Here is a 57,671-nt window from a genome sequence, read left to right on the forward strand (position 1 = left end):
TTGCTATAACTTTGACGTCACTGGTGACCGCGGATTTATCGATATAGGCGATAGCATTCGGGTTTGAAGCAACTTCTTTCAATACTTTTTCATTGCTCTGCAATGCTTTTGGCGGTGTACCTTTACCAGTGAATATTTTCTTTGACCAGTAGGCATTAAGTTGACTTATCGACTTTCCGATCACTTTGGTCGTAAATTGCTCTGCCGCTGGTAAGGAATTCTCCAAAGTAAAAGGTGTGGCTTCAGCACCATTGGCAAATTTTTTCGCTTTTCCTAAAAATATTTTTTTAATGTCGGCGGTATCAAAAGTTGATTGATTTTGCGGATGTACAATCACTGCTATTTCTGCATTGGCAGTGGCTATAATTGTAAAGTAGGTCATCGAGCTGAATAGTATGATATTCATCACGGTATAAAGTGTTTTAGATACCATGTTATTTCCTCAGTGTTAGTTAAAAAGAGGCTAATACGCTAAAGCTATGATCAAGCGCATAATGTTAAGCATAGTATTGAACAATAATTCTACAAGTTTTAATTGATCAAAGTAGGTTATTGAATCTATGAAGAATTATTCACAAGGTTTTTTAGCATCGTTAACTGAGCTGCCGTTGGTGGAAGACTTAGGCCATTAGCTCTCAATAGACGCAATTACTTATTGTCCTAGTTTTACCGTACTTCAGCGAAGCTAACTATTACGTTGTTATCGCGAAAATAACACTTTGACTCGTTTTTGCCATGCAAAGATAAGCGTTTTAATAGCGTTATTTCTTGAATTTTAGACAATGTCTAATAATTAGTGGTACAGGTTAGGCTATTGGATTGCGTGCAGTAGTGATAATCTAAATAATAATGAGATTTTGCGGGTTGTTTATTATTTTTTATATATTGATAAAGTAGCTCCGCTCCCTTGCGCCCCATCTCAAAAGGCATTTGTCCGATATTGGCGGTAGATAATCCTTGGGCCAAACTTCTAAGCTGTATTTCTTCGGTATCTGCAGAAACAATGACGATTTGATTATTGGCAATTTGCTTTTTAAAGGGGCTTAATTGTTTATTGTAATCACTATTAAATTGAGCGAAGCCCGCCACAGCAAGAAATATCGGTGGATTCACTGTTTTGATTATTGATTCAAGTTGCAGCAACGCTGTAGAGCGCTTTCCCAGACTGTACAATGGACAACGTTCTGATTCTATCCAACCCCTCTGTCCTGATAATTTTTGCTCTTTTTGCCCTGACAATGAAAAGCGCACACCCGCGATACGTTCATTTAAGTTCGGTGTTGTGGGGTGTCCAGATTGAAGGCAAATGGCGGTTAAATCTTTCTTGGCAAATTTTTTAACATAATTGCCTAGTGCAACCCCAAAATCAAAGTTGTTGGTGCCGACATAGCTCAAGCGATACTGTTGATGCTCCGGCAGTAGATCTGAATCAAAGGTAATCACGGGTATCGCTTTTTCTTTAGCTTCGCGCAAAGCGCCCTTGACCAAGTATTCTGAATCGGTAGTTGATATTAAAAGTGCATCGACTTTGTTGGCGATCATTTGATTAATTTTTATCATTTGGCCACGAATGTCCTGGTAGTCGTCGGCGCCATCATAAAGACAGGTTATTTCTGAATGCTTTTTTGCATAGCTTTGACAGCCTTTGAAAGATTGTTGATAAAAACTATCATTTTTCGTTTTTCCAATGACCCCTATGGTGATTTGTGCAACGCTATCAGTTGCTACTAAATAACCCAATATGGTTAACAGCCACATCACGCGGTACAAGAGATAGGCTGTTACTTGGTTGAACAAAGTCGCTCCAAATAAGAAAAGTTTAATAGACTGAATAAAAGAGATTAATGCAAAACCTTTTATAAAGGAATAAGGATTTAATTTTTTATTAAACTTTTATTAATACCGCTTTGATCATACGGTGTTTGCAAAAACCGAAGGAAAGCTTGCGTTTATTTACAGGCTGTATACAATGACAGTGCCACTGTGTAAAAATACAGGAAATATTATATGACAGAAATGCGCCCCTTAACGTCTCGCCAACAGCAGATTTTTGATCTGATCAGAGAAAAAATATCTGAAACCGGCATGCCACCAACGCGAGCAGAGATCGCTGAATTTTTTGGTTTTAAGTCAGCCAATGCTGCCGAAGAGCATCTAAAAGCTCTTGCGAAGAAAGGCTATATAGAAATGTTACCAGGAACGAGTCGCGGCATTCGTTTGGCTGAAGAAATGATGGAAGAACAAGGGCTGCCGTTAATTGGTCGTGTTGCAGCTGGCGAACCGATATTGGCGCAAGAGCACGTAGAAGACCGTTATCAAATTGATGGAAATTTATTTCATCCAGCAGCGGATTATCTTCTACGAGTTAACGGAGAAAGCATGAAAGACATCGGAATTTACGATGGTGATTTGCTTGCTGTTCATCAAACCACCGATGTTAAAAATGGACAAGTCGTTGTTGCACGCGTAGAAGACGATGTCACGGTTAAAAGGCTTAAGCGTGAGGGAAATGTCGTATATTTGCACGCGGAGAATGAAGACTTTGCTCCGATAAAAGTTGATCTTACCTCTCAAAATTTCAATATCGAAGGACTTGCGGTCGGTGTTATTCGTGCTGCAGATTGGATGTAGAAATTATCAATGCAATGAGGCAAATTTTTTATCGTAAGTCGTGAAAAGTTGTCTCATGCAAGGTTTTTATAACCAAATGTCTATATTCAGCTATTATTGTTGAGTAAATGCTGATTATCTCTCCAGTTGGCTAAATTTTATACAAAAATATTTCGAAAGTTTTCAGCCCGTAAAATTAAATAATAGAGTATTTGCTCATTTCTTAATCACCCCTCTCAGGCCTTTGTTTTAGCGCCTTAGTACCTTTTAGAGTTTACACTCTATTGTTATTATTAGCTTTTTTTAAAATATTTTAAAAAATTATGAATTGACCTAGATCAATAATTAAGTAATTCTAGAGCAGAAAGTAATCAAAAAATAATGAAAAGGCTAACGTTAATCTGATTAATAAATAGCCATAGGAAAAAATAAAAACAAACTGTGAAACGGATGAGCAGCTTAATACTGATCATGCGTTTTGCCATTTAGGGTAAGGAGAGGTCGAGTGAAAAGACGTTATCTCAGTTGGCTGTTAGGGATGTTAGTTCCCAGCATCGCTTTAGCCGACTCGCAGTTGAATTTAACAAAAGGTGTAACCGAAGTTAGTAATGAAGTATATGGTTTACATATGCTCGCTTTATATATATGTACTGCAATTGGTGTAGTCGTCTTCGGTGCGATGATTTGGTCAATGATCTTTCACCGCAAATCAAAAGGTGTAGAAGCGGCCACGTTTCATGAAAGCACCAAAGTTGAGGTCCTCTGGACTGTTATTCCCATCATTATCCTTATAGCCATGGCGGTACCCGCGACAAAAACTCTTATTGCTATGGAAAATAACGATAATTCCGATTTGACTATTCAGGTAACGGGTTCGCAGTGGAAGTGGCATTATAAATATTTTGATGAAGATATCGAGTTCTATTCAGTGCTTTCGACTCCGCGAGATCAATACGAAAATCATAATGGTATTGGTGCTCAAAAAAGTGAAAACTACTTATTAGAAGTGGATAAACATCTTGTTATTCCTGCAAATAAGAAGGTTAGATTTTTAATCACTTCAGATGATGTAATTCACTCGTGGTGGGTTCCCGCATTTGCCGTTAAACAGGATGCGAATCCTGGTTTTATTAACGAAGCTTGGACAAATGTGCCTAAACCAGGGATATACCGTGGCCAATGTGCCGAGCTCTGTGGTAAGGATCATGGTTTTATGCCAATTGTGGTTGAAGTAAAAACAGAGGCAGATTATACCGCGTGGCTAAAACAGCAACGTGATATGAAGGAGCAAGCCTTAGCTGCCGAAGCTGCTTCACTGAACGCTGAAGCCTCTATGGATGAGTTAATGCAGTTAGGTGAAACAACATATACTGCATACTGTGCAGCGTGTCATCAGCCAAATGGTCAAGGTTTACCGCCAGCGTTTCCAGCGCTTAAAGGCAGTAAAATTGCCTTGGGAGATGTCAATGAACATATCAACATTGTCTTTAACGGCAAAGCAGGCACTGGCATGCAAGGCTATGGTAAGCAACTTAGTTTGAAAGAAATTGCTGCTGTAGTTACCTATGAGCGTAATGCATGGGGCAATGATACTGGTGATAAAGTACAAGCAGCTGATGTGAATGCATTTGTTGGAGGTTCTTCAGCCATAGAAAGTGCTGGTGAACAAATCAAAGACGCAGCCGAAGAAGTTATTGAAGAAGTCAAAGATGCTGCCAAAGCAATGGTCAGTGAAGACTTATCGAAAACTTATACGATGGAAGAGCTTATGGCCAAAGGTGAACAAGTATACCAAACAGCTTGTTTAGCCTGTCATCAAGCCGGTGGGCAAGGTTTGCCACCAGCATTTCCAGCGTTAAAAGGTGGGCCGATTGTTACCGGTGATATCGCTGCTCATATCGATATTGTTGTCAATGGCAGTAAGAAGAACCCAGCAATGGCAGCTTTTGGCAGTACCTTGTCGAAAACAGATATTGCTGCAGTGATTACTTACGAGCGTAATGCTTGGGGTAACAACACAGGTGATCTTATTCAACCCGCTGATATTGATGCAGCAAGTGCTAAGTAGGGAGGCAGAATAATGACTACAGAAGCTATTCACGACTCGCATGAGCACGATCATCATGATCATAAAATGACGGGTATTAAGCGTTGGTTATACACAACGAATCACAAAGATATTGGTACGCTTTATTTATGGTTTGCCTTTATCATGTTATTGGTGGGTGGCGCATTAGCGATGCTAATTCGTCTTGAATTATTTCAGCCAGGGTTGCAGTTTGTTCAACCTGACTTTTTTAACCAATTAACCACAGTACATGGGTTAATTATGGTGTTTGGCGCGATAATGCCTGCATTTACCGGTTTTGCCAACTGGATGATTCCGATGATGATTGGTGCGCCAGATATGGCATTACCGCGTATGAATAACTGGAGCTTTTGGATCCTTCCATTTGCCTTCACGATATTGATTGCTTCCTTTTTTATGGAGTCTGGAGCTCCTAATTTTGGATGGACATTCTACGCACCACTTTCAACGACGTATTCAAATGGTAGTACAGCATTCTTTGTATTTGCTGTTCATATTATGGGGATTTCGTCGATTATGGGGGCGATTAACGTTATCGTCACTATTATGAATATGCGAGCTCCGGGCATGACTTACATGAAAATGCCATTGTTTGTGTGGACGTTTTTCATTACCGCTTATTTACTCATTGCTGTAATGCCTGTGCTTGCTGGTGTTGTTACCATGGTTCTGACCGACACGTATTTTGGTACAAGCTTTTTCGACGCCGCTGGCGGTGGAGATCCAGTCATGTTCCAGCATATATTCTGGTTCTTTGGTCACCCTGAAGTTTACATCATGATTTTGCCTGCTTTTGGCATCGTTTCGACCATTATCCCAACATTTGCACGCAAGAAATTGTTTGGCTATAGCTCGATGGTCTACGCGACAGCGTCGATTGCGTTCTTATCGTTTATCGTTTGGGCGCATCATATGTTTACCACGGGAATGCCGCTGTTTGGTGAGTTGTTCTTTATGTATTGCACGATGTTAATTGCTGTGCCAACTGGCGTGAAAGTATTTAACTGGGTTGCAACCATGTGGCGAGGAGCAATGACGTTCGAAATACCAATGTTGTTCTCTATCGCATTTGTTATTTTGTTCACCATCGGTGGATTTTCAGGATTGATGCTGGCATTAACTCCGGTTGATTTTCAGTACCACGATACCTATTTTGTCGTCGCGCATTTCCACTATGTTTTAGTGACTGGTTCATTGTTCTCGATTTATGCGGGTACATACTACTGGTTACCAAAATGGACTGGTCATATGTATAGCGACAAACTGAGTAAAGCCCATTTTTGGTGTTCACTTATTTCCGTCAACATACTGTTCTTCCCGATGCACTTCCTTGGATTAGCTGGCATGCCACGCCGAATTCCAGACTATGCATTACAGTTTGCTGATTTTAACAAATGGGTAAGTATTGGTGGTTTTGCATTTGGGTTGTCGCAACTGATTTTCTTAGCTGTCGTGATTAAATGTATTCGCGGTGGAGAGAAAGCGACCGCAAAACCATGGGATGGCGCTGAGGGGCTAGAATGGACCGTAGCAAGTCCTGCGCCTTATCACACATTTGATAAACCACCTAAAATCGATTAACGAGGAGTCGATGATGAGTACAGAGCAAAATCATAATCAAACGCAACAAGCGACTAAAAAAACGGTTAAGAAATTAGTTTTAGTAGTTTTTGCTATGTTCGGTTTTGGTTTTGCACTGGTGCCACTCTACGACGTGTTTTGTGATATTACCGGGCTAAATGGCAAAACTTCTAATACCGCTGCAAGTGTCAATGAACATGGTGTTGACGAAACTCGTGTGATTACCGTGCAGTTTATTAGTCGCAACGCTAAGGGTATTCCATGGCAGTTCGAGCCAATGGTTAATGAAGTTAAAGTTCATCCTGGTGAAATGAAATTAGTAAAATTTTATGCAAAAAATGAATCATCTGCACCGATTGTTGGACAAGCCGTTCCTTCAGTTTCACCAGGACGAGCAGCGATTTATTTTCAAAAAATTGAGTGTTTTTGTTTCAATTCTCAACCGTTAAATGCAAATGAAGATGTTGAAATGGGATTGCAGTTTTATGTAGACACTGAACTTCCAGAAGATGTTTCAACCATCACGTTATCATACACCTTGTATGATATAACCGCTTCGGTTGAGTCATAAGCGAATTCGCGAAAGCACAGGGGAAAGTTATGACAACAAAAGAATATGAGAGTTACTATGTGCCCGCACAAAGCCATTGGCCAATCGTTGGTGCGGTAGCTTTATTTCTGATCGCCATCGGTGCGGCTAACTATGTTAGCGCCTTAAAAGCGGGTGAATCAGGCATTGGTGGTTATATTTTACTCGCCGGTATTGCCATGGTTATCTATATGATGTTTGGCTGGTTTAACAATGTCATTAGCGAGTCAATGTCAGGAAAATACAGTGCTCAGATGGACAACTCCTTTAGGCAAGGAATGAGTTGGTTTATCTTTTCTGAAGTTATGTTTTTTGCTGCTTTTTTTGGCGCATTATTTTATGCGCGCATGTATGCCGTACCATGGCTTGGCGGTGAAGGTAACAATGAAATGACCGGGCAAGTATTGTGGCCAGAATTTACTGCCGAATGGCCGTTATTAAAAACTCCTGATGGCACGGAAACAACGGCGATGGGGTGGTATGGCTTACCATTAATCAATACTATCTTGTTATTGACCTCTTCAGTAACCGCTCATTTTGCCCATGTGGCATTGGAGAAAGAAAAACGTGGGCAGCTCAAGTTTTGGTTAGGATTAACCATAGTGTTAGGTTTAGCGTTCTTATTCCTTCAAGGGTTGGAGTATGCGCATGGTTATGCGGATGAAATGAAGCTTTACCTGACCAGTGGTATTTATGGTAATACCTTTTACATGCTGACGGGGTTTCATGGTATGCACGTTACTCTGGGGACGATAATGCTTATTGTCATGTTCATCAGAGTATTTAAAGGGCACTTTACTCCGAAAAACCATTTTGCTTTCCAAGCAGCGAGCTGGTATTGGCATTTTGTTGATGTGGTTTGGGTACTGCTTTTTGTCTTCGTATATATTATTTAGGCCTAATGCGTAAAGCTAACGCTCTATCAAAACGGTAGAGCGTTAGCTTTTTTAATAGGGGCGAGAATTAGGAGTAATAACGCCGGTTAAAATGCCGATAAGCAGCAAAATTACAATAATGACAGAAGTCATAACGCGACGACCAATAAACTTAGACATGCTCGGTTGATTCGGATCATTTTTATTCATCAAGACAAGCGCTTTAAATAAGTTGTATATCATAAAGATTAGTAACCCTATGATAATTATTTTAATAAACAATTGCTCCTCACTTAGCTTAACCACATGCATAGTTGGTGATCGTTGATGCATATTCGCAGTTATATAGCGCATCTAAATTGGTATCTAGTCCTTGTTACTTTGCTTGTCTTTGCCGGATTATGCAAGTTAGGATTTTGGCAGTTAGCGAGGGCGGTGGAAAAAGAGCAACGATTATCCCGAATTGAGAGTTATCACGACAAGCAACATTTTAGCTTGAAGCAAGTATTAACCATGACTGCTGTAAACGAGGATATTAATGACTTACCGATCAAAGTTAATGGAGAGTTTGAGCAGAACATTCTTTTTTTATTAGATAATCAGGTTCATCAAGGACAAGTGGGTTACCGAGTACTTCAGGTATTAAACATCGACACAAGCGCAGTACTGGTTAACCTAGGCTGGATAGCTGCTGAGTCGTATCGGGAAAATTTGCCTCAAGTTTCACCTTTAACGGGTATTCATACGATTACTGGCCATATTAGAATCGTAGAAAAAGGTATCGTACTCGCAGACGAAAACTTGCAGCAACAATCCTGGCCTAAACGAATACAGGCAATAGATTTGAACAAAATATCACAAAATATTGGTCAAAAGTTGTTGCCCTTTGTAGTTTACTTAGATAAAAAAGAAGATATAGGTTTTGCGAAAAACTGGCAGCCAATTGTCATGCCCCCTGAAAAACACAGAGGTTATGCTTTTCAGTGGTTTAGCTTAGCAGTAGCGTGGTTGGTGTTAATGTTCAGCGCAAGTATCTATTGGGCTCGTCAAAATAATAATAAGGACAAGGGGGAGTATGTCTGATTCCAATGTAGCCAAGTCTCGTCGCAGTTTATTGCTGATTTTCGCCGTTTTTATTCTACCTGTCGTTATTGCAAAGTTTGCGTTGGATGGTCACTGGTTTAACTATGGTGTAACTAATCAAGGTACCTTGCAAGAGCAGCAAACAACCCTTGCCGATATGGGCATTAAATTAAACCTTGATAAACAGTGGATAATGCTCGTTGCCCCATCTGCAGAGTGCAATGAACACTGTCAACAAGCATTATTGACAGTAAACAATACCTTTGTTTTGCTAGGCAAGGAAATGCCGAGAGTCACACCAGTTGCCTTATCTCAATCCTCACTCGATTCCCTAAAATCAACAAGCCTTCGACATGAAAAATGGCAAGTGATATCAAAGCCTGCAGAAGCTGAACGTTTTATAGATGCTCATAAGTTGCTTGTGATTGACCCATTGGGTTATGTGGTTTTGTCTTACCAACTGCCTAGTGAAGGTGAAGAGCTTACCACCCTGGGAGGTGCTATTTTGGCAGATATGAAAAAGTTACTTAAATATTCAAGGGTTGGCTAACATGAGAGATGAACGAAAACATCGGCTACGTATATTAGTATTGGTGAGCATTTTACTGGCAATCGTTGTTGTTAGCCTCGGTGCATATACACGCTTAACTCATGCAGGCTTGGGTTGTCCTGATTGGCCGGGTTGCTATGGACATCTCGATGTACCCAAGGGCGATGAAATTCCTCATGCAGAACAGGCATATCCAGATAGACCCGTTGAACCACACAAAGCATGGAATGAGATGATCCATCGCTATTTCGCTGGCACCTTAGGGTTATTTATTCTTGCAATAGCGCTTCTATCGATTAAGTATCGAAAAGAAGGAGTACCAGTGTTTTTACCATTGCTCATTTTAGCTGTGGTCACATTTCAAGCGGCGCTAGGTATGTGGACGGTTACTATGATGTTGATGCCTATCGTTGTCATGGCGCATCTACTTGGTGGTTTTACTACGTTATGTTTGCTGTTTTTACTTTATTTACGCTTAAACCCTTACCGAGTGCCTGGTGGTGACCCAAATATTCGAGGTTTTGCTCGTTTTGGTATTATCGGTATTGTTATTTTAACGATTCAGATAGCCTTGGGAGGATGGACATCTTCTAATTATGCTGCTTTAGTTTGTGTCGAGTTACCGATTTGTCAGGGTAACTGGCTTGAAGAACTAACGTTTGAAAATTCATTTGATCCAATACCACCCAAGTTAGAAACGTATGAATTTGGTCATTTAGATCACCATGAGCGTGTCACCATCCATGTGATGCATCGAATTGGTGCTATTATCACTACCATTTATTTACTATGGTTGGCAGTGAGTATATTTATTCGCTCACAAACAACCTTCTTTAAAAATTTAGCGCTCGGCGTTATTGGCTTTTTGACGCTTCAGGTTGGCTTAGGGGTGAGTAATATCATCTTCTCGCTACCACTCTCCGTTGCGGTTAGTCATAACGTAGTAGCCGCAGGATTAATGTTAATGCTGATTGCATTAACTTACAGTTTATATCGTAAAACTTAGGAGTTGCTATGAGTAATGTCTCTACCCAGGAAATCACTCGCGTCAGCTCAAACGGTGCTAATTGGCGTGATTATTATGAAATAACCAAACCACGAGTAGTGGCGTTATTGGTGTTAACCGCCTTGGTTGGCATGTGCTTGTCGGTACCAGGTGTTGTGCCATGGCAGTTATTGATTCCGGCAATGCTTGGTATCGCTATGTTGTCTTCTGCAGCAGCAGCGATTAATCACATTGTAGATGAACGTATCGATCGAGAAATGGGACGAACACACAATCGTCCAATGCCCAATGGGCGATTAACGGTTAAAAACGCGGTGATGTTTGCTAGCATGTTAGCACTGATTGGTTTTATTGTATTATATGCGCTGGTTAACCCGCTAACCGCGTGGTTAACCTTGGCTGGCCTCGTTGGTTATGGCTTTGTCTATACCATGTATTTAAAGCGCGCAACGCCACAAAACATTACCATTGGTGGCTTAGCCGGAGCCATTCCTCCGTTATTAGGTTGGACTGCAATGACCAATGAAGTCCATCCCAATGCCTTGTTATTGGTGTTACTGATTTTTACATGGACGCCACCACATTTTTGGGCGTTAGCGATTCACCGGAAAGACGATTACGCCAAAGTTAATATTCCGATGTTGCCAGTGACACATGGGGTTAGTTTTACCAAAACACAAATTTTGCTTTATACCATTTTATTATTTGTTGTTGGTCTTCTCCCTTACTTAGTTGGTATGAGTAATTGGCTTTATTTGATCGGTGCGGTAGTGCTTAATTTGGGATTTTTTGTCTATGCGTGGAAATTAAAGTTCAATGCCAATGAAAATACGGCGATGGATACGTTTAAATTCTCGATTATTCATTTAATGGCACTCTTTATAATCTTGCTTGTTGATCATTATTTATTACCTTTAGGATAGTTTTTTCATATGAATAAAGTGCTTCTCGTCATTGTTGCTGTTGTCGCCTTAGCTGTTGGTTTTTTTGCCTATCAATCGTCTTATCGTTTGGCTCAGCCTGAGCATGCGCTCTTTTATCAGCAAGCGCGTGAAATAAAACCCTTTGAACTAACCGATCAACATGGACAAGCCTTTACCAATGACGCATTAAAGGGAAAGTGGTCTTGGGTCTTCTTTGGCTATACATCATGTCCTGATGTCTGCCCTACAACCTTGCAAGAGCTAAACTTTAATTATCAGGAGCTCAAGTCGATCAGTAATGATACGCAAGTGTTATTGGTTTCTGTTGATCCTAACCGAGATACACATGAAAAATTAGCTCAATATATCGCTTATTTTAATGAGGAATTTAAAGCGCTCAGAGCGGATCACTCAGTGTTGTTTCCTTTTGCACGAAATTTAGGGTTAATGTATGCCATTAGTGATGACTCTCATGGCGAAAATTATCTCGTCGATCATAGTGCATCATTGGTATTGATAAACCCAGATGGAAACATTGCCGCTATTTTTAAGCCTAAGCAAGTCTTAGGTGAATTGCCAATCATCGACACTGGCGAATTAATTAGCGATTTTTCAAAAATCGTGCGCCTTTACCAAGGGTAGTTTAAAGATTGTTAACGAGGTTGTAGATAAGAAGCAAAGCTAAATCAAGCTTCTTATCTTATGATTTCAGCACTAGGCTCAACAGACCCTAATGCGGGTACCACTCTCCGGAGCTATTTAGGATAAACCAAGGTTTAGAATACCAGTAGTATCGACCTGGTTGGCTAATACTTGGGGCAGTGCAATTACTGCGCACCCTGCCAACAGGTAGGGGCTTATTAAACGTAATGGTTAAACTTTCTTTATTGAGCCAATTTATCGTTTGTTTGCCAATTCCAGTCACGTAGCAATTTAATTGCGATTGATGAAAGTCATCAACGGTAATGTTTAAAGTGACTTCTTTAAGCTCATCGTAACGGTAAATGGTTTTATCGGTATGATCTTCAGCGCTGACTAGAAAGGGTAATGAATAAAGCTTGTCCTTTAAACTAGTGATCTTGTCATACGGCTTAGAGACTGGAAATCGAGGGACATTGGTTAAATCGGTCGCTAATCCAACCGCACCACTTTGTTGACCGAAGGCTATAAAACCAGTTTCTTTGATCCAATGTTGTATTTCTGGAGTAAACTCCCCATAAGGATAAGCGAAATATTGCCAGTTTTGTCCGGTGTTGTCGGCGATCATTTTTTCAGCTTTAAGCAAGTCTTCGGTGAGCTTTTCCTGCCAGTCTTCTTTACCATAGGTTAACCGGGCAAGTGAGTCGTGCTCTAAGCCATGATTAGCAATAATTACCCCATCATCACTCATTGCTTTTAATTGAGCCCAGCTTAGGTAATTGCTAGAACCTCTTTCAACAATGCCTGGGTTAATAAATATCGTAAATGGGTAATTAAACTTATCTAATATTGGTTTAGCATTGATCAAAATATCAAGGTAAGCGTCATCAAAGGTGATGACAATGGTTTTATCTTTTAACGGCGCTTGTTTAAGCACAGTGTTCATCAATTCAGACAAAGAAATAACGGTAAAACCATTGTCAGCGAGATATTGCATATGTGCTTCAAACTGAACCGGGGAAATACTGGTACTGGCAGGTGTCTCTTCGCTAACATGATGATATTGCAAAATGACCGACCCGTGTCCAGAGACACTGAAGAACAACAACACAGCAATGAATAATAATTTGCAGTACAATGACATCAGAAAAATCCTTGCCTAGATAACAAAGTGTCATTATAGCGACTTATTCGTTTTATTTACACGACTGTGATGGGTAAAACCTGAGATAGTTAACCGGATATTTATCGTACTTATGTTTTCTTCTTTACCTCACAAACAATTATTCGCGATCGCAATTCCGATGATTTTATCTCACATCACTGTGCCGTTATTGGGGATGGTTGATACTGCCGTGATTGGTCATTTAGAGCACGCCTATTATCTTGGTGGTAGTACTGTTGGCGCAACCGTGATCACTGCAATCATATGGTTATCAGGGTTTTTGCGGATGTCGACAACAGGACTTGCAGCGCAAGCACAAGGTCAAGGAAATACCCAGAATGCGCAATTGGTGCTGGTGAGAGGTTTATTGGTTGCTTTAGGAATTGCGGCTATCGCCATCGTTTTTCAAACACCGTATATTGAAGCCGCGCTTTATCTGTCAGGTGGTTCTGAGCAAGTTCAATATTATGCGCGAGAATACTGTCAAATACGCATTTATGGGGTGCCGGCCGCATTAGCTAATATCGTTATATTAGGTTGGTTACTAGGTCATCAAAAAACCAAGGCAGTAATGTGGATTTTAATCCTGACTAACCTGACTAACTTACTCCTTGATCTTTTGTTTGTATGGCAATTTAAATGGCAAGTTGCTGGCGTCGCATGGGCTACGTTAGCAGCGGAATATGTAGGTTTGTTCTTGGGACTTATTAGTATTTTACGAGGCCGTAATCTGGCTTTGGCTCAATGGTATCAACGTTTGTTATCTTCCATTGAACTCATACTCGATAGCGCAGCACTGAAAAGATATTTTAAGCTCAATCGCGACATCTTGATTCGGACCTTATGCCTACAAAGTTGCTTTGTTTTTATAACGTTTCAAGGGGCAAAACTGGGTGACGAAGTTGTTGCCGCGAATGCCATTTTAATGAATTTTATGTTGTTAATTTCATTTGGTCTTGACGGCATTGCCAATGCTGCAGAAGTCATGGTTGGTCATGCTGTCGGCTCCGCTAACAAGTATCGATTAAAAATTGCTACTGTAACTGCGCTGTTTTGGACATTTATTTTTGCGCTTGGATATAGCGCTATTTTTACGATATTCGGTGACGAGTTGATCCGATTGATTTCTGATATCCCCAATGTGGTTGACTTTGCTAATCAATATCTTTTTTGGGTGATGCTTTTACCCTTGTTGGCATGTTGGTGCTTTCTATTTGATGGTATTTATATAGGCTTGATGCAAGCAAAAATTATGAGAAACAGTATGTTGATCTCAGTGTTTATTGGGTTTTATCCACTTTGGTATCTGTTTCGTGATTATCAAAACCATGGCTTATGGGCCGCGTTTTGTGCTTTTATGTTGTTAAGGGGTATTACGTTGGCCTGGCACTACGTTATGTATGTTTGGCCAAGGGAAGAAAATCAAGCCACATGATTACACTATCATGCGACTTGAACCGATGAATTTAACCGTGAAAGGTCTAGATGCTCTAGTAGTATGAGTGCTCACCACGTTGATGTTCTGTCATATCTCGAACGCCTTTAATTTCTCCACCCATCATCTCTAATAATTGTTTTTCAATGCCATCTTTAACCGTGACATCAATTTGACTACAACCGTTACAACCACCGCCAAATTGCAGAACCGCGTAACCGTCTTCTGTCACTTCCATTAATGTACACTCACCGCCGTGGCCAGCAAGCTGCGGATTTACTTCTGTTTTCAAGAAATAATCGACGCGATCGAATAATGGAGCATCATCAGCAACTTTCTTGAGTTTGGCATTTGGTGCTTTTAGGGTTAGTTGAGAGCCCATTTGGTCAGTGACAAAATCTATCTCAGCTTCTTCTAAAAATGGCTTACTGTCGGTATCTACATACGCTGAAAAATGCTCAAAAGGAATTTCTAAATCATCTTCCTCTACAGCGTCAGCAGGGCAATAAGAAACACCGCACTCGGCACTAGCAGTACCAGGGTTAACTACAAAGACTCTAATATTTGTGCCTTCTGCTTGTTGCGCTAATAGTTTAACGAAATGGGCTTGAGCTGATTCGGAAATTGTGATCATAGTGGCAATACACTCTCTTGAAGAAAAATTGATACCTGAGTAAATTAGTCAAGTATCGTTATTTTACTCTTCCAAAGTTAAAGACTCAAGTATTTAACTGGTAGCTTATGAAAGACTTTGTTATTTTTAGCGCAACGCTTTGAGGACATATTTATGCTTATGCGCATTTTTCTATCGACAATTTTGATGGCTATAGCGTTGGTGGGTAAAGCATTTGCGGCTAACGTGAATCAATATTTACCAACGGAACATGTATACAACGATGATATCGTAAAACCTGAAGATATCTTAGGTTTTGGTATTGGAGAACGTCATATTCGACACGACCAGTTACTGCAATATTTAACAACATTAGCGCAGCAATCTGATCGTATGATGATAACTGAGATTGGCAGAACGGTTGAATATCGCAAGCAAGTATTATTGACCATTTCTAGTGCTGAGAATTTAGCCAAATTACCGCAACTTTTGAGTCGCTCTTATGTTGATTCGTCTAGTGCGCTGGTCGTATGGTTGGGCTATAGTGTTCATGGCGATGAAATCAGTGGCAGTAATGCAGCGTTAGCGGTGGCATATCATTTAGCTGCTAGCCAGGATATCAATGTACAGAATATGCTAAAAGACGTAGTGATCGTTATTGAGCCAAGTATCAACCCAGATGGTATGGACAGATTTGTGAATTGGGTGAGTACTCACAGAGGTGTGACACCAAATGATGATCCCAACCACATAGAGCACCATCAAGGGTGGCGTACAGGGCGTACCAATCATTTTGGTTTTGATTTAAATCGTGACTGGTTATTGCTGACTCAAAAAGAAAGTCAAAATCGATTAAGATACTTTCATCAGTACCAGCCGCATGTCCTTGGTGATTTTCACGAAATGGGAGCTAATAGCAGCTATTTTTTTCAGCCAGGGATCCCGACGAGAACCCATCCATATACACCGAACGAAAATATTAAGTTAACTCAACTGTTAGCAACATATCATGCCAAAGCACTCGATCAAGATAATCGCTTGTATTACAGTGAAGAGAGTTTTGATGATTTTTACTATGGTAAAGGCTCAACTTATCCAGACATTAATGCCAGTGTTGGTATCTTATTTGAGCAGGCAAGCAGTCGCGGATTTCAGCAACAAACCATCAATGGGTTGCTAACCTTTGAATATGGGATAAAAAATCATGTACTCACCTCATTATCAACATTGACGGGTGCCTGGGAAAACCAGCAACAACTAAAAAAGTATCGCCAAAGCTTTTATCAACAAACCCAAAAACTTGCCAAAGATGCCGGTTTTGATGGTTACTTGATTACCGAATCCTATGATCAGTCTCGATTGAATGCTTTTATCGATAAATTGCAGCAACACCAAATAAAAGTTTACCCATTAGCAGAAGATTTTCGCCATAATGGCAAAATTTATTCTAAAAGTAACAGTGTTTACATTCCGTTGGAGCAGCGTCAGTTCAGGGTGATTCAAGCACTGTTTAATCAAGAAAAGGAGTTTCGAGACAATACCTTTTATGATGTTTCAGGCTGGACGCTACCGTTAGCGATGAATATTGAATTTCATCAAGTAAAACGTACCTGGGGGCTTGAATTAAGCTCCGAGCCTTGGCAAAAAACTAGCACGACTCAAGCTGTCGAACTTGAGCAAGCATATGCTTACGTATTTGAATGGCACGATTTCTATGCGCCAAAAATGCTTCACTATTTATTAGATAACGGCATTAAGGCGAAAGTAGCGACTAAAGCATTTACGGCTAAGATTGGCAATAACAATAAACAGTTTTCGACGGGGACTATTTTAATACCTGCTGCTATACAAACAGAGCAAAAGTGGTTAGCAACATTGCAGCAAGCGCTGAGGCAAAATTCGATTGAAGTTTACCCTGTTAGTAGTGGTTTAACGAGCAAAGGTATTGATTTTGGCAGTAATTCATTTAAGCCGCTGGAGCCGATTAAGGTGTTGTTACTTGGAGGCGCTCATGCGTCACAATATGAAGCGGCAGAGATACTGTATTATCTTGACCAGTTGTTAGCAATTCCCGTTACCGTTGTCGAACAAGATAGGTTATCAAGCATCACCTTAAGTGATTATTCTCATATCGTTATGGTCGATGGAAAGTATGAAGACCTCAACAATGATTTGGTTAAGCAACTGGAAACATGGGTCAAGCAAGGCGGTGTCATGTTTTCACAAAAAAGAGCCAGTGAATGGCTTGCTGCAAAGTCATTATTAAAAGCCTCTTTCATCAATAAAGATGATATTAATGAGCTCTTTAGTACTGATGGCTTAAGTTATGGTGACAAAGAAAAACTTGCTGCGAGAAAACGCATTGCTGGCGCGATTTATCAAAGTAAATTAGATCTGAGTCACCCATTAACTTATGGTATGACAACCGCAGAGCTTCCTGTGTTTAGAAATAGCACCCTGATCATGGAAAAAAATAAACAACCGTTTGTTAGCGTAGCAACATATAGTCCAGAGCCTTTGCTGAGTGGTTACAGTGATCAAACCTTAGTTAATCGTATCGCGCGTAATGATGCCATTGTTGCTCATAATCTTGGTAAAGGTCGAGTTATCGCCACCTCCGATGTATTAATGTTTCGCGGATATTGGTATGGAAGTGCCAAAATTATTGCTAATAGTTTATTTTTTGCCAAAGCCTTTAGTGCGTCTACTAAATAAGGCTTTTACTACATTTTAAGCATTAGAGCGTGTTGAACTTTGATGTACATTTTTGCAGCAGTTCATTTGAAATTTATACAAGACAGAGCCTATGTAATGTGGTTATTCCCCATAAATAGGCAATAACGAAGTAGAAATTTCAAGTGGGCACTGTCCTTCGGATTCGTTTAAACGTGATTTACGCTTTGTTGTAGCTCATTTGTATAGAATAACTATACTGTATTCGCTACGCCTCGAGTAAATCACGTTTAATTCGAACAAAATTTGTACCGCAAAGATCAACACGCTCTAGTATATTCGCTTAGTTCTTAGGAAGCGCTATCGCCACGGTAAGTACTGTTATAGATTCCACTCCGAGGCGTTTAAGCTGTTTAGAGATTTCATTAACAGTCGCGCCAGTGGTGATCACATCATCAATAAGTATGATATGTTTGCCTTCCAATACATTGCTGTCATTTACTTTGAATGCGTGTAACAGGTTTCGACGCCTCGCTGCGCCAGTTTGGCCAACTTGTGCGTCGCGATGGTGAATACGCTCGAGCATGTGAGGATAGTAATCAAGGTGACTGTATCTAGCAAATCTTTTGGCAATGAGATGCGCTTGATTAAATCCACGTTGTTGCCATCGCCTAATGTGAATAGGCACGCAGGTAACCACATGATTATGTTTGCTACTGTCTATGTTCTGCTTGGCTAGATATTGCTGCCACTGCCCACTGAGCTGCTGGGCAAATAACACTGAAAACTCGAACCTTCCCTGATATTTAAATTGTTTTAACCACATAGAAGTCGGCCAGACGTAAGGAGATTGGCAGAGTAACTGATCGAAATGTCGCGTTTGAAAAAGTGAATTAAACATTGGCCAATGCAGTAAATTATCGAGATGTTTTGGCAACGTGAATTTTGCTATATCTGACGCACAGGTATCACACAGCGGTGAGCCATTTTTGCTTTTATTTAGACAAAGCGTGCAGCAGCCTATTATCGTCGATAAGTGATAATTAGCGTTGAGATGTGAAAATAGTTGTTGAGCACGATAAACAAGTGTGAATTGGCAGCGCGGTCGATTTAATTGCAATAGTGAGGTGAAAAATTCCATTTTCTGCCACCTTTGGTTAGACTGTGCGTTTTTTAAGATTGATGAATTTAAGCATGGCAAACCTTTTAAATATTACCAGCTCAGGTCAAGGAAAAACGCTAGTTTTACTTCATGGTTGGGGACTAAATTCAGCTATTTGGCAACCCGTCGCTAAACTACTGAGTAAAGAGATGAAAGTCATAACGGTTAGTTTGCCTGGTTATGGTGATAACGCTAATTTTCAGCTAGATTCATATTCAATTGATAATGTTGCAAAAGCGATTGTTGATGTTGTAGAAGAACCTGCCATTTATCTAGGGTGGTCTTTAGGCGGTTTAGTGGCAAGTCATATTGCATTATCATTTCCAGCGCAGGTTCAAGGGTTAATAACGGTTGCCAGTACGCCTTTTTTTGTTCAGGAATCTCATTGGCCCGGAATTGACCCTAAAGTATTGACGCTATTTCACCGACAACTCTCACAAGATACCGCCAAAGTGATTGATAATTTTCTAAAGATTCAAGCGATGGGCAGTCCTCACGTTCGTGAGGATATTAAAAGTATTCGTGATTTGGTGATGCAATATCCTATGCCAAGCTCGGCAACTTTAGATCAGTCATTATCACTTTTAGAAACAGTCGATCTGCGGTCAAACTTGCCCCAAATTCATCAATCTTTTTTACGACTCTATGGTCGATTAGATGGTTTAGTACCAAAAAGTGTAATCGATAAAATCAATTTATTAACGCCGAATAGTGAGTGTTATGTGTTTGAGAAAGCATCGCATGCACCGTTTATCTCCTGCCAAGAAGAATTTATTCATGTTATCAGTCAATGGGTTAATAAACAGAGTGTACCAAAAGGCAAAAATAATTAGGTGTTGATTCTTTGAACGGCCATAGTGAATCAGTGTTTTCTTTACTTTTGAGCTGATTTGGTTAATAATTAACCATTGTGGTAATCGAAAAAATATCCGATGTTTTGTGAGAGGTCTTTGCTACCTCACCTTAGATATTTGGGAGAATCCTATGGAAATTCAATCAGCATTCAACAGTGGTGTACAAGGCTTTCAGAAAGCCCAAGAAGACGCTTATCAAGCAGCGGCTAGTCTTGCTCAATCAGCAGGCTACAATGCTGACGAGTACGCTATAGGTCAACAAGCAAATGCTAGTAACATAGAACAAAACACGCAGTCGGGTGATTTGTCTGATATCAACCAAGAAATCGTTGCGTTGAAAGTAGCAGAATATCAGGCGAAGGCTTCCGCGAATGTTATCGAAACTGCAGACGAGGCACTAGGCACTTTACTTGATGTAACGGTTTAGTTGTTGTCCTATGAATATCACGCCGCAAAATCCAGCCATCCCAATTGCTACGGTTGTTAATCAGCAAACCGATGCGTTGCGTCGTGAAAATATTCAACGTGAAGTTATTACCCAACCTGCTCCAACTGGGCAGTCTCCTAAAGAAAAAGGTGTCGCTTCTGATCGAGGGGCGAGAACGCCCGCACAACAAAATGAAGCGATAGATTTTGCCAAGCTGCAAGAACAAGCCGAAAAAGCGGCGGAGACGATTTCTGGTGATCCTAAAGAGGGCGAGCAAAAAGAGCAAAATCAGAACAGTGAACAGTCTGCGCAACAGACTCAAGGTCGCCGAGATAGTCAAGATAACAGTAGCAGTGATGCCTCCAAAGAAGAAACCACGGTTAGTGGAGAACCTTTAGATTTTGCTGAGCAACAGGAAGTTGCCGAACTTAAACAGCGCGATCGTGAAGTGCGAGCGCATGAACAGGCCCACTCTGCTGCAGGTGGCCCGACAACCGGAGCGCCCTCTTATACGATGAAAGTTGGGCCTGACGGTAAGCGCTACGCTGTTGAGGGTGAAGTGTCTGTCGATTTATCACCAGTGGCCGGTAACCCCGCTGCTACTATCGCTAAAATGCAAAAGGTATATTCAGCAGCACTTGCACCGGCAAACCCATCAGTTCAAGATACTCGAGTCGCAAGGTCAGCTGCACAGCTGATCGCACAAGCTCAATCTGAATTGCTTGCTGAAAAATTAGAAGATCCCAGCAAAGAGCGTGAATTAAACCGAGTGATCAGTCGCAGCGATGCATTCGCAGAGCAAGAACGTTCGCAGTCTATTAACGAGTCAGAATCTTTTGATCGACTCGTTAACGATACCCTACAAGCGCAAGACGATATCGGCAAACGCCGCACGGATATTGAGCAGCGTGCGCAACGCATAGAACAGTTTTATTCCAACATCAATTTAGCCTACGAAAAACCTGCTAGCTCACGCTTTGAACTAATAGCCTAGTCGGCCTCAACTTTTGCAAGAGTCTTAGGGAGTTTAATAGTGAACTTGGCGCCTTGGTCACAAGGTTGACAATATATTGACCCCTGCAATAAATTATTGATTGACTGATGAACGATGCTCATACCTAATCCTAAACTTTTCTGCATGGTATTCGTGGTAAAAAAAGGATTAAACACCTTATCTATTTTTTCGTTAGCAATCCCTATTCCGTCGTCTTGATAGGTCAGTTCAACCATATCGTTACTCACTTTGGTAGTGATGCTTATGTTTATCGGCGAATCGGCTTTGTTCCCATGCATGGAGCTATTCTCTACAAGCTGCTCAATTACTTTAAAAAGTACGTCTGGATAACTGGTTATCTCTACTGCTTCACCGATGACGGTGAATATGAATTTATCTTTTTGCGTGCTTTGTAATAACTTCATTTTAGAATGTAGAAATTGTTGTAACTCAACTTGTATTTGTTCCGTTTCTTCTAGATGAGAAGAGATCATTTTGAATTGCTTAATTAATAGAGATGCTTTTTCGCTGTTTTTTTCCGTTAAGGCGATGGTTTCCTGGGCGTCTTCAATAAAACTAATAAAATCTTTTAACTGTAAAGTCCTAGTGTTTAATTTGCTTTCAATTTCAACTAACTTTTCTTTCAGTATCGAATTTGCTGTGATAATTACTCCTAAAGGGGTGTTGAGCTGATGAGACATTCCGGAAACTAGTGTTGTCATTGCTGACATATTATCTGCGCTGATCAGTGCTTTTTGAGTTTTATTTAACTCAGTTAATGTACTGACCAGCTTTTGATTTTTCCGTTTGTTAACTGAAATAAACATGATGGAGAGTAAGACAATAATGGTACTAGCACCTATGACAAGTTGAGCCTGTCGAGTAGTGGCTTTATTTTTTTGCTCGGCAAGTGCCTTTTCTTTGGTTAGATTGGCAATATCAACCTCTTTGCTGGCAAGTTCTGCCTGAGCAATGTAATGACTTAAGCCAGCTTTTGCCCTTCTTGCTTCTATCTTTAGTTTCGTTGAGGTGTATTCTTCTAATGCAAGTAATGCTTTTTCATGTTGATTAAGCTGGGTAAATAGGTCTTTTTTTAGTAGTAAGGCATCGGTTAATAAGTTAATGAAATTTTCTTGTTTGGCTAGCCCGATGATTTCCTCCAAGCTACTTTCTGCTTGGTTGAAACGTTCCTTAGCCATGTTTATTTTAGCGAGAGCCAGCTGATCTTTTAGTACGCCACTTTTCACTTGAAATTTGTTATGGAGCGCGAGGGCATTTTTAAGGTGATTCTCTGCTTGTTCAAAATTTTCATTAGCAAGGTAGGCTAAGCCTAAAATATAAAAACTGGTTGCCGATTCTATGCCTTTGTCATTGATTAATGAAAGCGCTTGTTGCGCCTGTTTGATAGCTTGATTATTTTGGTTTTGTGCCAAACTAAGTCGTGCTAATTGATTAGCAACTTGGTGTTTTAATGACGATGAATCTTTAGCTTTAGCACGTTCTAAGAGAATATCTAAGTAATAACCCGCTTCTTGAAAGCGTTTTAGCGCAGTGAAGGTGCTTGCCATTGCTAATAGCACGGCATTAATTTGTGCATCAAGATCACTATTTAATGCAATTTCATAGGCGGAAAGATAACTCCCCATTGCTTGGTTTAACAATGAAAGTTCACTAAATGCTTGGCCTGATAAATAATAATAATGAAACGTTTGAGCGAGTTGATTGTGTTTATCGAGTAGTTCCTTAGCTTCAATCAGCGCTTGAAAGGCCTGTTCAATATCTCCTTGATTTATTGCCTGCTCTGCCTGTTCAAAGTACAACATTGCGATTTCTTTTGATGGCGTTGCACTATTTGAAAAAGAATGCGTGCTTTGCGCATTGATGGATAAGCTCAGACAAGCTAAGTATATGTAACTAAAGGCAGTTAACAATGAATAACAACAGTATCGCACGATAAGCAAAGGTAATTTCTATTATAATACCTAAGCTTATGCAACAAACTTAAATAGTGCAAAAAATCAATATTAACTAAAGATTAAATGCAATTGAAAAAGGAGCCAAAGGCTCCTTTTTCACGGGCTTAGTTTTTGCGATTAAATACCGAAATCTTCACGGTATTGTTTAATGCTTGCTAAACTATCCGCCATATCGGGTTGGCCTTCTAAGTAGCTAATTAAGTCAGCTAAGGTGACAATTGAAATCACTTTTGTGCCAAAATCACGTTCAACTTCTTGAATCGCCGATAACTCACCTTTGCCTTTTTCTTGGCGATCGAGAGCGATTAAAACCCCACTCAAATCAGCATTATTTGCTTGAATGATTTCCATAGATTCACGAATGGCAGTTCCTGCTGTGATCACATCATCAACCAGCATTACTTTGCCCTGTAGTGGCGAACCGACTAAGTTGCCACCTTCACCATGGGTTTTCGCCTCTTTGCGATTAAAACAGTAAGGGATGTCAAGGTTATGATGATCTGCAAGCGCTACCGCTGTTGTTGTAGCGATTGGAATACCTTTGTAGGCGGGGCCGAACAATAAGTCAAAATCAATACCTGCATCAACTAATGCATAGGCGTAAAAACGACCTAAACGCGCTAAGTCTCGTCCAGTGTTAAATAAGCCAGCATTGAAAAAATATGGGCTTTTACGGCCAGATTTAAGGGTAAACTCACCAAAACGTAAAACGTTTTTTTCTAGCGCAAATTCGATAAATTCTTTTTGATAAGCTTTCATTTCACTTCCTAACTTAAAGCCGAGTTTTGAGCATCAAATAATTCATTGATACCGTTTTTCGCTAAGGTCATCATCGCTTGCATTTCTTCAAAGCTAAAAGGCTCTTCTTCTGCCGTTCCTTGTACTTCTATCAATTTACCGGTTTCGGTCATCACAACATTCATATCGGTTTCTGCCGCTGCATCTTCAACATACTCTAAATCAGCGATGGCTTCACCTTGATAGATACCGACTGAAACAGCTGCAATCATATGCTTTAATGGATTAGTTTTAATGATTTCTTTGGCACGCATCATGTTGAGTGCGTCAACTAAAGCAACGCAAGCGCCAGTAATTGAAGCTGTGCGCGTGCCACCATCAGCTTGGATGACATCACAATCAACGGTGATGGTATTTTCACCTAATGCAACGAGATCAACAGCCGCACGTAACGAGCGAGCAATCAAACGAGAGATTTCTAATGTGCGACCACTTTGCTTGCCACTAGCAGCTTCACGGCGCATACGGGTATGAGTAGAGCGTGGCAACATACCATATTCAGCAGTAACCCAACCTTTGCCTTGACCTTTAAGGAATCGAGGTACCCCTTCTTCAACTGTCGCTGTACAAATAACTTTGGTTTCACCAAACTCAATTAATACTGAACCCTCAGCGTGTGCAGTAAATTGACGAGTGATGGTAACTGGACGTATTTGACCTGATGTTCTGCCACTTGGACGCATTAGATTTGACCCTTTTAAACGATAATTTGCTGCGTATTATAATCGCTTGGCAGTAAATTTGACACAATGACAGCAAAACTAATTTGAAATATAGTGGTGATATCTAAGGTCAATTAATGCATCGGTAAAAATGAGAACAACAATGAAGTTTTTAAAACGTATTTTTCAAATCAGTTTACTGGTTGCTTTTACTTCCTCGGTGAGCGCCGATCAAAGCTTAGACTTTCAATTACCCATGTACAGTAAAGTGTATGATGACCAAAGAGACCCTTTTAAGGATGCTGTTGCTGCGATTAAACTCGCACAGCAAACTAAGCGCAATATTCTAATCGAAGTCGGTGGCAATTGGTGTGTTTGGTGTCATAAGATGGATGACTTCTTAGAAAAAAATCCAGATATATATAATACGCTGCATAATCGCTTCGTGTTGCTAAAAATCAATGTAAGTGATAGCAATGAAAATGAAGCATTTATGAAATCCCTGCCACCCGTGCTGGGGTATCCGCACATGTATGTTTCAACTGAAACGGGAAAAATGATTTTATCAAAAGATACAGCAGAGTTGCTTGATGGAGATAATTATTCTCGTGAACATTGGCAGGAATTTATCGAGCAATGGCGACAAGCAAATAATGATATGAATCTTCAAAAAGTGAGTGAGTAATGGCTAATTTCGGTTTCTTCGACAGTAACTATCAAACACCAGCTTGGCTACGTGAAAAGCTTTCTCGTCGCAGAATGTTAAAATCTGCTGCTGGTGCCAGCGCATTGGCGATGATGCCTCACTACGCGTTAAGTGAATCCGCAAATTCAAAGAGAGTTAGCGCACTTAAAAAAGAGCCATGGCTCACGCTAGATGCAGTATTAGCGCACTTGTTGCCAGCATCAGATAAAGGTGTCAGTGCTCAACAAATTCATGCCACCGATTATTTGTATAACTTGGTTCACCAGCAACCTACTTCTCAAGGTGAAATAGATTTTATTTATAAAGGGGTTGGTTGGTTAAATGACTATACCCAAAGCCAACTGAAGCAAAACTTTATCGCGTTAAATAAAACGCAAAAGGAACAAATGCTAAGGGCAATAAGTGCTTCAACAGCAGGGAGTAACTGGCTAAGTATGATGATCAGTAATATATATGAAGCGATGTTGGCGCCGCCTGCTTATGGTGGCAACCCTGATGGTATTGGGTGGAAATGGTTAGAGCATCAAGCCGGCTTTCCTCTGCCTAAAGCTGGTCAGCGCTATTATGAATTACCAAAGCGCGCCGTTGTCAATTCGACCAATAGTGAGCAAAGTGCAAAAGCCAGTCGGGTTATCATTCAAAAGGTATTGAAGTCATGAAGTATGATATATGTATTGTTGGCAGTGGTGCTGGCGCCTCACCCGTCGCTTACACTCTCGCGAAAGCTGGCGCGAAAGTGCTGGTACTAGAAAAGGGACCATGGCTGACAGAAAAAGAGTTTTATAAAGATGAGTTAGCAATTAGTTTACGTGATTCCTATAACCCCAAACTTGCTGATGAGCAGCATGTCATTGAAGAAGAATATATCAGAGATGATGGTTCAAGTTATTGGCATGGTGAAGCGACCAGTGATTCTGGTTGGAGCTTTTGGAATGGCAATGTTGTTGGTGGTTCATCAAATTTTATGAGTGGCTACTTTCACCGTCTTAAGCCAATTGATTTTCGTTTAAAAAGTGAATTTGGTGAGATAAAAGGTGCGAATATCAGCGATTGGCCAATAAGTTATCAGGACATGGAACCCTACTATGCCATGGTTGAACAAGAGGTAGGGGTGTCAGGTAAAGTTGTTGATCACCCTAATCAAGAACCACGTTCAAGTGATTTTCCTTATCCGCCATTGGCAGAACATGCAGTAGCTACGTGGATAGATAAAGCGGCAAAAATGTTAGGATTTCATACTTTACCAGTACCTCGAGCAGTATTGTCACAACCTGCAATGGGGCGCAGCAGTTGTGAGTATTCCGGTTATTGTTCGAGCTATGGTTGTTCATCTGGTGCCAAAGGTAGTGGCAGAGCTGCGTTATTAGACCATGCGGTAGCAACGGGTAATTTAACCATAAAAGCGAATGCGAAAGTGTACCACTTAGCCAGTGATGAGAGTGGCAAAGTGACGGCGGTGCATTATTATGACGGTCAAGGCCGTAAACAGCAGGTGTCGGCTGAAATTTATGTGGTTGCATGCCAAGCGGTAGAAACTTCTCGGTTATTATTATCGTCTAAAAGTAAAAGCTTTCCTCAAGGCCTTGCTAATAATCATGGCCAAGTGGGTAAAAATTTAATCTTTAGCGCCGGCGGAACTGGGCAAGGAGATTTTTTCTTTGATGAGCTAACTGAGCGTCAACAAGCTGAACTTAAGCAAGTCGGTCCGTTTATTAATCGCGCATTGCAAGACTGGTATCAAATTAACGATAAAGCGTTTTCTGGCGCTAACAGCAATGGTAAAGCCAAAGGTGGCACCATTGATTTTCTATTTCATCAAAACCCTATCGCTAGAGCTTTTGGTAGCGAATACGATGAAAATGACCAGTTGGTGTGGGGAGAAGCACTGCAAGATGCACTGCATAAAGAGTTCACCAGTTATAAAACCTTACGCTTTGAAGTATTTAACGACTGGCTGCCAACAGATGATTGCTATGTCACCTTAGATGATGAAGTCACGGATAAATGGGGCGATCCAGTAGCGAAAGTGCGTATTGGTGCTCATGAGCATGATTTAGCGGTAGGCGAATATCTCGCGGAAAAAGGAGAGCAGCTGTTAAAGCAAATGGGCGCAAAAAATGTGAGCAGTTCAGTAAGTAGTTACCCGCCAACTAACCTTATGGCTGGTGGCTGTCGTTTTGGTGATAACCCAGAAACCTCGGTATTAAACAAATATTGTCAGGCGCATGAAGTAGACAACCTCTATGTGACTGATGGCTCGTTTATGCCAACCGGTGGCAGCGTGCCTTATACCTTTACGATTTATGCCAATGCTTTTCGAGTTGCAGAGCATATTAAGCAGCGCTGGCAATTTGTCGCTAAGACCATAGCTTGACACAATAATAGCAAACAGTGTCACAATAATACTGACAGTGACACAAAAATAGCATACCATGTCACTAAATTGAAGATGTAATATGCTATTGAATAATGTTATGTACATAAGAAATATAAGAAAACCTTCGGTGAATAAAAATGTTTATAAGTTTGCTAGCTCGAAGGTTGGCTCAGTAATTATGTGTGAAAGCTCAATAGAGTTTGACGCATGCTTTCATCATGAATATAACGATAATGTTGAGTATTTCGAGTCTCAACCAATGGGCTTCCATTATCAAGTCAACAATAAATGGAATCCATATACACCGGATGCTTTAGTTCGATACAAGTCGGGAAAGTGTAAATTAATTGAATACAAACCTTACTCAAAAACCCAGGATTTAGAATTTCAGCATGAATTTAACGCAAAAAAGGCAAATGCGGCGACGCTTGGCTACGAACTAATTTTAGTAACTGAACAGCAAATTAGAGTAAACCCTATTCTACATAACCTTAAGCTTTTGCACCGTTACTCAGGTAGTACTCGCATCACTGATATCCAATCAAGCATATTAGAGTTTATTCAAAAATCAGGAAAAATAGCTATAAGTGACATCGATACAAACTTTTCACTAACAACAGGTGAAATAAAGGCTTCAATTTACCTACTACTTGCAAAGGGCATTGTAAAAGCTGACATCAAAAATGAATGCTTAGAGTCTAACCCTATGGTTTGGTGTTAGTGTATGTCTATGGATTTTAATGATGAATTTGATATAGCTAATTCTGTTGCAAAGGTTGAGGTATCTTTAGAGTACCAAAAACTAAAAGACTCTAAGGTTATTAAAAGAGACCTATCGACCTTTCCTGAAGAACACCAAAAATCTGCACTTAAAAAAATGAATATTTTAGCGTATGTGGCTAAAAAATTGACCGGTGGTTGGAGTAAAAGCCAGTTAGATCCGCTACTTGATGAATTGTTTAAAGATAATAAGAGTGACAGACCAAGTGCTCGGTCGGTTATTCGATGGCGAAAAAAATACAATGAATCTGGTGGGGATATAACGTCATTAGTAACTCAAAATCATAAAATGGGTAACAGAGAGTTAAAGGTTAAAGGTGATGATACATTCTTTGACAAAGCTTTAGCCAGATTTTTAGATGCCAAAAGGCCTTCTGTTGCAAGAGCTTATGAATATTATCGAGACAGTATAATAATAGAAAATGAGAAAATTGTTTCGGGCAATATACCCATTCTAAGCTACGACGGCTTTCTAAAACGAATACGCAAGCTACCACCGTATCCAGTAGCTCTTGCTAGACACGGCAAATTTATTGCCGATAGATGGTTTAGTTATAAATCTTCTCATATACCTCCAACACGAGTTTTAGAACGTGTGGAAATTGATCATACGCCATTAGATCTAATTTTACTTGATGACGAATTAAATGTCCCACTTGGTAGGCCATATTTAACTTTGTTGGTTGATGTTTTTAGCGGCTGCGTAATAGGCTTTCATTTGAGCTACAATGAGCCATCATATGTGTCTGTAAGTAAAGCTATTGCTCACGCAATTAAACCTAAGAAGTACCTTAGTCAATTAGGGATCGAACTAAATAACGACTGGCCATGCCAAGGAAAAATAGAAAACTTAATTGCCGATAACGGTCGTGAGTTTTGGTCAAAATCGTTAGAACATACTTGCCAAGAGCTTGGTATAAACCTTCAGTTTAATCCCGTACGTAGGCCATGGTTAAAACCATTTGTTGAAAGGTTTTTTGGTTTAATTAATCAGTATTTACTATCTGAAATACCGGGTAAGACTTTTTCAAATATTATAGAAAAAGAAGACTACAATCCGCAAAAAGATGCAATCATGCGCTTTTCAACGTTTGTTGATCAATTCCATAGATGGGTAATAGATATCTATCATCAGAATAGTGATTCTAGACATATGAGAATACCTGCGCAGAGGTGGCGACAAAGCGTAAACTCTCTTCCACCAATGACGCTCGATAATGAAGAAATTCGACGACTAGATGTTTTAATGGGAATAAAAGACGAAAGAACACTTACTACGCATGGAATTAAATATCTAGGTCTAATGTACGATTCGACAGCTCTTTCTGACTATCGTAAAGCTTACCCGCAACCACCCAATGCGCCAAAGAAATTAATTAAGATAGACCCTGATGATTTATCTAAAATTTTTGTTTTTTTAGAGGAAATTGATGGGTATATAGAGGTCCCCTCAACTGACCGAAGTGGTTACGTTGATAACTTAAGCCTTCATGAGCATAGAGTGATACAAAAATACAACCGAGAAGTTGTTAGAGGAAGCGTTGACTCAGTAGGGTTAGCCAAAGCAAGGATGGCTATGCATCAAGCTATTCAAAGTGAACAACAAGCGTTTTTAGATAGTACAACTAAGCGAAAAATTAAAGCTACGTCAAAACAAGCAAAGCTTGCCAATGTCAGTAATACTGGTACTGGAACAATTAAAGTTCAGGGTGAAAAGATAAAAGGGAAAAATATAAGCGAAGCCCCTGAGTCACTAGCTAACTCTTTAGATACATGGGCAGATGATTTGGAAGCTTTTTGATGAGAAGTTTATCGACAGAAGAAATTGAAAAGCTTAAAACGTTTAACAATTGTTTTATAGAGCACCCGCAAATTAAACAAATTTACAATGACTTTGATAGTCTCAGAGAAGCGAGATTGTTTCAATCAGATCCTAAATGTATGTTACTAACTGGTGATACCGGTGTCGGAAAAAGTCATTTAATTAATCATTATAAAAACAAAACGTTTTCTTCAGAGGGGAAGTCTCCTGAGCGTGTACCTGTATTGATATCGCGCATTTCTAGCACACGAGGCTTGGCGAATACATTAATGCAAATATTGTCAGATCTTGACCAGTTTGGTAGTAATTATCGTCAATATAATACTGGTGACTCAGATCTTGCCAAGCAAGTTGTAAAAGTCTTGAAAAGGGCAAATGTCGAGTTACTCATTATTAATGAGTTTCAGGAGTTAATTGAGTTTAAAACAGTGCAGGAAAGGCAGACAATCGCTAACTCATTAAAGTATATTAGCGAAGAAGCTAGAATTTCAATTGTGCTTGTTGGCATGCCTTGGGCTGAGCAAATAGCAGATGAGCCACAATGGTCATCTCGGTTAATCATACGACGAGACTTAGAGTATTTTAGTTTAGCTAAAGAAAGGGATTATTATTTAAGGTATTTAATGAGTCTCGCACAACATATGCCATTTGATTCACCTCCAAGCCTACATGATGCTCACACAGCTGTCGCATTATTCTCTGCGTCAAGAGGAGAAAATAGAGCGTTAAAAACACTGCTCTCAGAGGCTATAAAAGTTTCATTTTTTAATAATAAAAAAACATTAGGAGGAGGATGCTTTACTCAAGCACATAATAACATTTTTGGAAAAACCCAAAAGAACCCATTTGTGCAAGATATCTTTGACATTGAAATATCAGAAATGATTGAAAGCTCCAAGTATAATCCGCGTGCGATGTGTGCGAATGATATGCTGGTGCCACGAAAATTTTCAGAACCCATACGTTTTAAAGATATGTAGAAGAGTATCGTATGGCTTTCTTATTTTCACCTCGCTCAAGAGCATTTGCGGATGAATCGTTAGAAAGCTATATGTTGAGGGTGGTTTCGGAAAACTATTTCTCATCTTATAGAACGCTAAGCTTAGCTATAAAAGACGAGTTACAAAGGGTTGATGCTGAGGCTAGGGGGGCTTTCCCTATTGATTTGAAATTATTGAATATTTATCACGCAAAACAAGATAGCTTGTTCCGTGTTAGAGCCTTATCTTTGGTTGAAGAGCTTCTGAGGCTCCCTAAGTATGAATTACTCAAACTCGCTTTATTCCGTTCAGATAAGCGCTTTATGTCGTCTAAGGCTTTTATTTACCGTGCCAACACTGATATTCCTTTAAACTTTGTTCGATATGCCGGCCAAACAAAATTTTCCATTCCTGTTTGCCCAAGCTGCATAAAAGAAGAAGCGTACATTAGGCAAATATGGCACTTAAAGCCTTACAAGGTTTGTGCTATTCACCAGCAAGATTTACTTAAACATTGCCCTGAATGCAAAGAATATGTGAATTATATTGACCAGGAGTCAATTACTCATTGCTCTTGTGGTTTTGATTTGAGGACTGCTAATACAGAGCTTACTTGCCATAAAGATCATCTAGTTTCAGCAGCATTTTTTAATAAAGAGATTGTCAATGATAATCCCCTACTTGCTGATATTGATCTATCGGGTAAGTTTTCCGCAATCGCATGGTATCAAGCCAGAAAAAAAACTCATGATTTTGATAGTGAAGAAATAATTACCTATTTTCGCAATTGGCCCGAATGCCTCGCAAATGAACTAAGTGAATTAAAAAAACAAGCTAAGATGAAGTTGTTAAATGAGTTTAACAAAACACCGTTTAGTTTTATTTTTGGTCAATTGATTACAGACTCGTTTAGCTTATCTCAAAACAAATCTGAGCCTCACTTTATAACTAATTTTATCAGTAAGTTTCTTTTTGAGCTCGTGGATGAGAATCCTAGAAGAAATGAGCCTAATATCGCAGATATGCTGTTAACGATAAGTGAGACCGCAGCTATTTTATCGACTTCATATGAACAAGTTTATCGACTCTATGAGACGGGTATTTTAAAGGTAGCTATTAAACAAAAACTGCATCAAAAACTGCGTTCGAGTGATGCTGTTTTTTATTTAAGGCAAATAATAGAACTTAAAAAGAGTTACGGCTTATTTCCACAGGGAATGTTTGTTTCAAAATGGTAGAAGTAACAAAACTCAGCGAACTGCTAGAGATTACTAACGTCAAAGAAAGGGATAATATAATCAGAAAGCAATTTGCAGCCTATACTCCGCCAATTGATGTGACTGATAATGAGACAGAAGCGTTGAGCATTTTGCTTAATCTAACGTTCAAAAGAGGAACTATTGAAGACCTGTCTGATTTTGACGTTGCAAAAGAGACTTTAAAAAATGAAGAACATATTCAAAAGTGCCTTAGAGAGGTTGAGTGGCTTCACAGTCACAATTTAAAATATCCTGATATCCGAGTCAGTAAACAACGTCTGATTTCAGAGCCTTTAACCGCGATAGACAATGTTATAAGCAGCGCCAATTGTAATTACGTACTCGGTTGGTCCCACGATAGTAAAACTATTAACTTGTCTAAACTCTTCGTTTCTCCATTTCGCTGGAGAGGTAATACTGTTTGCTTAGCTAGACTTTTGGCTGATGAAAACGACTTATGGGCCCAAATATTTAAAGCTCATGGAATTACACTAAAGTACTACCGTAAACTTTGTCTGGCAGTTAAAACAAGCTTACCTAACAGTGAATTACCGAATTCTGTTGATAGATACTCCATTCAAATGCAATTTCCGTATGGCAATAGTTACGTTGCGATCACTCCGGTTACGAGCCATGCTATTCAAAGTGAGATTCAGCAAATTTCAAGTCAAAAGGAAGGACGATTTGCTTACGTCGCGCACAGTAGGCCTAGCTCAGTAAGCGAATTTGTTAGTTCAGTCGGGGGCAATATCGCTGTGTTTAATTATCCACCGAGATTAAACAGAAACTTAAAGAGCTTTAGTGAGCTTAGTCGGGAAAAAGTCGCTGCTGGTGAAGCCGTCTTCAATAATAAGGCGCTTTCTTCAACTTACTTTACGAAAGCACTAGACACCTTACTATACAGTTTTCGAGAAATAACTCACAAAAATCGGCGTCGTAAAAAACTCAATAGTTATAAGCGAATCCGATCAGGGTTAGTGCAATGGCTTCGACCCATAATAGAATGGCGCTCAGAAATAAATGCAAATGATGAAGAAATAGGCTCTCTTAACGCAACATCACCACTGATTCATAGTCTGTTAACTGTAGAAAAGAAAATTAGTGAGCCGACCCTGTCTTCTCTTTTCGTGATTTTGAATAATCATTTAGTAAACAAATACGCATTTCACCCTGATTTAATAATACCATTAAGAGGATTACTTGCAGGCATAGTGAATAAATTGCCTAACTTATCGCAGCACGCAGGTTTTGAAAAAGAACAACAATATTGCCAACGATATTTATATATAAAGAATATCCAGGTTTTTGATGCACAGGCGCTTTCCAACCCATATTGTTTAGGTATTCCTTCGTTAACAGCCGTTTATGGTATGACACATAATTACCAGCGACGAATTAACGAGTATCTGAATACAGATATCCGATTAGGGTCTTTTGCTTGGTACTTAAGAAGTTACAGTGCCGTTTCTGGAACAAATTTGCCTGAGTTTACGCTGCAAAAATCAGGTTCAAGATCCGCTAGTTTCCGAAGGACTGGAATTATAGACACTAAACTTTGTGATTTGACATTTGATCTGGTCATCAAAGTTTATGGTGATGAAGAAGATCTTTCTTTACTTACTAATGAACAAGACGCTCTAATGTCGGCATTCCCCTCTAAGTTTGCTGGTGGAACAATGCTTCCAAATGTCAGTGCATCTGCAGATTGCTGGTGTAACTTGTTGGAAAGCGAAAATGAACTTTTTGCAAAACTCAATAAACTTCCAAACTTTGGTCAATGGGTATTGCCAGAATCTAGAAATATCGCGACTTTGCCTGAGTTAATTGAAACTATTAAAGAAGACAGGCATATTGCTCCAGTAAATTTAGGGTTTAGTTTTCTTGAAGAACCCAAAGCACGAAACAATTCGTTAGAGAAATTCCATTGCTACGCAGAACCGTTAATTGGCCTTGTAAGGTATACAGACGCGTTGGATTTAAAGCTCAGTGGCATACGACACTTCATGAAGAAGGCATTCTGGCAGCTAGACACTCATACGTACTATCTAATAATTAATAAGGCAAACTGAGATTATGGAACTATGTAATACAAAGTATGATCGCTCGCTTTATCCCAGCAAGGCAATCTTTTATTACCAAACGGATGAAAGCGACTTTGTACCTCTTGAAGCTGAAGTTAGTTATATTCGAGGAAAAAAAGCCAGCTTTGCTGAGGGCTATAATTCAGATTCAACTCCTAAAAATAATGCCCCGCAGGATCTTGCTCATGCTAACCTGCTAGCTATGGAAGAGTGTTACGTGCCACCAACCATCGAAGAAATTTATTGTAGGTTTTCTTTAAGGGTTGAAGCGAACTCCTTAAGGCCATCGGCTTGTGCAAACATAGATACAGCTGAGTATCTATCTGAGCTTGCCTCTAATTTCAAAAAAAATGGAGGTTATCAAGAATTAGCCTTGCGTTACGCTAAAAATATCCTGCTCGGCACTTGGTTATGGAAAAACCAAAATTCAGGTGATACAAATATTACCGTTAAAACTAGCACTGGTACTGTGTATCAGATAGATAATACTAGATTACTCTCTTGGGATGCTGAATGGTCAGAGGATGCAAAAAAAGAACTACTGGAATTTGCCAATGAGTTAACCAAAGCATTAACTGAACCTCGACGTTATTGGTCTGCGGATATTACAGCAAAGATAAAGACTGCATTTTGTCAGGAAATTTTTCCAAGCCAACCTCTATTAACTGGTGACAGAAAAACAGCTTTGCAAAAAAATCTTAGTAAGACAAAGTGCCGAGATGGGAAAGAAGCTGTCATATTGCATCGCGTTAAAATAGGTGCAGCAATTCAGCTAATTGATGATTGGTGGTCAGATGAAAATAGCAAAAGGCTGAGAGTACATGAATACGGTGCAGATCAAGATTATGGCATTGCACATCGAGCACCTGGTTCGAAGGTAGATTTTTTCAGTATATTTAGTCAGATGAAAAATTTTAATAAAAATTTAAAGAAAACAACTCACGTGATTGAACCTGAACTATATTATTTTTTTGCAGTGCTCATAAAAGGCGGCGTATTTACTAAGAAGCAAGGTAATTAGCGGTGAAACGTTATTATTTCTACGTCAAATTCCTGCCAGAAACAGCCAATGTAAAACTGCTTGTTGGCAGATGCCTATTCATTCTCCATGGATTTATAAAGAAACGAGGTCTGAACGACCTAGGTGTTAGTTTTCCTTTATGGTCCGAATCTTCAATTGGCTCTGTAATAGCCTTTGTTCACCACGATATAAGCCTTTTAAAAAAGCTTAAGGAACAAGGGTATTTTAAGGATATGGTAGCTTGCGGTTTTTTCGAAATAGGCGAAGTCACTGAAGTTCCTGAATATTGCTTAGAAGTCAGATTTAAGCGAAATCAGCTAATAAATAAAATAACTCATGGTGAAATTAAACGTCGCATGAGACGACTCAAAAAAAGGGCAGAAGCTCAAGGGAGAGAATTTAGTCCTAAAAAATTATCGACTCCTAGGGAAATTGGTCATTTTCACTTAATTCATGTCAGAAGTTTAAGTACTAATACAGACGCTGAGCACTACATCCAAAAGGAAAACGTTGAAAGCACTCAAAAGCTTAATCAGAACTTTAACAATTACGGATTCGCAACAAATGAAAAAAACACAGGCACTGTTCCAGATCTTGGCAAGATAATTAATTAGATTTTACCCAAAAATCTAGGCAGACAAATAACTCATTGATAAATTTAAACAATTTTCTTCCCCTTGATAACATGGTTTTATAATGTTCTGCGACTAATCTATTGACTAATAATTGTGTTTTTTGCATTGTTAATACCTAACCGCCGTGTAGGCAGCTGAAAATTTGATGCAGAAAAAGATGACTTAAACGACAAACCTAACCGCCGTATAGGCAGATAAAAACAATATTTTTAAAACAAAGGCGTATATATGCCTTTGTTTAAATTCTCTTAATGATAATTTAAACAAACTTTTATTAAGCCTAAAGTAAGTTAAATTTTTTATGGGTGACTATTCACCTCTATTGAAACACTTCCCTGTTTATTGGTTTGGCATTGTTAGATTGAAAATTTTACTCGTCAACAAAACGTACTAAAAATAGAGAGTAGAATCTTTCTTATTATCCAAATTCAAAGAAAGAGCACAAATTTTAAAGTAGTACCTGATGCTCAAAAGGGGATGTTCGAAGACAGAAATCGAGTTAATTAGGTTTTTAATAGGTTTTGATTTGTTGCAATTGAGTAGAGTTAAAGACGGTGCTTGAGTTTTCTATCCTTATAAGGAAATTACTTCAAAACGCATGTTAATTGGACAGTATTTTTTGCCAGTATAAAATTTTTATGGTAATGGTACTTAGTTTGCTGGCTTTCAATTAAAGTATGGTTGGCGCTTCCTTAAGTTGAGCCTTGACAACCGAGTAGGTAGCTGAAAAAGGCGGCAGAGTACCTTAAACGTTAATTATTTAATAATCTGCCGAGTAGGCAGCTAAAAACTCTGTATATTGGTTGCTTATTATCGTGAAAAATAGCTTCTAGCCTTTCTAATCATATTCAGGTAAGTCAGAAAAAACTTTCGCTAATGATCTCTGATCAATATTTTCATCAATTAACGGGTATAAAACATGCTCTTCTTTCATGTTGTGATTTGATAGCAGACGTTCTAACTCGACGACTTCAGGAAGTTGACCTGTATCCCCATGTTTGAGTTTACGATCTATGCTACTTAGTAGATTAATAATTAATTCATGTTCTGAGCACATAACATTAATTGGGCCAGCTGCCATTGGCAAAATACTTTCAATATAAGGAAATAAGACTTTTTCTTCCCATGCAATATGCTTTTTTAAGTCTTTTTTAAATAAGTTAAAAAAGTTAATGTTTGGTTCAGTAATTTTTGGAAGATCTGATTTGAACGCTAAAAATAAACAATCTAAACGCCTGTGGTCGGTAGAGAAAAATTGATTGATTAATGACATAAACTGACCCTATAAACTTAACATTAAAGTACGTTACCCTATCATTCGTCGTTGACTTTGCAATTGATTGTTTTAGGTAATCACAATGGCAAGTGAGGTACCTCTTTGTGGGCATATAAGTCAGTTTAAAAATGAGTAAAATATCGATACGAGCTTACGAATTGAGAAATCGTTTATGAGTAAAATGTATCAAGAACTACTTGAAATGGCGAAGAACCAAGATCAGCCTCAGCGGTTGTTATTTCTTTTTACTGAGCCTGAAGGACATAACCCCAAAAAAAGCAAAAAACATCAAAAAGGGCATTTGAACCCTGTTATGTGTGTAGATAAGTTACCAGAAGAAGTAGAGTCTTTTGACGATTTAGTGAAGGAAGCTGATACAATTGCAAAGAATTGGCAGTTTGTTTTTGTTTCCGGTTTAAGTGGTCAGAATCAACAAGCACCGACGACAGAGGATGCTGAACCGTATTTGAATAGAATGACGAATGATTTAATTACAGGACAAAATATAGCCCGTTACCTGGTGTTGGACAGAAAAGGCCAACCTATTGAAATGATGGTTAATTAATTGCGTAAATTGTTTGCGTCACTCATTTTGTTGGTGACCTTTTTTGTTAGTCATTCGGTAAACAGCCAATCTTTAACAATAGCGGTTGCCAGTAACTTCTATGCGAGTGCAATAGAGCTTGCACGAGCTTTTGAACAACAACATGATATAAAAATACAGGTAGCAACGGGAGCGAGTGGCGCTTTATATGCGCAGATAATAAAAGGAGCGCCTTTTGATTTGTTTTTATCAGCGGATAAAAAGCGACCTGAACTGTTATATCAGCAAGATCTAGCCTATCAGAATCAACGTTATACCCTAGGTATACTGGGGTTATGGATGCCTAAACAACAGCTTTCATTCAATGGTGAACAACTCGAAAAATATCAAGGTAAGTTAGCGATTGCTAACCCCAAATTGGCTCCCTATGGTGTCGCTGCTGAGCAAGTGTTAAAAAAGCTAAATTTAGATGTGTTGTTTCAATCAAAAATCATTATTGGTAACAACGTTAATCAAGCATTTCATTATGTTGATTCGGGAAATCTCGACGCAGGGTTTGTGCCGTTGTCATTACTAAAACGTGCTCAACAACGATCTCCACAGGCTAATAATCGTAAGTATCATCATTTTTGGTTAGTTCCAACGGACTTTTATCAACCGATAGAGCAACATGCAGTGATACTCAAGCGCACTAAGCAACAGCAATGGGCAAAAAAGTTTCTTGAATATATTCGCTCCGACTCGGTTCAACAAAAACTGCAAGAACAAGGATATCAGCACATAGAATTAGCTTTTGAATAACGCTATGACAATGATCAGCATGACTATCCAAGATAGTGAGAGTAGCAACCAGAAGGAGACCTTACTTTGTTTTTCTTTTGCCTCGGGAACATCCACTAAAAATGCAGGGTTCGGGTGAGTAAGATCCTGTAAAAATTGTTCTATTGTAACGTATCGTCTTTCTGGGTTTATTTGAACACCTTTTTCTAATGCACGATCAAACCAAATTGGGATAATCGGGTTATGGTAACTGGCACTAATATAACGAAGTCGATCATAATCAAAAGCATTTCGACATTCATCTATACCATCGCCATAAGGCAGTTTGCCAGTGAAAATTTCATATGTGATAGTCGCTAAAGCATATAAATCCCCTTGTATTCCGGTATTCTTACCCAATAAGTATTGAGGATCTGAATAGGTTGCTGTACCTAGCGCACCTTCATGCACAATTGGACTGTACATCTCTGCGGTACCTGCAACAAATGTCGAACCAAAATCAACGATTTTAATCTCATTTTTCTCGTTGATTAGGATGTTTCCAGGTTTTAGATCCTGATGTATCGTCTCTTTCTCATGGAACCCTTTTAATCCTTGCGCAATTTGTTTGACGATATTTATCGCGGCTTTGGGAGTAGGAAGTGGGTTCTCCATCATCCAGTGTTCTAAACTGATGCCTTCTACATATTCCATTAAATAGTATAAACAAGACCGAGGTCGTGCTTGTGGAAGAACTTTGACGATTTTGTTGCTACTTAAACGTTTCCCAATCCACTCTTCTTGAATAAAGCGATCAATATAATGAGTGTCGTCACTATAATTTAAAGAAGGCGTCTTCATAACTAAGCGCTCACCAGAGCTTATATCGTTTACTAAATAAAGTTGAGATCGACTGCTGGCAAATAGTTCTTTTTCAATGGCAAAACCATCTAGCTTCATGCCGGGCTTTAGCGCTGGAGGGAAAGGCAAGCGAGTAAGTTTCGTGTTAAAATCGTCTAAACTTTCTCTAGCGATATGATTAATTTTTGCAACAACACAAGATAAGTTGTCATCACTGCCATTGTCTAATGCTAGTTGCACCAGTTTCTCTGCCTGCTCCTGTTCACTTATCTGCTCAGACAAAACGTCTAGTATTGTTTGTTCATCAATAAACTCATGTACCCCGTCCGTTGAAAGCAAAAACTGATCTTCTGGCTCAATGGAGACCTTGCCGTAGTCAATATGTAAATTATTATCCATACCCATTGCACGGGTTAAATAGCTTTTACCTTCACCGATGTATGCACAATGGTCACGTGTTAACTGTTTAAGTTCACCATTTTTAATGAGGTAAATTCGGCTGTCTCCAATATGGAAAAAATGGGCAGTTTGTGATTTGAATACTAAACCGACAAAGGTACATAGGTAACCTTTTTGTTCAGTAATGAATTCGTGACTTTTTTTGAACAGTGATAAGTTGGTGGCTGAAAGTATCTTTTCTCCGCAATGTCCAACAGACCAAGTATCTGGCGATAAGTAATAATCTTCGACAAATCGACTCACAGCAGTAGAACTCGCTTGTCGACCGGCTTCCGCGGTGCTTACGCCATCTGCTAGTGCACAACAAATACCTTTATTAACAATATCTGAGTCACTCTCCGGAACTTTATATGCTACCGCGTCTTCATTAACATTCTTTATGCCAGCTAAAGACTGACTTCCAATTGATGCCTGAAGGCGACTTGATTTATCGGTCACTGTACTCCACCTTTTTTAAACGGGATCAAATGGCAAAATAATCCTTTATCGTCATTTATTACAAAAGATAAAGTGAGCCAAGGTCGACTCACTTTATCCTTACTATGATACGTTTAACTAAGAAACGTCAATCATATGCACTGTACCATCTTCTAAAACTTCTGCTATTTGGCCTCTAGGCTCATCCATAAACATTAATGTAAATAGACCGACTAGCGCTGTGCCAGCAATGACAAAGAAGAATGTGCTGTAATCTACAAATGACAATACGGTTAGGAAGGTCACCGCTCCAACGTTGCCATATGCCCCAGTCATGCCGGCAATTTGGCCTGTCATTCTGCGTTTAATTAGTGGTACGACAGCAAATACCGCTCCTTCACCTGATTGGACGAAGAACGAGCAGCTCATCACAATAACCACTGCAAGCCATAAAGACCATTGAGAATCAACCATTCCCATCAATGCGTAACCTGCGGCTAACCCCGCGGTTAAGATCATTAATGTTGACTTACGACCGAATTTGTCCGAAATCCAACCTCCTGCGGGGCGTGACATCAAGTTCATGAATGCGTACGCACCTGCAACTAAACCAGCAATAACCGGATCTAAACTAAAAGTTTCAGCAAAGAATAACGGTAGCATTGAGACAACGGCGAGTTCAGAACCGAAGTTGGTAAAGTACAAGATGTCCAATACAGCAACTTGCTTAAACTTATAGCGATGCAGTTCAGGAACGGGTTTTGCGAAGACATCTTTATTTACTTGCCATACTTTATGAATTTCAAATAGATATAAGGCTCCTAAGCCAAAATAGATGCCAATAACGACTTCTTGGCTTAACATGTTGACACCCGTTGGAGAGAGTTTCCAAGCTAATAACGCTAGCGCTGCATACATTGGGATCTTCATGATGAGCAATAGGAAGAAATCGTATACTGACGTAACTTCCATAGCACCAAGATTCTTGGGTTTAAAATAGGTAGAACCTTTAGGAGTATTGGTAACGTTTGCGTAGTAGACAAACGCAAATAATAAGCTTATTAACCCAGTTAAGCCGATAGCATAACGCCATCCATCTTCGCCACCAAACAATACTGCGATTGTTGGTAATGTAAATGCCGCAGCAGCAGAGCCAAAGTTACCCCATCCACCATAAATACCTTCGGCGGTTCCTAATTCATTATGAGGGAACCACTCAGATACCATGCGAATACCAATAACAAAGCCAGCGCCGATAAAACCGAGCATAAAGCGTGCAATGGCGGCTTGAGTAAAGTCGTTGGCAAAAGCAAACATAAAGCAAGGAATTGAACATATCGCCAATAAGGCCGAATAAACTATCCTCGGACCGTATTTATCGGTGAGCATACCAATAATGACACGCGCCGGAATAGTTAAGGCAACGTTTAAAATCAATAGCGTTTTGATTTGATCTTTGGTTAGACCTAAAGATTCTTTAACAGCGGCCAGTAGTGGAGCAAAGTTGAACCAAACAAGGAAGGTGATGAAAAATGCCATCCAGGAAAGGTGCAGTATTTTCATCTTACCGCTGAACTTGAGTATGTTAAATTTGTCTGTGGACATAGGGGTAACTCCGTTTTAACGTAATTTGTTAACGTGTTTCGTTGTCCTCATTATCTTATTGACCCTTCTAATAATATTGACCTAAATCAAGTTTTCTAGCAGTGCTAAAGTTAGTGCCAAAGCCTGATACCTATTAGGGGTAACTGCGTTGAATGCCCTGCAACTATTGTGTACTGGGAGGAGGCTACCTATTAAGTGATAGGGGAGGTAGGCAAGATTTTCTACTTGGATACTAAGAGGTATTGCAACTCCAGTATTTGTCATTGAAAATACTAGTGCTTTTATAATCGAATATTTGTAAATCATGCAAACTCATCATAGCAAAGCCAATATCGCACTCATACTTGCAACGTTAACCTTTGCAGCAAATTTTTCTGTATGGGTCTTGTATGCCGTGTTAGGTATTCAGTTAAAAGAGGATTTGCTACTTTCTGCTACGGAGTTTGGTTTTCTCTTGGCAGCGCCAATGTTGACTGGCGCCATTCTTAGGTTACCCGTTGGCTTTTTGGTGGAAAAATATTCTGCGAAAAAAGTTTTCTTAGTGCAAATGGCAATCTTAGTGCCACCACTGCTATTACTTCGAACAGCAGATACCTTGCTTGACTACATGATGATTGGCGCTTGGATAGGTATTTCGGGCGTGTCTTTTACCATCGGTATTCGTTATGTTGTTGATTGGTTTGAATCCAAATATCAAGGTACCGCCATGGGAGTGTTTGGTGCAGGCAATGCCGGGGCCGCGATTACTTTGATTATCGCCCCTTATATTATTGAGCATTATGGCATGTCGATGATCGGACCTTTATATGCCGGTGGAATGCTTTTCGTTATTTTACTCTTTGCGTTTATTGCACCTGAAACACCGAGTTATTTAAAAGCACCTGAGCATATTAAGTGGCGTCAACATTTAGCCCCTTTAAAGCAGCTAAAAGTTTGGCGCTTTGGCCTATATTATTACTTTGTTTTTGGCAGTTTTTTAGCGTTAACTTTATGGTTACCTCATTATTATGTGGCAGCATATGGCTTGACCATGCAGCAATCGATGGCGCTCACTTTATTATTTGTGGCAAGTTCAAGTTTAGTGAGAGCTGTGGGCGGATGGTTTGCAGACAAATATGGTGCGAGAAAAGTTAATTGGGGTGTTTTTTGGGTGTGCCTTGTCTGCTTGTTCTTTCTGAGTTATCCACCGACAACCATGGTGATTCAAGGTGTCGAGAAGCAAGTGAATGTTCATATAGAGATCAATGTTTGGTTATTCACGTTTTTAATTTTTACTATCGGTATCGCTCAGGGGTTTGGGCGGGCGAGTGTTTATAAAATCATTTATCAATATTACCCAAAACAAATGGGCAGTGTTGGTGGCATTGTCTCGATGGTTGGCGCCCTAGGTGGCTGTACTTTGCCAATTATGTTTGGTTTGGCTGTTGATTTTATTGGGGTTTATACCGCTTGTTTTATGCTGCTATATGGTGTGTTAGCGACATGTATGGTGTTGATGTATTACGCCAATCAGCAAGAGCAGTATCAGCAGCGAATAGCCCATGCGATCGAACAAAACTTTTTAGAGCGAGAATAAGTAAACACTATGCTAAATATAACTGATGTAGCACAAGAGCAAAAAATTACGCCGTTTTTTCGCTTGGGCTTCCGACCTTTCTTTTTATCGGCTTGCCTCTTCTCTTTAATTGCTTTACCGATTTGGTTAGCTTATTTGATCTTTCACATTGATGTTGCGCCTTATGGTGGCAGTTTTTGGTGGCATGGTCATGAAATGATTTTTGGTTTTGCTGTCCCAGTAATCGTTGGTTTTTTATTAACAGCAGTACAAAACTGGACCGGTATTCAGGGAGTTCGAGGTGGAAAACTGGTGCTACTCTTCGGGGTTTGGTTGTTAGGTCGGGCACTACTGTTGTTTAATCCGGCTAGTGTGCCCCCTTTATTAATAGCGCTAATTGATCTGATATTTTTACCAGTAGCGGCTATTATGATCAGTTGGCCTATTGTTAGAATCAAGCAATGGCGAAACTTGTTTTTCTTACCGCTTTTATTACTGCTTACGCTAATGAATGCATTAAGCCATTTGTCGGTTATTTCAGGAGAAGCTTATCCTGCTGCGATGTCCCATGGACATTATGGGGCGATCATGATCATCACCGCGGTTATGGTAGTCATGGGGGGAAGAGTTATTCCTTTTTTCACCGCCAATGCGACCAAAAAACCGCGTAAACCGGCGCACTTATGGTTAGAAGTAATCAGCTTAATAAGTGTTTGGATGGTGACGTTTTGGTTTGTCTTTGGAATGAACTTTTCCATTACTACCCAATACCCCATTGGCTTTTTAGTTTTGATTGCAGGCCTGAGTAACCTCATGCGATGGAGTCGATGGCGATTTTTTTCGACATTATCTAATCCGTTACTTTGGTCTTTGCATATCGCCTATTTATTTATTCCCGTCGCCTTTTTGTTTCTAGCTGGGCATTTGTTGTTAGGATACTTTTCGTTGAGTACCGTGTTGCATCTTATGACCGTAGGGGCAATGGCTAATTTAATCTTGGCCATGATCGCCCGGGTATCACTTGGTCACACAGGAAGAAAACTTGAACTGCATGCTGTCATGCCATTTGCTTTCATTTTAATGATATTAGCGGCGCTGGTACGTTTTGTGGGTACAAGCTATGTGCCACAATACTCGACTATTGTTTGGTTGATAACCGGGGTGCTGTGGTTTGTCGCTTTTGGAATATTTAGTTGGGTATATTGGCCAATATTAACTAAACCTCGTGCAGATGGTCGACCTGGCTAGTCGTTCCACAGATGGAGCAGTTAGTTGCTTTGACGATATTAAATGTTTGAGTATCCATCGCCAATGCGTCGACTAACAGTAATTTCCCAAACAAAGGTTTACCAAGTGAAGCAAGCACTTTTATAGCCTCTATCGCTTGAATAGAGCCGACCATTCCAACCAACGGTGATAATACTCCTGCTTCAACACAAGTTAACTGTTGTTCACCAAAATGTTGGCTTAAACAATGGTAACAAGCACTTTCTGGTTTCATGTCGAATACCGCGACTTGACCTTCCATGCGGATGGCTGCACCGCTAACCAAAGGCGTTTGATGCGCAAAGCAATATTGGTTAATTTCATTTCGCGTCGATAAGTTATCACAGCAGTCTATCACCAAATCATGCTGGCTAATCGCTTCGCTTAACCGAGAGTCAGCTAATCGGGTCTCAATCGTGTTGATGGTAACTTCACTATTAAGCGCGGTTAACGATTGCTTTGCTGATAAACATTTAGCTTGACCAATATTGGCTTCACCGTGAAGAACTTGCCGCTGTAAATTGGAACTATCAACATGATCATCGTCGACTAAGGTTATTTCACCAACCCCCGAACAAGTTAGATACTGAGCTACAGCACACCCTAAACCGCCTACCCCAATGATGATGACTTTGCTATTCCAAAGCTTTTCTTGGCCGTCAATATCCATGGCTTTTAGCATAATGTGTCGACTGTAACGCATTAGTTGTAAGTGACTCAGTTCTTCTTTTGGGGTATTCGACATATGAAATCTCAATCATTTCTTTCAGTGGTAGGTACTATAAATCATTTGGTAAAAGCTTCAATCTCACGCTGTGAGTAAGGTGTTACCTATACGGTGGTATAGTGCCAAGTTAGTGGGAGTAGTGGCTGCTTTTATTTGATTTAAATCAATTAATTTCAAGTAGAGCCGAGTATGGTGGAAGCATAAAAATCTGTGCTGGCTCGTTGGCACCTTAGGTGATTTAGCTAGGTGACTTAGATGAGCTGGCCATCCAATTTGCTCTACTGGAGAGATAACATGAAAGCACAAAAACGACTACCTCTAAAATTAACCCTACTTGCATCTACAATAGCTTTGGGTCTGCCGGCACAAGCAGAGGTGCTTGACAGTATTTCCAAGGCAGTTAAAGACTCGACGACCAATGTTAATCTACGCTATCGCATCGAAAGTGTTGACCAAGATGGCATAGAAAAGGATGCATTGGCGTCGACCTTAAAAAGTCGATTAACATGGAAAACGGCACCGATTGACGGTATCAGTGTTAATGTTGAGGTGGATAATGTGACTGCCATTGGTACGGATAATTATAATTCGACCGCCAACGGAAAAGGGCAGTATCCGGTCGTTGCAGATCCTGAAGGGACCGACTTAAACCAAGCAAACCTAAAATATAGTGGTGAGCAATTAACCTTTATTGCAGGTCGTCAACGTATCGTACATGACTCACAGCGCTTTATTGGTGGTGTTGCATGGCGACAAAATGAGCAAACTTTTGATGCGACTCGTTTTATCTATAAAGCATCCGATGCGCTTACACTTGATTACAGTTATGTGTTTAACATTAATCGCATATTTGGCCCCAATGACGGTGCACAACCTGCTGATTGGCATGGCAACTTTCATTTAGTCAATGCCAAATGGATAGCCAGTAAAGATCATAAGTTTACGGCATTTGGCTATTTACTTGACAATGAAGTGGCTGCAGGAGCCTCAAGTAATACCGTTGGCATCGATTATAGTGGCAATTTTGGCGCAGTGACGGCCAATCTCAGTTATGCCAAACAAACCGATGCCGGCGACAATAGCAATGATTTTAGTGCCAATTACTATAAAGCGGAACTTAGCGGCAAGCTCGGAGAAGTAAAGCTTAGTGCAGGTATTGAAGTGCTAGGCAGCGACAATGGCGTCGGTTTTAGCACGCCTTTGGCTACGTTGCATAAATTTCAAGGTTTTGCTGACAAGTTCTTAGGCACACCAGGTAATGGTATTGAAGATGTATATCTATCGGCAGTCACCAAGGTGTCAGGAGTTAAGTTAGTTGCAACCTATCATGATTTTAGCGCGAGTGAAGGCAACATGAGTTACGGCACTGAAATAGATTTGGTGGCAGCATACAAGTTCAACGAGTCAACCAGTGGTTTATTAAAATTTGCTTCTTATGATGCTGATGAGCTAGGTACGGACACTACCAAGCTTTGGGCTATGATGACGTTTAGTTTTTAACTGAAAACTCAATATGATCTACCTCTTTTGAGGTAGGTCACTATCTCTTTTGCTAAATTGTTTAGTTGAATCTGATTCGCTAAGCTGCGGTTAAATTAAAAACCTAGCATTTTTGCCTAAGCGAAAGTATGGCAAAAATGCCGTAACCATTTAAGTTACCGGGCAATTCGAGAAATTTAATTGCTTCCCGTATTTGGAAAGGTGTTTTAAGTGTAAATGTTATCAGTGGATTCTTTATTCACTGCTCACTTGTCATCTTGCCAATAAAACAAAGTAGGCAGGATTATGCTCTCAGATAACTTTGGTCGTCATTTTCAATATCTAAGATTGTCGATAACCGATGTCTGCAATTTTCGTTGCAATTATTGCTTACCCGATGGTTACGATTGTAACCAAGATCGTAACTTTCTGACGTTCAACGAGTTAGAGACGTTAGTAGCGGCATTTGCGCAGTTAGGTATGAAAAAAATACGTTTGACTGGTGGTGAGCCTGGATTGAGAAAAGATCTTACCGACATCATAGCGTTGTGCCATCAAACCGATGGAATTGAAAAAGTTGCTTTAACGACAAATGGTTTTAATTTGGCGCAAAAAGCCAATGAATGGGCGAAAGCAGGACTAACTGCAATAAATGTCAGCGCTGATAGCATTGATGCAAGGCTGTTCTCGGCGATAACAGGAAGCGACAAACTCGCTAATGTATTAAATGGGGTCGAGCAAGCGGCACAAGCAGGTATCGAAAACGTTAAGCTTAATGCCGTTCTGCTGAAACAGTTTAATTTTTTTCAACTTCAAGATTACCTCGCATGGATCAAACAACGAAAGGTGACTATTCGATTTATCGAACTAATGAAAACTGGCGATAATCAAGCGTTTTTTGACCGTAATCATGTATCTGGTGAAGAGATAAAAACAAGGTTGCTGGCTGACGGCTGGCACCAGAAAATTAGACACAATTTGGATGGGCCTGCACAAGAGTTTACTCACCCAAACTCGATGGGGGGTGTAGGTTTAGTTATGCCGTATAGCAAAGACTTTTGTAAAAGCTGTAATCGTTTACGAATGTCTGCGCAAGGTAAATTGCATTTATGCCTGTTTGCGGATGCTGGTTTTGACATCAGACCTTGGCTTTCCTCTGGAGATGTGCGTGGCACCAAAGAAGCGATTATCGCCGCGTTACAAAATAAAGTTGCTGCCCATCAATTACATCAAGGCTTTGTCGGTGGCACACGCCACTTGGCAATGCTTGGGGGCTAGCCATGAAATTACCACTACATATAGATTTAGTTGGATTGATACTCGCTGGAGGAAATTCAACGAGAATGGGAACAGATAAGGCACAATTATCGATTGAAGGCCATTCGATGCTTGATCGAACAAAAGCCTTATTAAAAGCTGTCGGTGCTGAAACGATCTTGATCAGTCGCAATAGAGCGGGCTATTTAGCCGACAAATATAAAAATGCAGGGCCAGTAAGTGGTATTTATACAGCGCTTGAGCACTTGCTTGCCAGTAGAAAGAGAAAACAACCTCAAAATACGCTACAAGCGTTGCTCATCATGCCAATAGATATGCCTTTACTTGATCAATCTCTCTTATCAGAGCTCGTGCTATGTGGTGCGGAAATGCATACAGCATTATGTTTTAAAGAGCACCCTTTACCATTGTTTTTACCTGTGTGTGAAGAAGCATTAGAGTGCGCAAAAATCGTTGTAGAAAGTGAACATCGTTCAGTAAAACGCTTTGTCAGTATACTGAGGTGTTCAAGTATCACCACGAAAGAGCAATTAAAATTTATCAATACCAATGATCCGGTTCAATGGGAATTTGCCGTTGAACGCCTTACCAATACAGGACTATCGTAAATGTCACATTACCAATTACCCTTTACGTCGCTCAATATAGCCGTGTTGACTGTTTCTGATACGCGTGATGAACAAACCGATACATCGGGCGCTTATTTTGTTGAAGCTTTGCTCGAATCAGGGCACGAGTTGATCGATAAAACCATCGTTAAAGATGACATTTATCAAATTCGCGCGGTGGTTTCACAGTGGATAGCTAGCAATGATATTCAAGCGGTTTTAGTGACGGGCGGGACAGGATTTACCGCGCGTGACTCAACTCCTGAAGCAATGATGCCGCTTTTTGACAAGCAAGTTGAAGGATTTGGCGAATTGTTTAGACAAGTTTCATATCAAGAAATTGGTACCTCAACATTGCAATCAAGAGCGATCGCTGGCGTGGCAAATGGCACAGTCATTTTTTGTGTACCTGGCTCTACTGGCGCTTGTAAAACTGCTTGGCAAGCCATCATTAAGCAACAGCTCGATGCAAGCCAAAAACCTTGTAATTTCGTACCGCACCTGAAAAATGCGCGTCAACAATGTGAATCGAGAGGCTAATCATGCTTACTCACATTAACCATCAGGGACAGGCAAATATGGTCGACGTTTCTGATAAACAAATTACTCAGAGAACGGCACGTGCAGAAGGCTATATATCGATGTTCTCAGACACTTTTCAAGCGGTGGTCAACAATCAACATAAAAAAGGCGATGTTATAGCAACTGCAAGAATTGCGGGTATACAAGCTGCAAAGAAATGTTCGGATTTGATCCCTTTATGCCACCCGCTAGCGCTGACCAAAATCGATGTGAATTTTGACTTGGATGAAACGTACAACCGCATAAAAGTGACAAGTTTCTGTAAGTTGTCAGGGCAAACCGGTGTTGAAATGGAAGCGTTAACAGCGGTTACTGTTGCGCTATTAACGTTATTTGATATGTGTAAAGCCATGGATCCTATGATGGAAATCTCAGAAATCAAGGTCGTGGATAAAGCTGGTGGTAAATCAGGGCACTGGGATAGAAATCAAGAATTAAGTGAGTGAATCAATGATAAAAGTTAAATTTTTTGGGCAACTAAGAGAGCAGCTCGATTGCCAAGAAATCATGGTTGACCTTCCTGAGCACCGTTGTGTTGACGGCTTACTTGAAAACTTATGTCAACAGTCGGAAAAGTGGGCGCGTTATTTAACTGCTAATCAGGTACTGGTTGCGGTTAATCATACGATGTCTTCTAAAGAGCAACAAATTAATCAGGGTGATGAAGTAGCGTTTTTTCCTCCTGTCACTGGGGGCTAGCGAATGATTAGCGTACAGCAGGAAGATTTTGATATATCGAGTCAATACCAATTACTTACTCAAGACGCTGAAAGTGAAGGTGCAATTGTGATGTTTACTGGCTTGGTGCGTGACTTTAATCAAGGCAGCCGTGTTGCCAATTTAACATTAGAACATTATCCCGGTATGACAGAGAAATCTCTTGTAGATATTGTTATGCAAGCTAAGCAGCGCTGGTCATTGGGCAAGGTTAGACTAATCCATAGGGTTGGGAAACTATCACTTGCAGATCAGATTGTCTTTGTAGGGGTTTCAAGTAAACACCGAGAAGCGGCATTTGAAGCCTGTCAATTCATTATGGATTACTTAAAAAATCGCGCACCGTTTTGGAAGAAAGAAACCACTCAACAAGGCCAAAGATGGGTGAATTTTAATCAAAAAGATAAAGAAGCTGCGGATAGGTGGGAGTAGCTTCTCTTCTTTTGAAGCATTTATTTTTCATTGGCTTATAAGGCCCTAAAGTGATGAATTTTCAAATGCCGTATAGAACGTATAAAAGACGGTCAATAACTTTCAAATTCATGCTATTAACTTTATAACCCGGTCGCTCAATTAACTTAATTTCTGCGTCATTATTTGTTAGAGCAAAAGCAGTTATCCCTCCATTTCAACAGAAACCGTTCAATAAGAGTTTAATGGCATGAACTTTATAATTTTAAATCATACACCTATACTAGTTCTGTGCGCTCTAATGAACATGATAGGAATGTAAATGATTGGAAAAAATCGTGATTTAGAAGCTGAGAACATGGTGCTAAAACAAATGCTTCAGCAACTTACAGAAGAGCGCGATAAATACAAAAAGTTATTTGAAGTGTCTGGTGATGCTCTCTCTATTATAAACTTGGATACAGGCAAGTTTATAGAGTGTAATCAGTCCGCTGTTGAAATGCATGGTGTGGGAAGTAGTGATAATTTTATCAATTTAACTCCTTCAGAACTATCACCTGAATATCAACCATGTGGCAAGCGTTCGGATCATATGGCGGGTGAATATATAACAAAAGCAATGACGGAAGGCCCGCAACTTTTTCAGTGGACTCATTCTCGGCTCGATGGTTCTACTTTTCCTTGTTTAGTGTCATTAACAGCACTACCACTTGGTCAAAGTAACTTAATTCTGGCGATTGGTCGAGACATCTCTGAACTAGTTAAAGCTCAAGAAGACCTGAATGAAGCATCAATGAAGAAAAAGGAACTTGAGCGAGCTTATTTAGGGGAAAAAGAAAAGTTTGAAAAGTTCGTCGACCTTGCACCTGTGGGTATTGCGATAAACTCAATTGCTGACGGAAGCTTTGATTTTGTTAATGACACCTTTAGCGATATTACTGGTTACAGTGTTAATGAGTTGAACCAAATGGATTATTGGCAACTCACCCCTAAGAAGTACGAAAAACAAGAGTTGGAACAGTTAGAGTCACTAAATAACGTGGGGCATTATGGCCCATACCTCAAAGAGTACATCCATAAGTCAGGCGATACTTATCCCGTCTTGTTGTCTGGCATAAAAATTACAGATAGCAAAGGTGCAACATCGATATGGTCAGTCGTTCAAGATATGTCACAGCAAAAGGAAATTGAAAAGCAAATACAAGATTCAAAAGATATAGCGGACAACTTGGCATTAAGACTTCAGTTGGCAAATGATTCCGCTGGAATTGGAGTATGGGAGTGGGATTTGATATCTGGTGAGTTGGTTTGGGATAAATGGATGTATAGACTTTATGGTATTGCTGAATCACAATTCTCAGGAGCATATGAAGCTTGGGCTAATAGTGTTCACCCTGATGATATTGAGTACGCCAAATCAAAATTAGAAGCAGCAATTGATGGCTCGGACGTTTATGCCCCTGAATTTCGAGTGGTTCATCCTGACGGAAAGATTAGATACATTAAAGCGAGTGCAGAAGTGCTAAGGGATAGCAACGGTAAAGCCCTAAAAGTAGTCGGTGTTAATTATGATGTCACTGAAAAAACAAATGCTTTCCAAATATTATCAAGCGCCAAAGAGGCCGCTGAAAGTGCCGCCAAGGCAAAAAGTGACTTTTTAGCAAACATGAGTCATGAAATACGTACTCCAATGAATGCTATTCTAGGTGGTTTACAACTTCTTAAAGACGTTAAATTAACACCTGATTTAAAACAAGTGCTCAACAATGCCTCATTTTCGGCCCAGTCTTTATTAACCATCATTAATGATATACTCGACTATTCAAAGATTGAATCAAATAGTTTGGAGCTAGAGCAAGCGCAGTTTTCATTAACAGAAGTGTTGGAATCGGTTAAGTACGACTTAGATGCACTTGTAAGCGCCAAACGAATTAAGTTCTTGGTTAAGGAAAATAAGAATTTTGTTGAATATTGGTTGGGTGATTTGGTTAGGGTAAAACAAATCATCCTCAATATGGCTTCTAATGCTGTTAAGTTCACCGATGTCGGTAGCGTAAAAGTTAACGTAGGCTGCCAAAACAAAGAAGGACTACCTGCACTTTTTGTAGAAGTAATAGATAGTGGTATTGGTATGAGTGATGAAGCAATCTCAAGGATATTTGAGCGATTTACCCAAGCCGATACCTCAACTACCAGAAAGTATGGTGGCACGGGTCTGGGTATGTCCATCACCTTACGTCTTATTGAAATGATGGGGGGCAACATTGAAATTACAAGTAAGGAGGGAGAAGGTACGAAAGTTGAAGTTATATTGCCTTTAAAACAAGTTCAGATGATTAAGGAAGCAAAAAAACAAAAATCATTATCCGCACCTAATTTATCCAATAAAAAAATACTTATTGCTGAAGATAATCGCATTAACAAGGTTTTGATAGAATCGATGTTGAAGGCTACCTATGCCAAATTAACCATTGTTGACAACGGTCAACTCGCACTTGATGCCCTTGAGGAAGAGTGTTTTGATTTAGTCTTAATGGACATTCATATGCCTGTTATGGACGGTGTTGAAGCTCAGCGGCGCATAAGTACTATCAATCCAAATGTACCTGTTGTAGCTCTAACTGCAAACGTGATGAAGCAGGATGTAGAGAGCTACCTTGCTCAAGGTTTTGTTTCTCATGTTGCCAAGCCTATTGATATTAATGATTTGTATGGCTCCCTTAAAAACATCTTCGGTCAATAATTTTAGGGCTAAATACGTAAGTGTCAGTTAACTCGTTGTTTTCCAAAAATGAGTTAATTGAACATCCGCTATCGAAACTAAATTTAAGATGTTCAATTGCTGTTGAACGGCCAAGTTTGGGGCTTTTCTGAGATTCGGCAACGAGCGAAAACGGACTTTTGAAATTAGTATTTTAGAATGAAGTTATTGACTAAAAATTATAAGTTCAGCATTCTCTAATGGATACAATAAAACAAAAGGATTTGAATATGCTAATAGCTAGACTTAGCTTAAAAATACTTTCTATCTGTATATTTCTATTTTCGGCAAGTGCCACCTCGTGTGAAAAAGCTCAAATGATAGATTATGACTATCAGATAAAAGAAACTTTGGGTAATGGTTATTCAACTTTTGGTAGATTATGGCTACTCGACAAAAAAGAAAAATGTATTAATTCATCGAAATACGGTGCTTGTATAAGTATTGAACCAATTGAAGATGCAGCAAGTTTAACGATTAAAATAACCAAAAAAGAAGGTACGTCTTCTACACATTCTCAAAAAATTAAATACAACTCCTCTGAAGTTATTCGATTTAATACTATGTCAATGGATGTATATCTAAAATTATACGTAAGTAATACCATTGCAGATTTAAAAATGTCTGGAAGATCTTGCGATAATGGTTTTCCGAATATACCTAGACAAGTTACACGTAAAGAATTAAATAACATGTTTCGGGGATAAGAGGTAATTCAACACTATTTTGGACATAAATGAGTTAGAGATATATATACTCCCTGAACAGCTAAAGGCTCTGGTGTTGCTTGATGTTTTGTCGAGTTGAGAGTTCGTTCGAATGTAAAAGTATATCTGTTCTTAGTTTTTCTGAGTTTTTATAAATAACGAAAAAAGCCACTGAACAATTAGAAAACTTAATAATATAGAGTGCAGGGGAAAATATTCCCCTACTAATTATTATAGAGTTGAAGCTAGCTGGTGCTTATAATTATGCAAGGCTGATTTTGCTGCGTTGTATTTTTTAGAATTGTTTTTAGTTAACTTTTCATTGTATTGAATAAATTTCTCTATTGCTTCTTCAGCAGAAACTATAGAATGCTCCATAGACTCTGCAGTTCTTGTGTTAAACACTAACTCCGTATCAACAGACTCATCTAAAAATATTTTATAAATTCGTTTTGTATTGAGTCCAACTTCAAACTTTACACCATCATTATCTTGAATCTGACGCTTCTCATTAATAGGAATATATCTAAACTCAATAATTAGCTTATTTTGTTCGTCATCGAATAATGCTCTTACTGCATCAGGTACATCATATGGAGAAAGCATAAAATGAACACGCCTAGTGGGTTTTGTATTAGTTTCACTTTGTGTGATAGTTGCAGTATCAGTTTCAATCCATCTTTTCATTATGCTAAGTCCTCAAGTAGAACCCCTAGAGTATTAATTATAGTTCTAAAAGCTTTTTCTGTTTCGACTTTATCAATCCCAGTTCTATTTTGGCTATCTAACACCACAACGCCCCACCTATTACCTGAAGCTGTTCTTACTGGTATTGCCATAAGAGAACGTGATAACTCTTTACCATCTTCAATATACGAATTAACAAGCACTAATGGAATATTAGTTCTTGTGCTGTATTTTCTTCTATTTTCAGAATTAGAAGCTGAACTTAGGCTAGGCAAGTTTTCAACATGAACTGAATAATCACTAGCCCAACATTGCCCAGCTACGCCTTCAGCATTTCTACCTTCATCAGGAACATGAAATACTGTTTTAGTATTCTTACTTAAATGCCCAGAGCGGAGTACAGGAACTAACCAACCTGTGCTTGGGCCTTTGCCTTCGATAATTGACTTAAAGCATGAGTATAAGTTCCAATTAAATCGGCGCCAACACCATTTTTTATACTTAAACAATGTAACTCTGTGTGAGTCATTACTGTCTTGCTGTAAATTGGCAAATGCTATTGATTGAAGCTCGTCTATTTGCACTTGCAACGCTTCCCAACAAACTTTATTGCCTTTTCGAGTCCAATACGTCCCCAGCCAAAATAAAAAAATTAATGCACCATAAGCAAAAAGAGAGTGTTCTTTTACAAACCCAAAATATTTATGAAACGTCGGATGTTCTAGCTTGTTTACTTTTCCAGCCCACTCTATTGAAGCGGCCATTAAGGGAGTGAAATAGCCAGCAAGGGTGATTAATTTTTCACCTCGCTTATGATTTGTACTTATTTTGTCCGTATTAATTATCAAAGTGAAACAGCTTCCGATGTCGTTAAAATTGTTATTAATATGAGTTTTAAATTTCTATCATGTTTTATCATATTTAATATCTATTTGCGACTTTTGGTATGAGCTACTAATTACTATTTCCTGATTTTTAGTTTTATTTTTGTCATTCTAGGCTTTCGGTGATTGCCTAATCTTAATCGGCAACTACTAACTCACAATACAATCCAATTTGAAAAGATGCAGAAACGAGTTACGCTGATGATCCGCTTCTGGCAATTAACGGAATTAACTCACAGAACTTATTTTACTCTATTTATTAACTAATTATTTTTTTTAATACTTAATTTAATCGTCCGAGTACACTATCAAAAAGCTGTATGTTCACCTGCTCGTCCGCTTCACATCCTTGATGATCAATTGGCAACACGATATAGCAGTTTGCTTGGCTAATCGACGATAAAATACCAGAACCCTGATGAGAAAGTGGTGATACAGATAGCTTACCTTGAGCATTTACCGACGCTATTCCGCGTTGAAAATCCATACGCCCGGCACGCTTTTTAATTTTTGAGCTGGTGGTGGCAGATATAAGCATAGGGTCTTGATAACTGGTGCCCATCATTTTTCTAAGTGCTTGAACACCAAGTAAATGAAAGGTTACTGTTGCCGACACAGGGTTACCCGGTAAGCCAAAAAACACACTATCGCTTAATCGACCAAAAGCAAAAGGTTTACCTGGTTTAATAGCAATTTTCCAAAAATCAATTTGCCCTAATTCGGCTAACACCTCTTTTGTGTAGTCAGCATCTCCCACTGAAACGCCACCAGAGCTAATAACAGCATCAGCGTTTTGATTAGCATCGATAAAGGTTTGTTTTATCTTTTGGTAATCGTCAGAGATTATGCCGTAATCGATGACATTAACATTCATGTTTTCGAGCATGGCGATAATCACATGACGGTTGCTTTCGTAAATATCGCCTAATTCCAAAGACTGTCCAGCTGATTTTAATTCATCACCAGTTGAAAATACTGCAACAGTTGGTTTTCGTTTTACTTCCACTTGAGTAATACCGAGCGATGCAAGTAAGCCAATATCAGCACTGCTAAACAGGTGTCCCTCTTCAAAGACAATTTTACCTTGTGCGATGTCTTCTCCTGCATTACGTATATGTTCGCCAATTCGAAGAGGCTGATTTAACGTAACCCTATCTTCTAATACGGTGACGTTTTCTTGCATTTCGACGGTATTTGCCGAGTCGGGGACAACGGCACCGGTCATAATACGGATACATTCACCGGGTTGGAGTTCTTGTATGAATGGACTTCCCGCCATAGCCGTACCAACGAGTCTAAAGGTTTCACCTTGAGCAACCACATTATTGGTTGCGTTAGGTGCATTGAAAGCATATCCATCCATTGCAGAATTGTTATGAGCTGGGACGTTGATAGGGGATTTAATTGCGTGAGCATTAACACGTTTTTGGCAAGCTGAAACGGTGACCATATCTGTCCCTTCAACAACAGGTATGTTTTCCAGTAATTGCTTTTTGGCGATCTCAAGCGGCATTAAACCAGGAGTTGAACAACAATCGACCATAATATCCTCGAATTATCTCTAAATTAATAATTAAGATTTTGTTTGATAATTGACCATCCAAACAGCCGCTTCTACGCGAGATTTTAAATCCAGTTTCTTTAACAAATGTTTGACGTGTACTTTGACCGTGCCATCTGAAATATCTAACTCACGGGCAATGAGTTTATTGCTCAAGCCTTT

55 protein-coding genes and 1 riboswitch (2 of these 56 running past the window's edge) are annotated in these 57,671 nt (G+C 39.6%); of the genes, 38 read left to right on the forward strand and 17 right to left on the reverse strand.

From position 1 onward, the window contains the following. A protein-coding gene (locus tag ACSLUH_RS08310; RefSeq protein WP_448566034.1) for a phosphate ABC transporter substrate-binding protein crosses the window boundary here: on the reverse strand, positions 1-382 show its 5' portion. The gene continues 8 nt to the left of window position 1, outside the view; 382 of the gene's 390 nt are visible here — the first part of the coding sequence; its start codon is at positions 380-382; the stop codon falls past the left edge of the window. A 404-nt stretch (positions 383-786) separates the two neighbouring features. Further along, the gene (locus tag ACSLUH_RS08315) at positions 787-1,797 is read right to left on the reverse strand and encodes a substrate-binding domain-containing protein (protein WP_448565878.1); all 1,011 of its coding nucleotides are present in this window, start codon (positions 1,795-1,797) and stop codon (positions 787-789) included. Positions 1,798-2,016: 219 nt separating this feature from the next. Here ACSLUH_RS08315 and lexA point away from each other — a divergent pair, with 219 nt between their 5' ends. The 5 genes from lexA to ACSLUH_RS08340 all read left to right on the forward strand — a co-directional run bounded on the left by lexA (position 2,017) and on the right by ACSLUH_RS08340 (position 7,765). Then, on the forward strand, positions 2,017-2,631 hold the full coding sequence (lexA, locus tag ACSLUH_RS08320; protein WP_448566036.1) for a transcriptional repressor LexA: 615 nt from the start codon (positions 2,017-2,019) through the stop codon (positions 2,629-2,631). 484 nt (positions 2,632-3,115) lie between these two features. Continuing rightward, entirely contained in the window at positions 3,116-4,678 is a 1,563-nt protein-coding gene (coxB, locus tag ACSLUH_RS08325; protein WP_448565880.1) for a cytochrome c oxidase subunit II, read from the forward strand. 12 nt (positions 4,679-4,690) lie between these two features. Continuing rightward, a complete protein-coding gene (gene ctaD, locus ACSLUH_RS08330; RefSeq protein ID WP_448565882.1) occupies positions 4,691-6,280 on the forward strand; it encodes a cytochrome c oxidase subunit I in 1,590 nt (529 codons plus the stop codon). Between the two features lie 13 nt (positions 6,281-6,293). Further along, positions 6,294-6,851: a cytochrome c oxidase assembly protein gene (locus tag ACSLUH_RS08335; RefSeq protein ID WP_448566038.1), complete on the forward strand. Its 558-nt coding sequence runs from the start codon at positions 6,294-6,296 to the stop codon at positions 6,849-6,851. Between the two features lie 29 nt (positions 6,852-6,880). Beyond that, on the forward strand, positions 6,881-7,765 hold the full coding sequence (locus ACSLUH_RS08340) for a cytochrome c oxidase subunit 3 (RefSeq protein ID WP_448565884.1): 885 nt from the start codon (positions 6,881-6,883) through the stop codon (positions 7,763-7,765). A gap of 51 nt (positions 7,766-7,816) precedes the next feature. On the opposite strand, the gene ACSLUH_RS08345 is transcribed toward ACSLUH_RS08340, so the two are convergent. Next, positions 7,817-8,026 (reverse strand): DUF2909 family protein, encoded by a 210-nt coding sequence (locus ACSLUH_RS08345; protein WP_448566040.1) that lies wholly within the window; start codon positions 8,024-8,026, stop codon positions 7,817-7,819. A gap of 45 nt (positions 8,027-8,071) precedes the next feature. Here ACSLUH_RS08345 and ACSLUH_RS08350 point away from each other — a divergent pair, with 45 nt between their 5' ends. From ACSLUH_RS08350 to ACSLUH_RS08370, 5 genes are read left to right on the forward strand one after another with little or no spacing between them, the layout of a single operon-like run. Then, on the forward strand, positions 8,072-8,827 hold the full coding sequence (locus ACSLUH_RS08350; RefSeq protein WP_448565886.1) for an SURF1 family protein: 756 nt from the start codon (positions 8,072-8,074) through the stop codon (positions 8,825-8,827). Continuing rightward, on the forward strand, positions 8,820-9,377 hold the full coding sequence (locus ACSLUH_RS08355; RefSeq protein ID WP_448565888.1) for a redox-active disulfide-containing membrane protein: 558 nt from the start codon (positions 8,820-8,822) through the stop codon (positions 9,375-9,377). Before ACSLUH_RS08350 ends, ACSLUH_RS08355 begins: the two co-directional genes overlap by 8 nt. A gap of 1 nt (position 9,378) precedes the next feature. Further along, the gene (locus tag ACSLUH_RS08360) at positions 9,379-10,383 is read left to right on the forward strand and encodes a COX15/CtaA family protein (RefSeq protein ID WP_448565890.1); all 1,005 of its coding nucleotides are present in this window, start codon (positions 9,379-9,381) and stop codon (positions 10,381-10,383) included. Positions 10,384-10,391: 8 nt separating this feature from the next. Beyond that, positions 10,392-11,306 (forward strand): heme o synthase, encoded by a 915-nt coding sequence (gene cyoE / locus ACSLUH_RS08365; protein ID WP_448565892.1) that lies wholly within the window; start codon positions 10,392-10,394, stop codon positions 11,304-11,306. Positions 11,307-11,315: 9 nt separating this feature from the next. Further along, the gene (locus tag ACSLUH_RS08370; protein ID WP_448565894.1) at positions 11,316-11,948 is read left to right on the forward strand and encodes an SCO family protein; all 633 of its coding nucleotides are present in this window, start codon (positions 11,316-11,318) and stop codon (positions 11,946-11,948) included. Between the two features lie 88 nt (positions 11,949-12,036). Here ACSLUH_RS08370 and ACSLUH_RS08375 read toward each other — a convergent pair whose 3' ends face one another. Continuing rightward, a complete protein-coding gene (locus ACSLUH_RS08375; protein WP_448565896.1) occupies positions 12,037-13,089 on the reverse strand; it encodes a polysaccharide deacetylase family protein in 1,053 nt (350 codons plus the stop codon). A 112-nt stretch (positions 13,090-13,201) separates the two neighbouring features. Between ACSLUH_RS08375 and ACSLUH_RS08380 the strand changes: the two genes are divergently transcribed. Continuing rightward, positions 13,202-14,545: an MATE family efflux transporter gene (locus ACSLUH_RS08380; RefSeq protein ID WP_448565898.1), complete on the forward strand. Its 1,344-nt coding sequence runs from the start codon at positions 13,202-13,204 to the stop codon at positions 14,543-14,545. 55 nt (positions 14,546-14,600) lie between these two features. Here ACSLUH_RS08380 and nfuA read toward each other — a convergent pair whose 3' ends face one another. Further along, on the reverse strand, positions 14,601-15,179 hold the full coding sequence (gene nfuA, locus ACSLUH_RS08385) for a Fe-S biogenesis protein NfuA (protein WP_448565900.1): 579 nt from the start codon (positions 15,177-15,179) through the stop codon (positions 14,601-14,603). 153 nt (positions 15,180-15,332) lie between these two features. On the opposite strand from nfuA, the gene ACSLUH_RS08390 reads away from it, so the two are divergent. Beyond that, positions 15,333-17,873: a M14 family zinc carboxypeptidase gene (locus tag ACSLUH_RS08390; RefSeq protein ID WP_448565902.1), complete on the forward strand. Its 2,541-nt coding sequence runs from the start codon at positions 15,333-15,335 to the stop codon at positions 17,871-17,873. A gap of 301 nt (positions 17,874-18,174) precedes the next feature. Here the strand turns inward: ACSLUH_RS08390 and ACSLUH_RS08395 are convergent, their stop codons facing one another. Continuing rightward, positions 18,175-18,972, reverse strand: coding sequence for a ComF family protein (locus tag ACSLUH_RS08395; protein ID WP_448565904.1), 798 nt, complete (start codon positions 18,970-18,972; stop codon positions 18,175-18,177). A gap of 53 nt (positions 18,973-19,025) precedes the next feature. On the opposite strand from ACSLUH_RS08395, the gene bioH reads away from it, so the two are divergent. The 3 genes from bioH (at position 19,026) to ACSLUH_RS08410 (ending at position 21,268) form a co-directional block, all read left to right on the forward strand. Beyond that, complete coding sequence (gene bioH, locus ACSLUH_RS08400; protein WP_448565906.1) at positions 19,026-19,826, forward strand: pimeloyl-ACP methyl ester esterase BioH; 801 nt, start codon at positions 19,026-19,028, stop codon at positions 19,824-19,826. A gap of 151 nt (positions 19,827-19,977) precedes the next feature. After that, complete coding sequence (locus ACSLUH_RS08405; protein WP_448565908.1) at positions 19,978-20,274, forward strand: hypothetical protein; 297 nt, start codon at positions 19,978-19,980, stop codon at positions 20,272-20,274. Positions 20,275-20,284: 10 nt separating this feature from the next. After that, positions 20,285-21,268, forward strand: a complete 984-nt coding sequence (locus ACSLUH_RS08410) for a putative metalloprotease CJM1_0395 family protein (protein WP_448565909.1) — start codon at positions 20,285-20,287, stop codon at positions 21,266-21,268. Here ACSLUH_RS08410 and ACSLUH_RS08415 read toward each other — a convergent pair. The 3 genes from ACSLUH_RS08415 to rph form a co-directional block, all read right to left on the reverse strand. After that, complete coding sequence (locus ACSLUH_RS08415) at positions 21,265-23,091, reverse strand: ATP-binding protein (RefSeq protein ID WP_448565911.1); 1,827 nt, start codon at positions 23,089-23,091, stop codon at positions 21,265-21,267. The two genes, ACSLUH_RS08410 and ACSLUH_RS08415, sit on opposite strands and share 4 nt — an antisense overlap. 270 nt (positions 23,092-23,361) lie before the next feature. Next, positions 23,362-24,003: an orotate phosphoribosyltransferase gene (gene pyrE, locus ACSLUH_RS08420; protein ID WP_448565913.1), complete on the reverse strand. Its 642-nt coding sequence runs from the start codon at positions 24,001-24,003 to the stop codon at positions 23,362-23,364. 8 nt (positions 24,004-24,011) lie between these two features. Next, on the reverse strand, positions 24,012-24,725 hold the full coding sequence (rph, locus tag ACSLUH_RS08425) for a ribonuclease PH (RefSeq protein ID WP_448565915.1): 714 nt from the start codon (positions 24,723-24,725) through the stop codon (positions 24,012-24,014). A gap of 142 nt (positions 24,726-24,867) precedes the next feature. Here rph and ACSLUH_RS08430 point away from each other — a divergent pair, with 142 nt between their 5' ends. From ACSLUH_RS08430 to cas6f, 10 genes are all read left to right on the forward strand, one after another. Beyond that, positions 24,868-25,389: a thioredoxin family protein gene (locus tag ACSLUH_RS08430; RefSeq protein WP_448565917.1), complete on the forward strand. Its 522-nt coding sequence runs from the start codon at positions 24,868-24,870 to the stop codon at positions 25,387-25,389. Further along, entirely contained in the window at positions 25,389-26,069 is a 681-nt protein-coding gene (locus tag ACSLUH_RS08435; RefSeq protein ID WP_448565919.1) for a gluconate 2-dehydrogenase subunit 3 family protein, read from the forward strand. The genes ACSLUH_RS08430 and ACSLUH_RS08435 overlap by 1 nt, the downstream gene beginning before the upstream one ends. Further along, positions 26,066-27,784, forward strand: a complete 1,719-nt coding sequence (locus ACSLUH_RS08440; protein ID WP_448565921.1) for a GMC family oxidoreductase — start codon at positions 26,066-26,068, stop codon at positions 27,782-27,784. The genes ACSLUH_RS08435 and ACSLUH_RS08440 overlap by 4 nt, the downstream gene beginning before the upstream one ends. A gap of 130 nt (positions 27,785-27,914) precedes the next feature. Beyond that, complete coding sequence (locus tag ACSLUH_RS08445) at positions 27,915-28,508, forward strand: TnsA endonuclease N-terminal domain-containing protein (protein ID WP_448565923.1); 594 nt, start codon at positions 27,915-27,917, stop codon at positions 28,506-28,508. Positions 28,509-28,511: 3 nt separating this feature from the next. Beyond that, entirely contained in the window at positions 28,512-30,368 is a 1,857-nt protein-coding gene (locus tag ACSLUH_RS08450) for a TnsB C-terminal domain-containing protein (RefSeq protein ID WP_448565925.1), read from the forward strand. Next, entirely contained in the window at positions 30,368-31,369 is a 1,002-nt protein-coding gene (locus ACSLUH_RS08455) for a TniB family NTP-binding protein (protein ID WP_448565927.1), read from the forward strand. The genes ACSLUH_RS08450 and ACSLUH_RS08455 overlap by 1 nt, the downstream gene beginning before the upstream one ends. 11 nt (positions 31,370-31,380) lie before the next feature. Continuing rightward, positions 31,381-32,607, forward strand: coding sequence for a TniQ family protein (locus ACSLUH_RS08460; protein WP_448565929.1), 1,227 nt, complete (start codon positions 31,381-31,383; stop codon positions 32,605-32,607). Beyond that, entirely contained in the window at positions 32,601-34,697 is a 2,097-nt protein-coding gene (locus ACSLUH_RS08465) for a type I-F CRISPR-associated protein Csy2 (RefSeq protein ID WP_448565931.1), read from the forward strand. The genes ACSLUH_RS08460 and ACSLUH_RS08465 overlap by 7 nt, the downstream gene beginning before the upstream one ends. A gap of 4 nt (positions 34,698-34,701) precedes the next feature. Next, on the forward strand, positions 34,702-35,730 hold the full coding sequence (csy3, locus tag ACSLUH_RS08470; protein ID WP_448565932.1) for a type I-F CRISPR-associated protein Csy3: 1,029 nt from the start codon (positions 34,702-34,704) through the stop codon (positions 35,728-35,730). A 2-nt stretch (positions 35,731-35,732) separates the two neighbouring features. Further along, positions 35,733-36,344 carry a type I-F CRISPR-associated endoribonuclease Cas6/Csy4 gene (gene cas6f / locus ACSLUH_RS08475; protein ID WP_448565934.1) on the forward strand — a complete coding sequence of 204 codons (612 nt, stop codon included), beginning with the start codon at positions 35,733-35,735 and terminating at the stop codon, positions 36,342-36,344. Between the two features lie 859 nt (positions 36,345-37,203). Here the strand turns inward: cas6f and ACSLUH_RS08480 are convergent. Continuing rightward, positions 37,204-37,638, reverse strand: coding sequence for a hemerythrin domain-containing protein (locus ACSLUH_RS08480; protein WP_448565936.1), 435 nt, complete (start codon positions 37,636-37,638; stop codon positions 37,204-37,206). Between the two features lie 175 nt (positions 37,639-37,813). On the opposite strand from ACSLUH_RS08480, the gene ACSLUH_RS08485 reads away from it, so the two are divergent. Beyond that, positions 37,814-38,206 (forward strand): ribonucleotide reductase subunit alpha, encoded by a 393-nt coding sequence (locus ACSLUH_RS08485; protein WP_448565938.1) that lies wholly within the window; start codon positions 37,814-37,816, stop codon positions 38,204-38,206. Further along, positions 38,207-38,986: a molybdate ABC transporter substrate-binding protein gene (gene modA / locus ACSLUH_RS08490; RefSeq protein ID WP_448565940.1), complete on the forward strand. Its 780-nt coding sequence runs from the start codon at positions 38,207-38,209 to the stop codon at positions 38,984-38,986. It abuts the gene before it with no gap. On the opposite strand, the gene ACSLUH_RS08495 is transcribed toward modA, so the two are convergent. Then, on the reverse strand, positions 38,972-40,702 hold the full coding sequence (locus ACSLUH_RS08495; RefSeq protein WP_448565942.1) for a bifunctional protein-serine/threonine kinase/phosphatase: 1,731 nt from the start codon (positions 40,700-40,702) through the stop codon (positions 38,972-38,974). The genes modA and ACSLUH_RS08495 overlap by 15 nt on opposite strands. 117 nt (positions 40,703-40,819) lie before the next feature. Next, positions 40,820-42,286 carry a NarK family nitrate/nitrite MFS transporter gene (locus ACSLUH_RS08500; RefSeq protein ID WP_448565944.1) on the reverse strand — a complete coding sequence of 489 codons (1,467 nt, stop codon included), beginning with the start codon at positions 42,284-42,286 and terminating at the stop codon, positions 40,820-40,822. Between the two features lie 304 nt (positions 42,287-42,590). Between ACSLUH_RS08500 and ACSLUH_RS08505 the strand changes: the two genes are divergently transcribed. Both ACSLUH_RS08505 and ACSLUH_RS08510 read left to right on the forward strand, forming a co-directional pair. Then, complete coding sequence (locus tag ACSLUH_RS08505) at positions 42,591-43,862, forward strand: MFS transporter (protein ID WP_448565946.1); 1,272 nt, start codon at positions 42,591-42,593, stop codon at positions 43,860-43,862. A gap of 9 nt (positions 43,863-43,871) precedes the next feature. Continuing rightward, positions 43,872-45,089: an NnrS family protein gene (locus ACSLUH_RS08510; protein ID WP_448565948.1), complete on the forward strand. Its 1,218-nt coding sequence runs from the start codon at positions 43,872-43,874 to the stop codon at positions 45,087-45,089. Here the strand turns inward: ACSLUH_RS08510 and ACSLUH_RS08515 are convergent. Further along, the gene (locus ACSLUH_RS08515) at positions 45,058-45,852 is read right to left on the reverse strand and encodes a molybdopterin-synthase adenylyltransferase MoeB (protein WP_448565950.1); all 795 of its coding nucleotides are present in this window, start codon (positions 45,850-45,852) and stop codon (positions 45,058-45,060) included. The two genes, ACSLUH_RS08510 and ACSLUH_RS08515, sit on opposite strands and share 32 nt — an antisense overlap. A 237-nt stretch (positions 45,853-46,089) precedes the next feature. Between ACSLUH_RS08515 and ACSLUH_RS08520 the strand changes: the two genes are divergently transcribed. The 9 genes from ACSLUH_RS08520 (at position 46,090) to ACSLUH_RS08560 (ending at position 54,377) form a co-directional block, all read left to right on the forward strand. After that, complete coding sequence (locus ACSLUH_RS08520) at positions 46,090-47,334, forward strand: alginate export family protein (protein WP_448565952.1); 1,245 nt, start codon at positions 46,090-46,092, stop codon at positions 47,332-47,334. An 88-nt stretch (positions 47,335-47,422) separates the two neighbouring features. Further along, positions 47,423-47,555, forward strand: a riboswitch (molybdenum cofactor riboswitch). Between the two features lie 64 nt (positions 47,556-47,619). Then, a complete protein-coding gene (moaA, locus tag ACSLUH_RS08525) occupies positions 47,620-48,591 on the forward strand; it encodes a GTP 3',8-cyclase MoaA (protein ID WP_448565954.1) in 972 nt (323 codons plus the stop codon). A gap of 2 nt (positions 48,592-48,593) precedes the next feature. After that, the gene (locus ACSLUH_RS08530; RefSeq protein WP_448565956.1) at positions 48,594-49,199 is read left to right on the forward strand and encodes a molybdenum cofactor guanylyltransferase; all 606 of its coding nucleotides are present in this window, start codon (positions 48,594-48,596) and stop codon (positions 49,197-49,199) included. Then, positions 49,200-49,739 (forward strand): molybdenum cofactor biosynthesis protein B, encoded by a 540-nt coding sequence (moaB, locus tag ACSLUH_RS08535; RefSeq protein WP_448565958.1) that lies wholly within the window; start codon positions 49,200-49,202, stop codon positions 49,737-49,739. 2 nt (positions 49,740-49,741) lie between these two features. Beyond that, positions 49,742-50,227: a cyclic pyranopterin monophosphate synthase MoaC gene (gene moaC, locus ACSLUH_RS08540; RefSeq protein ID WP_448565959.1), complete on the forward strand. Its 486-nt coding sequence runs from the start codon at positions 49,742-49,744 to the stop codon at positions 50,225-50,227. 4 nt (positions 50,228-50,231) lie between these two features. Further along, positions 50,232-50,480 (forward strand): molybdopterin converting factor subunit 1, encoded by a 249-nt coding sequence (gene moaD, locus ACSLUH_RS08545; protein ID WP_448565961.1) that lies wholly within the window; start codon positions 50,232-50,234, stop codon positions 50,478-50,480. Positions 50,481-50,483: 3 nt separating this feature from the next. After that, on the forward strand, positions 50,484-50,930 hold the full coding sequence (moaE, locus tag ACSLUH_RS08550; protein ID WP_448565963.1) for a molybdopterin synthase catalytic subunit MoaE: 447 nt from the start codon (positions 50,484-50,486) through the stop codon (positions 50,928-50,930). A 301-nt stretch (positions 50,931-51,231) separates the two neighbouring features. Continuing rightward, a complete protein-coding gene (locus tag ACSLUH_RS08555) occupies positions 51,232-53,652 on the forward strand; it encodes a PAS domain-containing hybrid sensor histidine kinase/response regulator (protein ID WP_448565964.1) in 2,421 nt (806 codons plus the stop codon). Positions 53,653-53,870: 218 nt separating this feature from the next. Then, positions 53,871-54,377 carry a hypothetical protein gene (locus tag ACSLUH_RS08560; protein WP_448565966.1) on the forward strand — a complete coding sequence of 169 codons (507 nt, stop codon included), beginning with the start codon at positions 53,871-53,873 and terminating at the stop codon, positions 54,375-54,377. Positions 54,378-54,608: 231 nt separating this feature from the next. Here the strand turns inward: ACSLUH_RS08560 and ACSLUH_RS08565 are convergent, their stop codons facing one another. The 4 genes from ACSLUH_RS08565 to narL all read right to left on the reverse strand — a co-directional run. Beyond that, the gene (locus ACSLUH_RS08565) at positions 54,609-55,064 is read right to left on the reverse strand and encodes a hypothetical protein (RefSeq protein WP_448565968.1); all 456 of its coding nucleotides are present in this window, start codon (positions 55,062-55,064) and stop codon (positions 54,609-54,611) included. After that, on the reverse strand, positions 55,064-55,912 hold the full coding sequence (locus ACSLUH_RS08570) for a hypothetical protein (RefSeq protein ID WP_448565970.1): 849 nt from the start codon (positions 55,910-55,912) through the stop codon (positions 55,064-55,066). Before ACSLUH_RS08570 ends, ACSLUH_RS08565 begins: the two co-directional genes overlap by 1 nt. Positions 55,913-56,231: 319 nt before the next feature. Next, complete coding sequence (gene moeA, locus ACSLUH_RS08575) at positions 56,232-57,491, reverse strand: molybdopterin molybdotransferase MoeA (RefSeq protein ID WP_448565972.1); 1,260 nt, start codon at positions 57,489-57,491, stop codon at positions 56,232-56,234. Between the two features lie 30 nt (positions 57,492-57,521). Then, positions 57,522-57,671: the end of a two-component system response regulator NarL gene (gene narL / locus ACSLUH_RS08580; protein WP_448565974.1), read on the reverse strand. It continues 504 nt past the right edge of the window; 150 of the gene's 654 nt are visible here — the last part of the coding sequence; the start codon falls outside the window, past its right edge — the gene reads right to left on this strand; its stop codon occupies positions 57,522-57,524.

It is taken from the genome of Thalassotalea ganghwensis (genome assembly GCF_053485795.1).

Excerpts from the sequence above, each read along its gene's own strand:
- lexA (WP_448566036.1), top strand. The coding sequence starts at position 2,017 with ATGCGCCCCTTAACGTCTCGCCAACAGCAGATTTTTGATCTGATCAGA.
- ctaD (WP_448565882.1), top strand. The coding sequence starts at position 4,691 with ATGACTACAGAAGCTATTCACGACTCGCATGAGCACGATCATCATGAT.
- ACSLUH_RS08335 (WP_448566038.1), top strand. The coding sequence starts at position 6,294 with ATGAGTACAGAGCAAAATCATAATCAAACGCAACAAGCGACTAAAAAA.
- ACSLUH_RS08340 (WP_448565884.1), top strand. The coding sequence starts at position 6,881 with ATGACAACAAAAGAATATGAGAGTTACTATGTGCCCGCACAAAGCCAT.
- ACSLUH_RS08350 (WP_448565886.1), top strand. The coding sequence starts at position 8,072 with ATGCATATTCGCAGTTATATAGCGCATCTAAATTGGTATCTAGTCCTT.
- ACSLUH_RS08355 (WP_448565888.1), top strand. The coding sequence starts at position 8,820 with ATGTCTGATTCCAATGTAGCCAAGTCTCGTCGCAGTTTATTGCTGATT.
- ACSLUH_RS08360 (WP_448565890.1), top strand. The coding sequence starts at position 9,379 with ATGAGAGATGAACGAAAACATCGGCTACGTATATTAGTATTGGTGAGC.
- cyoE (WP_448565892.1), top strand. The coding sequence starts at position 10,392 with ATGAGTAATGTCTCTACCCAGGAAATCACTCGCGTCAGCTCAAACGGT.
- ACSLUH_RS08370 (WP_448565894.1), top strand. The coding sequence starts at position 11,316 with ATGAATAAAGTGCTTCTCGTCATTGTTGCTGTTGTCGCCTTAGCTGTT.
- ACSLUH_RS08375 (WP_448565896.1), bottom strand. The coding sequence starts at position 13,089 with ATGTCATTGTACTGCAAATTATTATTCATTGCTGTGTTGTTGTTCTTC.
- ACSLUH_RS08380 (WP_448565898.1), top strand. The coding sequence starts at position 13,202 with ATGTTTTCTTCTTTACCTCACAAACAATTATTCGCGATCGCAATTCCG.
- nfuA (WP_448565900.1), bottom strand. The coding sequence starts at position 15,179 with ATGATCACAATTTCCGAATCAGCTCAAGCCCATTTCGTTAAACTATTA.
- ACSLUH_RS08390 (WP_448565902.1), top strand. The coding sequence starts at position 15,333 with ATGCTTATGCGCATTTTTCTATCGACAATTTTGATGGCTATAGCGTTG.
- ACSLUH_RS08395 (WP_448565904.1), bottom strand. The coding sequence starts at position 18,972 with ATGGAATTTTTCACCTCACTATTGCAATTAAATCGACCGCGCTGCCAA.
- bioH (WP_448565906.1), top strand. The coding sequence starts at position 19,026 with ATGGCAAACCTTTTAAATATTACCAGCTCAGGTCAAGGAAAAACGCTA.
- ACSLUH_RS08405 (WP_448565908.1), top strand. The coding sequence starts at position 19,978 with ATGGAAATTCAATCAGCATTCAACAGTGGTGTACAAGGCTTTCAGAAA.
- ACSLUH_RS08410 (WP_448565909.1), top strand. The coding sequence starts at position 20,285 with ATGAATATCACGCCGCAAAATCCAGCCATCCCAATTGCTACGGTTGTT.
- ACSLUH_RS08415 (WP_448565911.1), bottom strand. The coding sequence starts at position 23,091 with ATGTTGTACTTTGAACAGGCAGAGCAGGCAATAAATCAAGGAGATATT.
- pyrE (WP_448565913.1), bottom strand. The coding sequence starts at position 24,003 with ATGAAAGCTTATCAAAAAGAATTTATCGAATTTGCGCTAGAAAAAAAC.
- rph (WP_448565915.1), bottom strand. The coding sequence starts at position 24,725 with ATGCGTCCAAGTGGCAGAACATCAGGTCAAATACGTCCAGTTACCATC.
- ACSLUH_RS08430 (WP_448565917.1), top strand. The coding sequence starts at position 24,868 with ATGAAGTTTTTAAAACGTATTTTTCAAATCAGTTTACTGGTTGCTTTT.
- ACSLUH_RS08435 (WP_448565919.1), top strand. The coding sequence starts at position 25,389 with ATGGCTAATTTCGGTTTCTTCGACAGTAACTATCAAACACCAGCTTGG.
- ACSLUH_RS08440 (WP_448565921.1), top strand. The coding sequence starts at position 26,066 with ATGAAGTATGATATATGTATTGTTGGCAGTGGTGCTGGCGCCTCACCC.
- ACSLUH_RS08450 (WP_448565925.1), top strand. The coding sequence starts at position 28,512 with ATGTCTATGGATTTTAATGATGAATTTGATATAGCTAATTCTGTTGCA.
- ACSLUH_RS08455 (WP_448565927.1), top strand. The coding sequence starts at position 30,368 with ATGAGAAGTTTATCGACAGAAGAAATTGAAAAGCTTAAAACGTTTAAC.
- ACSLUH_RS08460 (WP_448565929.1), top strand. The coding sequence starts at position 31,381 with ATGGCTTTCTTATTTTCACCTCGCTCAAGAGCATTTGCGGATGAATCG.
- ACSLUH_RS08465 (WP_448565931.1), top strand. The coding sequence starts at position 32,601 with ATGGTAGAAGTAACAAAACTCAGCGAACTGCTAGAGATTACTAACGTC.
- csy3 (WP_448565932.1), top strand. The coding sequence starts at position 34,702 with ATGGAACTATGTAATACAAAGTATGATCGCTCGCTTTATCCCAGCAAG.
- ACSLUH_RS08480 (WP_448565936.1), bottom strand. The coding sequence starts at position 37,638 with ATGTCATTAATCAATCAATTTTTCTCTACCGACCACAGGCGTTTAGAT.
- ACSLUH_RS08485 (WP_448565938.1), top strand. The coding sequence starts at position 37,814 with ATGAGTAAAATGTATCAAGAACTACTTGAAATGGCGAAGAACCAAGAT.
- ACSLUH_RS08500 (WP_448565944.1), bottom strand. The coding sequence starts at position 42,286 with ATGTCCACAGACAAATTTAACATACTCAAGTTCAGCGGTAAGATGAAA.
- ACSLUH_RS08505 (WP_448565946.1), top strand. The coding sequence starts at position 42,591 with ATGCAAACTCATCATAGCAAAGCCAATATCGCACTCATACTTGCAACG.
- ACSLUH_RS08510 (WP_448565948.1), top strand. The coding sequence starts at position 43,872 with ATGCTAAATATAACTGATGTAGCACAAGAGCAAAAAATTACGCCGTTT.
- ACSLUH_RS08515 (WP_448565950.1), bottom strand. The coding sequence starts at position 45,852 with ATGTCGAATACCCCAAAAGAAGAACTGAGTCACTTACAACTAATGCGT.
- ACSLUH_RS08520 (WP_448565952.1), top strand. The coding sequence starts at position 46,090 with ATGAGCTGGCCATCCAATTTGCTCTACTGGAGAGATAACATGAAAGCA.
- moaA (WP_448565954.1), top strand. The coding sequence starts at position 47,620 with ATGCTCTCAGATAACTTTGGTCGTCATTTTCAATATCTAAGATTGTCG.
- ACSLUH_RS08530 (WP_448565956.1), top strand. The coding sequence starts at position 48,594 with ATGAAATTACCACTACATATAGATTTAGTTGGATTGATACTCGCTGGA.
- moaB (WP_448565958.1), top strand. The coding sequence starts at position 49,200 with ATGTCACATTACCAATTACCCTTTACGTCGCTCAATATAGCCGTGTTG.
- moaC (WP_448565959.1), top strand. The coding sequence starts at position 49,742 with ATGCTTACTCACATTAACCATCAGGGACAGGCAAATATGGTCGACGTT.
- moaD (WP_448565961.1), top strand. The coding sequence starts at position 50,232 with ATGATAAAAGTTAAATTTTTTGGGCAACTAAGAGAGCAGCTCGATTGC.
- moaE (WP_448565963.1), top strand. The coding sequence starts at position 50,484 with ATGATTAGCGTACAGCAGGAAGATTTTGATATATCGAGTCAATACCAA.
- ACSLUH_RS08555 (WP_448565964.1), top strand. The coding sequence starts at position 51,232 with ATGATTGGAAAAAATCGTGATTTAGAAGCTGAGAACATGGTGCTAAAA.
- ACSLUH_RS08560 (WP_448565966.1), top strand. The coding sequence starts at position 53,871 with ATGGATACAATAAAACAAAAGGATTTGAATATGCTAATAGCTAGACTT.
- ACSLUH_RS08565 (WP_448565968.1), bottom strand. The coding sequence starts at position 55,064 with ATGAAAAGATGGATTGAAACTGATACTGCAACTATCACACAAAGTGAA.
- moeA (WP_448565972.1), bottom strand. The coding sequence starts at position 57,491 with ATGGTCGATTGTTGTTCAACTCCTGGTTTAATGCCGCTTGAGATCGCC.